This window comes from Deltaproteobacteria bacterium (assembly GCA_018668695.1).
Taxonomy (GTDB): domain Bacteria; phylum Myxococcota; class XYA12-FULL-58-9; order XYA12-FULL-58-9; family JABJBS01; genus JABJBS01.
Window position 1 is genome coordinate 1 of the sequence record JABJBS010000319.1, and the last position, 44,990, is coordinate 44,990.

The window sequence follows — 44,990 nt, forward strand, 5'->3', positions numbered from 1 at the left end:
TCATCGCTTCTTTGTTGGGAAAGTACTGATAAAGCGAGCCGATGCTCACCCCTGCCACTTCGGCAACCCGGTTTGTATTGACCCGGTCTACACCTTCAGCCGCCAAAACCTGAGCAGTTGCCTTTAAAATCGCGTCATAAGTAACCTTCGACCGCTCTTGAGCCGGTAACTTCCTTGGTTTTATTGGTTTTTTTGAACGAGCCACACTGTACCTCAAATGCGAGTTGAAACATGAGTAAAAGCTCACATATTTTACGATTCATTGCTCACCTTTTACAAGAAGTTTCACCGAGCAGCCCAAAGGGGGAAATGATGCGTAATCAATTTAAATATGTGCCACCGGCACTCATCAACAATGTCACCTACGCCATCGCCATGTTGGCCATCTTCATTGTCCTGGAGATCTATGGCGCGGAAGTCTGGGCATCACTGCCTGGCACCGTCAGCCTCGAGCTCCTCTTTATTGGAGGCGGATTCACGTTTTACATGGCCTGGTTTTGGCTTTGTGCGGCGCCCTACCTTTTGTTGGACCATTACAAAAAGCCCGCCTTTTTATTTAAGTATAAAATTCAGACTGGCAAAGACGGCAGCACCAGTACCCTTGCTCCAGGACGGCTCAAGCACACGGTGTGGGTTGTGCTTAAGAATCAATTCCTTGGCACCCTTCCGGTAATTGTTGGCGTCTATTACCTCATGGTCTGGAGAGGTATGAGCTATGACCAAGCCTTCCCAAGCTGGACTGAAATCGTGTGGCATTTGGCGGTCATCTTACTTGTGGAAGAAATCCTCTTCTACACCGTTCACCGTACGCTCCATCAAAAACGCTGGTATGGATCCATCCACAGAATCCATCATGAATACAAAGAGTCTATTTGTATCGCCACCCACTATGTTCATTTCGCGGAACATATGCTGGGCAACCTATTCCCAATATTCGCAGGTACACTCTTACTGGGCGCACATCCCATCACTCTGATTCTATGGATTGGAATGGCAGTGACCAACGCACTCCACACCCACTCAGGGTATCACTTCCCCTGGATGGCCTACTCACTGCACCACGACTACCATCATTACCGCATCCGCGGGAACTATGGTGTTTTAGGGCTCTTGGATTGGATTTTTAAAACAGATGGTCCCTTCGCAATGCTACACAAAGCGCATAAGGCCGAAGGGAAAAAACTGCCAGCAGAGCAAACCAGTGCTTCCGGAGCATTTAGTCTCGAAGGTTAGGATACGGAGTGGTCTTGGTCTTGGAGCGAGAATCTCCAAACGGTCCGCTGAATCCGCGGAATGTCTGCCTCTACCTCAATCGATGGAAAGTTTGGCTTATTAACGGCATCTGGATAACCCTGGGCTTCCAAGCACAGTGCACCATAATCACGCCATCGTCCCTGAGAGATCCGAGACAACCGGTTTGCCGAGTATACCTGTAAACCTGGCTGGTCGGTGAAGACTTCAAGTTCGCGGCCAGTACCTGGATGCTCCAAGGTCGCCGCATGCCGAAGCTTAACGCTCTCTTCACCAACCCAGGTGTTGAGAACAGGCGCATCGTCATCGATTACAAAATAGTGGTCGAGCTCCGCCTCACCCAATTCATCTAAGTGCTGCTCGATGGACGATACCGTCCGGAAGTCGAGCGATGTACCATCGACCTGAACCTTTTCACCGGTTGGAATCATTTTAGCATCCGTCTCAAGATACGCACTTGCATTCATTTTCAGCAAATGCCCCTTCACCGTCGCTCCTTCTGGAGCGTGACTTGAAAGGTTCCAATAAGCGTGGTTCGTGAGATCTGAGACGCTTTTTCTTTCGCATAGCGTCACATACTCAGTGGCCAATTCACCATCGACACTCAAAGTATACCGTGCCTTAAAGACAGCGCGGCCTGGATAGCCCTGGGCACCATCTGCGTCTTCGGTTGAAAATTCGACCCCGATACGCCCTGGACCTTCGGTAAACCGCAAGACCCTCATCTGCCACAGCCTTGTGTGCAGACCGCCCGGGCCACCATGTAAATGGTTCCCACGGCGTTCATTGGCCGGTAACTCGTAAACTTCACCATCGAGTTCAAATTGAGCGTTGGATACCCGATTGGCGATTCGACCAATCGTCGCTCCCAGATAAGCGTTGTCTTTCTCGTAGCCATAGACTCCGTCGTAACGTAGGGAGATATTACCTTCCACGCCTCGCCGGTCATCCATGTTCAAGTAGAGCAACCGAGCTCCAAAGTTGATGAACGCAGCCTTAAACTTTCCAGCCGTAAGCTCAACAGCCGAGACACATTCGCCGCTCTTGAGTCTACCCAATTCAAATATTCGAAACCCCGGGACACTTGGTCCTCTTTCGTCTTTGGTGGAATGCATTGAGCCCTCGCTTCTTCGAACAAACAAACACTGAAAAGATAGACTAGACACATAGTCGCCAATCGAAGGCTTGTCCACGCCAAGGCGTTAATCTTAGTGATGAAATTCTATAACCGGGACAGAATGTCCGAGAATTTGGGCAATAAATGGCTGGAAGCCTTAGATGGTGCGCGCAAACTGTACAAAGACTGGAGAACAAACAAACATCATAAAAAATACTGTTCTTACCTTAATTCTCATAACGTCTGACCTTTCTCCCGCTTCAAGTTCGCCGGATGCATGAAATACGGCCTCTTTGCCGCACATGAGAGGTATCGGCCAAAACGAGACAAGGTTGCTTAAAAACATCTAACCCAACCCATTCACCCTAAAAAACTAAGTAATTACATGGGATTGCAGAAAACAAAGATGGTCTTTAACCTCTGGTAAGTCGGCATCAGGGTGCTGATTGCAAAAGTTCATCGCACGCTCCAAACCACCCAATGACCGCTCCAATTCGGCTTTACAAACCAAACTTTGGGGGTAAACCGAGTGACCTTTCCTTATTGGCTCAAGGTTCTGCGCCGCTTTCGTAATCAGCCCCTCTCTGATCTGAAGCGAAGCCAGAGTCACAAGCACTGCTTCGTCCGCCTCCCCAAGCTCCTGCACGAGTTCCAACATCAGCCGGGCCCTCACAAAACAACCTGCCTGAATGAAAAAATGAGCCTTCAAGATAAACCCGTTTGGTTCGCCGGCTAACCCCTCAAACACTCTCGTTCCTGACGGACCAAGGCTTAAGGGAATCACGACTGGGCTTGGGCTATACTCACGAGCCAACGGAACCGATTCGCTTTTCTTCAAAAATTACCTCCTGTGCACAACACTAGAGGTAGAACATGCGGCTTTCATGCCATGTGGGCCGTGATCTAATTAGGCCAATGTTTTCAAATTAGTTCGAAGGATAACCAGAAATTAAGACAACCAAGAAATCGGCGGTGTTGCAAATTGAACAAACACCTTATTCATACTGAAACACGCCCTAGGGTCGGTTGGCCATGTGGTCCAGTAGGGAAACATCTCCAGCTTTCGCCTGTGATTGAAGACTTTTCTGAAGCACATCAAAACAAGTTACCAACTGCTCGATGGCACCATCCGGCACGGTCGAGTCTTTACCCTGAAGCTCTTTCTTCAGTGCCTTAAGCTGGTCACGCACACCTGCTGGAGCAACTCCCAGCGCTTGAGCGAGTGAACAACGCTCTCGCAAGAATGTCACCATCCGCAGTGCCCAAGACCACTCACCGCTTTGAAGCTCGGTAAGACTCTCTTCAGCATGCTGAACTGCTTCGTTCAAAGTTTCGCAAATAGAAACATCAGGGGGTACTTCGCCGATGTGCCGAACCAATCCAGCACGCAGGTGAACCAAAAGCGCCAGTTCAATACGGATATCACCTTCTGCTCCCGAGACCGGCATTGAAGCCAACAATCCCACAATGCGTGAATCAACCTTACCTATTAACCGGCTCAACACCGCCTCTACCCGAATCGATGAAATGCCACGCATACCCCGGTTTTCCGGCGGCTTCTTGCCAGGCCCTTTGAGGCCCTTACTCGCAGAACGAGAGATCCCGGCGCTACCTGGCGCCAAAGGCGTCTTTGGATTTAAGTTTTCCAGTTGTTTGGCCACACTTAGTAGGTCGTCCATATTACCCGGATCCCAATTGATTCAGTCAGATTGCGTTAACAGGTCTCAAAATGATGCCAGCGTCCTCTTCGGAGCACAAGCACCAGTTGTGAATGCTGACTCCATGATAACTCAGGTAGTTGCCTGGAGAAAGCAGGTGCGCAACTAGCCTACCTCTTCAAGATCTTCTGGAAGGTCTGGTGCAACGAAAAACCAAGCCAGAAAAAGGTCCCATTCTTGGTCAGACCAATCGTCTGGTCTAGAGCAACTACGTCCTGGCGGAATCGTGGGTGGCCAATCCTCACTCGCGTCGAAGAGCCTCTTAAACTGTAAATACCTATTTTTACGGAGTTCTCCGAACTCACCGAGCAATAGAGGCAGTAAAAGCTCTTTAAACTTTTGGTGCGCGGCAGCAATCATGGCCGCCATCTCTCGCAGCTGGGATGCTTTACCTTCCATCTCAGCCTGCTTACCCAAAAGATTCCCAAGTTTTAATAGCTTGGCTGCCTGGTCCTCAATCGTTCGCACTGTCTCAGCCAGAGTTTTACGGCCTGCTTTCTCGCCTTTGGTGCCCTCTTTGGAAAGGTCCAATTGCGAATCATGGCCCAGCTCAGTCTCCTTCAAAGACTTAAGCTTCTGCTTATTCTCCGCGTCTTTGCCTGCTTGAGCCGATTCACCAACCTTGGAAAACTGCTTGTTCAGCTTGTCTTGCTTGCTCTTTTTGTCGGCTTCTTGCTTGGCGCGTTCTTTATTTTGTTTCCGGCTAGCCTGTTCTGCACCCAGTTTGTCGTCAGCAAAACTCGACCCAATAATCTCAGTGGCATCAACCAAGGCTGCATCCATTTGCTGTAAGAGTGACTGCAGGTTCGAGAGCTGACTCCCTGCTTGCCGCAATTGACCATCCATCGTGGGCCGCTCTTGTTGACCTTGGGAGCCGGGTTTAAGGCTTATTTGGGGAGATTTCGATTCTTTCTGCAGACCCTTGGATACTTGAGTATCCTTCCCGTCTTGCATCATCGCTTTTTGAGCCTGTTGAACTTTCTTGGCCAACTCAGCGGCACGGCCTTTGTTTCCGGCCTCTTTCGCGGAGCGCTTCGACTGTTCTTTCTTCGCCTTTTCAGCACCTAGCTTGTCGTCGGCAAAGCTGTCCGAATCCTTAAATCGTTTGGCCCCTGGCGCAACGCCGCCACCACCGATTTTGCCACCACCCGCCATACTTTTAACTCTCCTGCCCGCGTAGCTGCTCAAGTCGCAGACGAATATCTTGGGGTGATAAAACCTTATGCCGCCCTTGTGCCCCCTGCGTTATCAAAAGCTTTTCCATGACAGCAGACGCCACGTCGACTCCGTGCTCCTCAACCAGCTGCGCTTCCAAAACCGGTCCCGAGGTTTCAACTACGGCGATAATCCCTGCAACCAATTGGGACCTAGCGTCATCATCCAAGAACGAAGCCATTACCCCTAAGAGCTCTTTTAATAAATCGCCTTTCAAGCGTTCAAAGAAATTCTTAGGAGCCACATTTTTAGCCGGGTCAAATCGAGCAAACATGTGCAGCGCGGCCAAGTCTTTACCAAAGTCGGAAACAATGCCTTCCTTGCCTTCGTCTAGACGTGCAAGGCGGGCCAGAATAGGACACAAAACCCAAAGCCTCTGCCACCGCTTTTGAACATCGTCGCTGCGCGAAGCTTCAAAGATGGCCGCCACATCCGATGCCTTGGCTCGGCTAAGATACAAAAGGCTTTTGTATGAATCGGTAGCGTTAATCAGATTGTCGCAAGCCTGCGAGATCCGGTGGGCCTCAAGGCCCGGCATATCGTCTTTATGAACAAACTTAAAAGACTGGCCTATTTTCATTCCCGATTGCCCAGGAGCTAACCCCTCGGAACCAGGACCACCCTTTTTGCCAATCACCATATCTTAAAGCACTCTTCTCCGAGTTAGGCTTAGTAAACCTGTAACCATGAGCAGCAACCACAAGGGAGCTACGGGTGAAGACTGGCAGCCTCCTCCGCCTTCAAGGCTTCCATTGTTTCTACTGACCACTTCTACTGCCGGCACGCGGTTGAGTTCTTGCGGCGGCGCACAGTAACCACAATCAGCGCTTGGAGGATTGCAATAGCCGTTACGCTCAGCTCCCGGTGGTAAATCAGCATTGACCGTGGCGTCGGCCGGATATTTGAACACGATTCCTTTAGCGTCGCTGCAGGTCAAATTACGTTTTTTGATTTCACCCGTATCGGCCCTTGGGAACATCGTATCATCTGCATCAGCCGTATGGCCCAGGCCGAGAAAGTGGCCGAGCTCATGAACAGTCGTATTCATGAGGTCGGTATTCTTGTTTGCATTGCCTCTATCCGTAAATGAGAATTTTTCAGAATTATACTCGATGTCGGAATCAAGAATCTCGCCCGTGAGTGAATTGTAAGTCAGTGTGGTGAGGGCAATAATCAAAGCACCTTGCCCAGCATGCGGCCAACCTTCATCACGAAAAACCAAAAGGTTCTCATTCATAGATGGTTCAAGGTAGTCGTAACCTGCTCTATCGCTGCTCGTTAACACGTCGCCTGGAAGAGTGGTTGCAGAGTCGAGACCATAAAATTCAAGGTCTGTTCCCATCCCTAAATCACAGCCCGCCGAATCTTCCATCTCAAGGTTTTGCCAAACCAGAAAAGAGTCCTTGAGGTCGTTAAACTCTGCACTGCCTTCAATATCTGTGGTGCCATCTTGCTGAACACCAAAGCTGAGCATTCGGCCACCATCTCGCCAAAACCATGACAAAGATGGCCCCGTTTCATTGCCTTCACCGTCGGAAACGCGTGTACACACATAGGCAGATGCTGTGGACGGAACTGCTAAAATCATGGCCATGGCTATCCAGAGGACTCGCATCATTGCACTACCTCCAAAACAGCTGCTTTGAGCGCCTTGAGCCGAGTTGGGAATGGGGCCACTGCCGGATTAATAAACTCAAATGCCTTTAACTCTCGTCGAATGGATTTCATTGAAACCTGTGCTGCATTCTCTACTCGGAAAACACCTTGAGAAAGCCCCACTGGATGCAACTCATCTTGATGGCTACGGGCCAAAAAAAGCACGACTTCTTCGCCGCGGCGAAATACAGGTGCGCCTGAAACCCTTTGAGCAATTTCACCCACCCGGCCGCCGAGCGTTACAAAGTAGATAGGACCACTCGAACGCTCTGAGCCTCGCCATACATCCGTAGTTTCCAAAACATGGCGGGTCATAATACGACGTCCATCCCAATAGCTTTCACTCTGCGACACGACGCCTACAAGAATATCTGAAGAAAGCTCCACCAGCTCTGGTAAATCTGCCTGTCGAGCCGGACTGCCCATGACCCAAGAAGGCATGGAAACCATCATTAGAATTAGTATCAATCGTCGCATTTACACTCGCTCCATATTTCAGCACACAGAGAGACCCTACCAAGGGCTGCTCTAAAAAGCGAAGGATATAGGCAAGAGATCCCCTGCATTTTCACCCTCTTAAGCCGGTGAAACCGCCACTGTAGCAGGCCCCTGACCCGACAAAGGCAGCTCTATCTCGAAAATTACGCGCCCAGTGATATGCCCCGCATCAGCCAAACGAAGGCTCGCACCTTGTTCTCGTAGCAGCTCTCGCGCGACAGGAAGATTTCGCCCAACCTCAGCAAGCGCCCCGGGCTCTAACAATGATTCTATCGCGCTAGCCGAAATGGGCGGGCCATTATTTTGTATGGATAAAATCCATGATGAAGCCGAAGACTTGCCGCTTAGCCAAACCGTGGGTGATTCGGTAGCCAACGTGCAGAAGCGCACGGCATTGATCAACACATGACTCATGGCATGAATGAGCATGTAGGGATTTCCTTCGACGACTGTCGTCAAGTCACCCAAGGATTCCTCAAAATGCATCTTTTCCAAAATCTCAGGCTGCTGGTCCGCACGAACACGCCTCATGGCACCATCAATAAGGTCTCCAACCGCCAATGCCTCACGAATGGCACCATCAATTTCAGCCAAGCCCCTCATTTCAGTGACCACGTTGGCGGCAACTTGAGAACCAGAAGAAATGATATCGAGATTTTTCCCGATGCTGTCGAAGTGGTCCTCAATTTGGTCAACCACCTGCTTGGCCTCGGGGGAGTTCTTCGCATCACCCAAGAGATTATCCAAAATACTCTTCACGTCTCTCACACTTTGCTGCGTACCATCAGCTCCCAAACTCACATAGTTCAACGGGTTATTCAGTTCATGTGCGACATTTGAGAATATGTGAATTTTCGTTTTCAGAGCGCCATTCAACTGCTTTTCAAGCCGCGCCGACTCAAATTGAGCTTTGATTTTCTCGAGGTTGTCTTTACGGGACTTATCTACCTGCTGAAAGGACCAAGTTGACTGAGCTGCCAAGAGGTAGCTTTCCACCAATACAAAAACAGCAAACGAGTATGTCGACCAAAATTCACTGCTGCTGTAACTCTGGGTAAACAACATGTCGTTAACTGCGCCCACACCCATCGCGGCGCACCCAAACAAAGCTACCCAGGCAAAGCTGCGCCCCTTCGCCACGCAATAACTTAGATAGATGCAGATAGTGAGGACCTGTAGACCAATGATGGGGTAATAACTTCTCAAAACGACCGACATAGCCTCAGTGGTGCCGAAAATCGAAATGATAAAATAAGGAGTACTTACGAGCCAAGCCAGTCTCGTTAAGCGTCGATAAACTACCCCCGGAAAGACTGTGCCCACGAAACTCATAACGGCAGGCCCTGCCATCTGGAAGCTCAAAAATTCAAAGCGTATGAGTATGCTAAACATTTCATCGGTTGGGACATAACTGTAGAAGTCAATCATTCGGGAAACACTGAATTCTCGAATAAAAACCAGAACACACAAAAGAGTAAACCAAGCACTGCCTAAATCTGACGAACGCATCAAAAATCTCGCCAGATGATAAAGCGCCATCACCAGAAGAAGCCCAAGCAGACCCGCGCTGACCAGGCGGCGCACCATTAAATCACGGGTAAGCCCATCGTAGGTGCCAATGTAGAGAGGTTTCCAAACTCCTCCCCGAGCGTAGGAGAAATTAGAGACGTGAAGAACCAACCACACTTTTTCGCCAGCAAGAGTGGGCAGTTCTGAGATGCGAGGTGCCCACTGTGGAATATGTTCTGAAGGTGTCTTGCCAAGGCGCCCATTGCTCGACAGCGGGTAAACGTTATCTTTAGTCACCGCGTAGAGGGAGTATGCTGAAGAAACCTCTTCAATCAAAACACCCCATGAAGCGCCCGGCGGTTCATCCGGCAAATAGAGTTCAAGTGCGTAGGTCGCAAAACCTTCACCCGACAAACCTGTCTCGTCACCATCTGAAAATTGCCCATTCCAGATTGATGGAACTTCAATCTCAAACATCGGTGCGATTGGAGTATTTTGAAAGCTCGCCGGCTCCAGTAGTTCTTGCCAGCGGAATAACCATTTCCCGTCGAGCCTTAAAACCTTAGCGCTACGTAAATCATCGTTGGCGCGTAAGTCGAGCTTCCCGTCACGTGAATTCTCACCTTGAATCACTGGCTGACAACCCGCGAGTACAAACAACACGAATATCACCGCTAAGATATGCAAAGGTGTGGACCACTTTCCACGGAGCTGACGGTGCTGCAAGCGTGAGACAAACATTTACCTAATAAAATCAGGATGTTGCACCCAGGTCCAGTCCGAAAACACAGAATAAAGAAGAACTTGAGTTTGACGTCCGACAATTTTTCCCTATCTTGTGAACCCACTGCGACTTCCAAGGAGAATATGACGATGAAATGGTTAGCCTTTACCCTGATTGCATGCACACTTCCCGCTTGCGGCTACAACGAAGTCATTGAACGAGACGAGGATGTCAAAGCAGCTTGGTCTGAAGTAGAGAACCAATACAAACGAAGAGCCGACCTGATTCCCAACGTGGTTAAAACCGTGAAAGGCGCGGCAGACTTTGAAAAAGAAACGCTCCAAGGTGTCGTCGAAGCACGTTCCAAAGTGTCGCAGATCAACGTCGACTCTTCCATCATCGATGACCCGGCTAAAATGCAAGCATTCGAAAAAGCGCAAACCGGACTAAGCGGTGCACTCTCGAAGCTCATGATGGTGGTTGAACGCTATCCTGAACTCAAGGCCACGCAGTCTTTTCGAGACCTCCAAGTTCAACTCGAAGGAACAGAAAATAGAATTGCCGTAGCACGCAAACGCTATATTGAATCTGTTGCTGCCTACAACAAAGTCGTCCTGCTTTTCCCTTCTAGTATCGGCGCAAGCATGCGCGGCAAAGAGACTCGCGAAAACCTAAAAGGTAAAGCTGAGGATGCTGAAGCTCCAAAGGTAGAGTTCTAATCTATGACCGTTCTCACTCAAAAAGACCAAGAGGCCATCAGCGCAACCATTGCCGACGTAGAATCCAAAACTGCGGGTGAAGTGGTGGTTGCGGTTGTTGGCCAAAGCGATGATTACGCCGCTATCCGTTACACCACAGCAGCCCTTCTCACGGTGGCATCCGCTTTATTCCTTCGGCATGCTCCCATCGCTTGGGTGAGCGAATTACTGATCCCTCTCCAGATACCGATTTTCTTTCTTTGGCTGCAAGTCACCAAGGTCCCCGCTCTCACCCGGTTCCTTGCAAAAAATGCCAGCCCAGAGCGGGTTCGTGAGCGTGCCATGCGCATGTTCATCGAACGCAGTATTCACAATACCCGTGACCAATGCGGCCTCTTGCTCATGCTTTCCGAAGTTGAACAACAAGTGGTGATTCTTGGAGACGCTGGTATTCATGAAAAGATTGGTGACCCCGGATGGGAAGCTTATGTGGACCGCATCGTCAAAGGTTTCAAAAGCGGTCAAGCCGCTTCTGCGATTGTGGAAATCCTTCAAGAGCTCGGCGACACACTGGCAACCCATTTTCCTCCCCGCGACGACGACACCAATGAACTCTCCAACGAGGTGGTGGTGCAACCATGAAAGCACTGAGTTCATTTATTCTAGTATTCGCGCTAACCTTTCCTGCTCTGGCCTTAGAGGTGCCTCCACTTACCTCACGGGTTACAGACCAAGTGGGTATTCTCGGCAACTCCAAGGCTCAGCTGGAGCAAATGCTCAAGGCGCACGAGACTTCTACCGGGCAGCAGTTTGCCCTCTTGGTGATCCCAACACTTGCTGGGGATTCGCTGGAGGATTTCTCCATCCGTGTGGTGGACAAGTGGAAACTCGGTCAAAAAGATAAAGACAACGGACTGCTCTTGCTTGTCGTACACCAAGACCGAAAAATTCGTTTCGAAGTGGGTTATGGCCTTGAAGGAGATATTCCTGATGCCCTCGCCGGCCGCATTATCTCAACCGTCATGGGCCCGTCATTTCGGGCAGGGAAATTCGGTGAAGGAATCTTAGAAGCCTTCAAACTTGTGATTCAAGCCGGAGCTGGTGAAAAAGTCGAATTCGCAGCTCCCCCACCCGCAGGGAAAACAAACCCAAACACGCATTCAACTTCGAAAGACATCGAAGAGATGACCTGGGTCGATTGGGTTATCGTCTTGTTCATGATCTTCCTCTTCATCGCCGGCCGAGGGCGAGGCGGCTATTCAACGCGTGGGGGCTTCTCCAGTGGAGGCTTCTCCAGCGGAGGTGGAGGTGGAGGTTTCTCCGGTGGTGGCGGTAGCTTTGGCGGCGGAGGTGCCTCCGGGGGCTGGTGACCGCGCTTAGCTTAGCTGGCCCAAGCACTCAAAGAAGTCTGACGGCTTCGCGCCAAATCATTTAGATTCAACCCATACTGCTCGGCCATTTCTTTGGCTGCGACCCAAGTGCCGCCGCCCCGGCGGTAACAAAAATTAATGAAGTCTTGAGCAGTTTCAACTTCAGGGTGATTCTCCATAAACACCGCTACTGGATGTTCTGGCTCGGGTTCAGGAGTTGGTTGCGTCAATCCATCAAGAGCTCCGGCAGTCTGCGGCCCAACCCGGCCATCTACGCTCAACTGCTGGTGAGTTTGGAATGCCATGACCGCCAACTGAGTCTGACGGCCAAAAACACCATCGACCGCAACTCGGTAACCCATGCTCTGCAACTTCTCCTGCACCAGCCGCACCGCTGGACCTCGAACTCCATCACGCAGGGTGTTATTTCCGGTCAGGACTTGGTTCCACGATTCGGAGTCACCTTGAGAAGGCGTCCACTGAACTTCTTCGGTTGAGCCTTCAGTGCTTACCAATAACGCCATAACCCCTGGGCGCTGGTCCCATGAGCTTGAATCAAAAACACCATCCGCCACGTAGCGCCCGCCCTTGTAAACATCGGTACCGGCATAAACATAGGGGCTTGTTAACCCACGGTAGTGATAACCCAGGCCATTGTACGCTTCTGCGAAAGTCGCCAGAGACGCTTTATCGGTGGTTCCTGCATGCATACCCAGCTCGTCCCGCAACCACGATTTCGAATTTAAGGCATGAACGGCAGCGTCCTCCCACTGATAAAAAACGGGGATATCACTGGGGTGATGAATCGCTGGCTGCCCCAGCGGATCACCTTGATGTAAATAGGTATCAAATCGGCTGGAACTCTCTCGATAATGAAGCGCTGCGATTAGAGCGGCCGGCACGCCCGTTTGCTCTGCAACGGCTTGATAACGGTGCTGATGGTTGGCCCAGGTGTCTTGAAAAGAGCGTACTCCAACATCATAGGATCCCCCAGTAGAGAGCCTAATGTTGGCCGCATCGGTTTGGTGATTTCGATACACCGAGCCATAAGGTTCCTGAGGGACTCCTACGGATGCTGCTCGCTCGGCCGGCGTCGCGTCCCGAACTGCAGCATCAAGTGACTCAACAATTCGGCCCAAGGCAGTGGCCTCTCCTCCCTGTGAAACCCGAATCGACTGTGAGGAACCATTGTTGTCGTATTGATCTAAGTTTTTAAAAAACCCGGCCCATTCAGCGGCTCCAGAAACACTGCCATCTTTATTTAAATCAGCAGAGCTTATCTTCTCCCGCACATGACTCGGGAAATTGGGATGGTCCGCTAAGGGCTCCAAATCCAAACTCTTATTCTTAAACCGTTCGATGAACCCAATTTTTGATAAATTCGACATTCGTTTCCCCTGTGCATCTCGCCCCATTAGGACCTATACAGAAGGAAGTAGCCTCGGTTATTTTAGGTGAAACCTTAGAACCCAATGTCGGAAAAAGAAGATGCACTCGATACTCAGAAAACCCATCTATATAACTTTACTGGGAATTCTCCTCTATTGCCCGCCCTCGCTGGCACAGGGATCTCTTCAGGCTGAACGGGCAGGCTTTCATTTCCAGATTGCTTTAGGCTGGGGAGTCGGTCCCGATAGCAATGGGCTATTTCAAAACATGGAGATTGGTGGAACTTTTGAGAACGGCTGGACCCTCGCCTACAACCACGTCTTCATTCAGAATAAAGGGTTTGCTCAACCCGAAGGCGGTCCCGACTTGGTCGGTGGACATCTGCTCTTACTTAAGATTCCCGCAACCGACCACTGGGTGCTGAAGATTGGTGCCGGTCCTGGCGGTATTCATATTCAGGATGACGGAATCGAAGCAGAGATAGGGCTCGGTGTAACCTACGGGGTAGATTATCATATTCTTATCACGCCCTCTTCCGGGATCACATTTGGCTTAACAGGCTTGCATGCCCTGATCAGCCGACGAAGGCATTTTTTCGGAGCTGCTTTATCGCTGGGCTACACTTGGTTCTAAGCGTTTTGAACAACTCGAGAAGGAATGTTCAAAGACTGCGCAGCAGCCACCCTCGCCTCGCCATAACGTTTCTCAAATTGACACAAGCCATCTACTTCCCACGACACGACAGGGATATCGCCTGCTTGTGACAAGGCCTCATGGAGTAAACGTTCCTCATCCGGCTCCCGTGAAAAGACAAAAGGGTTGCGGATTTCACCAGGTTTGAGCTGCCTATATTTTTCGTCGTTCTCTGCAATCAAGGCTTCGAGTTCACGGCGCCTCTTTTGGAGATAAAGCAAGAAGACCCAATCAAATGGGCCGGTCTCTTGCCGCACCTGAACATCTTCTTTCACCCAACGGCACCAGTCGAAGCCAAGGGTAAAGTCATGCACGTAACGAAATGCCAGAATCGAATGGCGACCAAATCCGCGCTGTAAGTCAACGACCATGGCCGTCATCAAACGAATTTGCCGGGGAGAACCCGCTCGGGTAAGTGCTCCCGCCAGATAATCTAAGTCCCAAAAAATATTATCTGGGAAATTGGCCAGAATAGACTCCGCAATTTCATCAAGGCCATCGACAAAGGCTTCAAGTGCGTCGGGATCAGGCAACCGGGGTGCCAAAAGGTCTAGAAGAGCTGGCAATGTGGTTGGTGTTTCGCGTGTTGGGCTCAAGCTTAAATAGGTCTGAGCCTTATCCTCAACCCGCAGCTGAACGTAGCTCAGGCGGTCACGGTGCTTCTGGATGGCTGCAGTTGGGGAGATCATAATCAGCTCTCTAACCCAGGTAAGCAAGAACCCCAAGGGTCAGCCCAAAGATAGTTCCGCCCCACCATATCGCGCGATGCAACATCAACTTGAAAATCTTCTGAGCCCCAAAAGCATTGGTCAGAGCTTCACCGCTTGCCTGACTCATCCGTCGATGGAAATAGAACGCAACCAAGCCGGCCAAGAGTGCAGGCACCCGTAATTCCGGATATCCCACTGCCATTGCCAGCCAAACCGTGGTTCCAAGAACCAATGTTCGACCTACCCAGCGCCTAATCGGAGAATTACCGAACATGGTTGTAAATGTTCGCTTTCCACCTGCTCGGTCACTTTCTTCGTCGGCAAGCCCACTTGCCAAAGCGCTCGAGAGCGCCATCAATGTAAATCCGCCCAAAATCCAAGTGTAGCTTGGCGCCCAAAAGACGCCGCCAACAGCATATGCGTTGAGCCAAGGCAGCACCACGCCCACACCCAACATTTCGATGAACTCGCCGCCTCCGCGATAATTGAACTTAAACGGGCCGAAAGTGTAGGCGCCAAACATCACGAGACCACCCAATCCAACCACCGCGATCCCGGGACGGCTTACCCATGCCTCAAAGATAAAACCGCTCACTCCCGCCAAAAGACCTGCGGCCAGACCGACACGTAAAAGAGCCGCGGCTGGTAAAATTCCATCTGGAATCGTTTTTGGAGAGCAGCCATTAGGGAACATTTGGCGCTTGATGGCGTCAACTTTGCGATCGCCCCAGTCATTGAGCAAAACGATGAAAACGAGGTCTAGAACAGTGTAAAAAGCCCCGAAAGCCATGCCTGCCAGCGAAATATCGGTGCCCACCCAGAGGCCCAGACCCTGACCCAGAATCATCGGGACCAAAAGCTTTGCCCAACTCATCGGTTTCAGGGCATAAATCCATCGGTCAAAGGTTGATTGCACTGTTAAATCCATGGCACCTGATGCCTGTAGGGAAACATTTCAAGAGCACCCACTTCTGTAATATATATGAGGTACTCATGGGTAACTTATCGAGGGAATACAACGGGAGCCATCTAGCAGGCAACGACCTAAGTAAGGCGTTCGGTAAAATTCGAGCGGTTCAGGGTGTTAGCCTTCAATTGCCCCCCGGCGAAGTGACCGTTCTCTTAGGGCTCAACGGAGCGGGCAAATCCACTCTGCTGAACATGCTCTCGGGTTCCATCAAACCTGACGCAGGTCAGGTGTGCATCGGTGAAGCACCGCTCAAACCAACCATGGTTGGTCTGTGCCCGCAAGGCGTCACGCTCTGGCCAGATCTAACTCCTCGAGAACAACTCGAAATGATGGGCGAATGTTACAACCTTAAACCCGATGTTCTTCAAAAGCGTATCAACCACCTTCTGGAACGCTTAAAAATTAAGAGCCTACAAAATCGCCAAGCAGGAACACTTTCGGGCGGTATGCAGCAGCGAGTAAACGTTGCCCTGGCCCTTATCCACGACCCATCCGTGGTGATTCTCGATGAACCGATGCAGGGCTTGGATCCAGAGAGTCGACGGCTACTTCGCGAGCTGATTCATGACATTGCGCAGACCCGGCAGGCGGTCGTCGTGGTTTCTACCCATGACATTGATGAAGCTGAGCAAATGGCCGACAGAGTTGCCATCATGCACGAAGGAAGACTCCTCGTTCTTGAAACAAAGGATGAGTTAAAACAGCAACGAGAGGCTGCTGGCGTTATCCGTATACGAATCCCATTGGAAGAGCAGCACGCAGCTCTCCAGGATGCATGCCAAGCCCACAAACTCGCCTATGAAATGGATAAGACCACGTTTATCATTCGTAGCTCACAAACAGATGCAACAACTCGTTGGCTGCTGGATACGACCAAAGAACTAAAGATTAAGACCTCCGGACTAAGTGTTTCCGAATCATCTCTCGAAGATATTCTCTTCGAATGGGCCCAAAGCTCGGAGGCTCAACCATGAGTCTCAAAGCAGTCGTCGTCAAAGAAGTTCGTCAACGGATGCGAGATAGGCTAACGCTCATTCTCACCATCTTCACAGTGCCCTTTTTCACCATGGCCTATGGGTTGGTCTTTTCACAAGAAACTGTTCATGTAGCGGTGGCAAAGCCAACAACCCACGTAGGGCACCTACTCCTAAAAAGTGTTTTCGAGGCACGCTCCCCCGATGGGCAAAACCTCTTCAACCTTCATTTGGTTGCGGATGCCTCGGTTCTTAGAGAACAGGTCGAAGCTGGTATTTGGAATGCAGGGGTCATTCTTCCAACCGCAGTGATTACCGGAAGCCAATCGCCACCACGCATTATTATGCTCGGTCCAGTTCAGCGACCTCAAACGATGCTCACCTTCGCACAGCTTGAGAGAATCCTGCGGGGAGCATTGGCTCAAATCGATCCAAGCCAACCGAAGACTCCCGTTTTCGCATGGGAGGAAGCTGGGCCACCCGGGCCACAAACCACCTTTGACCAATTTGTGCCGGGGCTTCTTGCTTTCGCAATCATTATGCTCATCTTCTCTTCAGCTCTCGCGCTGAGTCGAGAGATTGAACGAGGCACCCTGCTCAGGCTTCAGCTTACGGCGGTCAAACCCTGGCATCTCGTCACGGGGATGGGCTTGGTTCAAACAAGCCTAGGAATCCTCTGCGTCGCAATCACTTTACTCACGGCAGTCGTGCTCGGGTTTAAGGCTCAAGGCTCGCTTTTGGCAGCCCTGCTCTTTGTTTCATTAGGCTGCTTAAGCTCCATTGGCATTGGCCTCATCATCGCATGCCTGATGAAGACAACGCCTCGAAGCTTTCTCGTCTCAAGCTTTGTGATGTTTCTGCTACTTGTTTTCTCGGGTATCGTTTTTCCCAAACCAGATGGAAACATCGGCATGCTTATGGGCTACCAGGTTGCCTGGACAGATATCCTCCCCACAACACACCTACGGGTTGCCTTAGACCGAATCTTGGCCAGCGGTTGGCCCAGCAGCCGTCTCGGGTACCCACTCACGTGGATGACCCTTCAAGCCACCATTATTCTCGGCACCGGTATTTTTCTATTTGGTAAACAGGGGCCAAGCGGGAAATGAAACAGCTTATAGCCTGGATCCAGGCTGCGCGCTTTCCGTCTCAGCTCTACTTGCTCCTTCCAGTTTATCTTGGGCAGCTCTGGGCAGAAAATGCCGGGCATCCAAGAAACCAAGCCATCTTTTTCCTCGCATTGCTATTCGCTCTCCTCGACCAACTCTACATCGTATTCGCAAACGATTACGCTGACCAAGAAGCCGACGCTCTCAACCAATCTCCGACACTTTTTTCCGGAGGCTCACGCGTCCTCGTCGACGGAAAGCTGACCCCGAATTCACTCATGCGGGGCGCACAAGTGGCGGCCATGGGGTGCCTTGGGACCGCCTCTGTTCTTGCCACGGCTTACGACCGCCCCGGTGCTATCGTCCTGGCCGTCATCGCCCTTCTTTTGCTTTGGGCCTACAGTTTTAAGCCGGTTCAGGCCTCTTACCGTGGCTTCGGTGCTTTTCTGCAAACACTGGGGATAGCCGTTGTTTTACCGGTTTTTGGATTCTACGTGCAGGCCGGAACGGTTCGCGGATTCCCATGGATTCCCTTGCTCGTCTTGGCTGTGTCGCAGCTCAGCTGTGCCATGGCCACCGCCTTACCCGATATAGATGGTGACAAGAAAGCTGGAAAAAATACGCTCGCCGTTAAACTCGGACATCGCGGAAGCCAAGTATTCATGGCGGTGCTCTTGCTTAGCGCCAGCTTACTCCTGTGGCTTTCCCTGGATCTAACCCCTGGTCAAATTCAGCCATCCTGGCTAGGGGTACCCGTAGTAGCCGCTGTGTTTGCTGGTACAATACCAAAGGTTCACATCGGGCTACATCGTATGACAGCCGTGGCCATCACGACCATCGCGGGCGCGCTCGCAATCGAAGTGATGTACATTTTTGCACTTTTTCGGTGATTTGCATGAAGTATGAGTTTCTCATTCTAACCCTGATTTTCTGGATACCGGGGCTACTCATTTATGCTTTGCGTTTCGATCTGCGCCGCGTCATTCACCTGATGGCTGCATTCTCGCTCCCCTTTGCAGCGACTGAATGGCTCTTTTATCCCGAGTATTGGGAGCCCACATTTCTCTTCAACCTGATCGACTACGTTGGATTCGGGATTGAAGACATCCTTTTTGTAACCGGGTTGGCGGCATTTACATCCACGGTCTATGCGTTCTTCTCTGGTAAAACATTGGAAATTAAAACCGTCCGCTGGGACCGAGTTGCGCTGATATTCGCGGTAACGGGCTCGCTCGTAACCTTCCTAACTTTGGGTGGCATGGCGACCATCTATGCCTCTGTACTCATCACTGGTGGCATTTCCTGTTGGATTCTTTGGCTGCGCCGAGATCTCATTCAAGCTGGTCTGATTGGGAGCCTGCTCACCACTCTCATCTACTTTAGCTTGTGCATGATATTTGGCATGACCTTTCCGCAAGTATTCGAAATCACGTGGCATACAACCGATTTCCTCAACCTATTCATCATGGGTGTGCCCGTTGAGGAGCTGCTCTACGGGGCCGCGTGCGGGCTCGCAGCAACGGTTTTTTTACCGTACATCACCGAAGCACGTTTCATCCCACGGGACACGGCCCTCGCCATGTGATTCAATCTCAAAGTAGGGGTTGAAACACAGGATAGCGATGAGCACTGAAGATAAATTCATCGATTGGGTAAGAGAGCGCAGCGGGCAGCGAGCAGTCCCATCTTTTTACCGTGTTGCCGAAGCTAAAATAGAAAAGCTAGTGGAAGACCTGGCTCAAAATGACATCCTCTCAATCTACGAAGAACTCCAAGAAGAAGGCAAAAGCAGTGAGCTCTGGTTGCCGGTTCTGGCCTATTTTCAAGACCGCACATCAACACTGAAGCTTAGCGATGAGCAATACACCCTCCTGGGCGAGCGTCCGCTGGCAAGGCTTCTAAAACGAAACGAAGTTTCAAAAACACTGACCATCTGGTGTGCCGGCTCAGGAACAGGAGCCGAAGCTTACGGCATTGCAATGTACCTCAAGAGCAATATTGACCACCCAGAGAGGTGGACTCTCAAAATTCTGGGAACCGATATCTGTCCAGACAACATTCAACGTGCAAGAGAAGGCGAAATTTCTGAAGAGCAGATGACCGAAGAGTTTCCTGAACCTTGGAAAGAGCAGTTTATCGAAAATCAGGACGAGACCATTCGCTTCAGTGATGAAATTCGAGAATGCATTGAGTTCAATACCCTCAACCTTTGTGACAGCCTCTCATCTATACCGATCTGTGATATCGTCTTGATGCGCCATGTGGTGCCGGAATTATCTGATGATGTTCAGCTTCACCTCGGCGCCCAGCTCTTAAACCATCTCCACCCTGATTCTATCTTAATTGTAGAACCCGAGGGTAACTCTCCGGGCGAGCCCGGTCTTCTCAAAGCAGTAAAAGACAAGAGCGGCCTTTTTCAGCTCAATCGCCAAATTCTTCCGCCTGAACTTTTTAAAAGATACGAACTCGGCGATGAGCGAGAAAACGATGATGAACGAGAAGAACTACTCGACCTGGACCCCCTGGAGGCGCGTGAGCGTGGGTACCGCAAGCTGGCGATGACCCCCGAGGATTACGCGTGGCTTATTCGATATGTGCGCGGCCTCCACCTCTTCCAAAACATCCCAGACACGGTCATTGGTGAAATATGCAAACGCATTGAACTTTTCGAATTCGATGCCGGTGTTGCCATGGTTCAGTCGGGGCAGCATGGTGAAGCTTTCTTTATTATTTATGACGGGCAAGTCGACGTATGGGGCCATTCCAACCTACTTCGAAAACCAACTCATTCTGCGACCCTCATTCCTGGTAATGTTTTTGGGGAGATGTCTATCATTCTCGATGAACCCGCCAACGCCACGGTAAAAGGTGTGGGTCTCACAAAAGTATTCGCACTAAGCCGCGCACTCTTTGAATACCTCTTAGATAAAAACAATCGCTTCAAAGACCACCTCGGCTCCATGGTTGCCGAACGTGCCCTAGATGGCGGCGTCAAGCGCTCATTGAAATTGTCAGGAATCAGTCTCCCGGAACTGGATGTCGACTTCTCTGTATTACGTAATCTCTTTGGTAAGAAGCGAGACAAGTCAGAGAGCGAACCGAGCAAAATAGAACTCCCCGAGAGCCTGCCCAACGACTTGGCAGACCCAGCAGTAGCGGAAGCCACACAACGTGACTATCTAGAGCTCCTGAAACTTTCGAAAGAACTGCCACTCTTCCAAGATGCTCCACTCCAGGCCCTTCCTCCTGATCCAGGACAGGTCCTGCTTTATGAGTTCCCAACCAATTATAAACTCATTAAAGAAAACAATGCCCCCGACGCGGTCTATCTCATTGACGAAGGGCGTGTCTTGGTCTCAACCGGTGGTCGATTCTTTAAAAAGGAAATCGACTTAGCACTTCTCGGTCGTGGCCAATTGGTAGGTGAAATGTCGCTGCTTACGGATGCACCATCGATTGCTCATGTCACCACGCAAGGCGAAGTAAGAGCCTTTCGAATCGACCGCGAGCTTTTTAAAAGTTGGTGTTTAGAAAGCGACGCTTTTAGAGAAAGCGTCGAAGATGTGATGTTTGAAAGGGAGCCCCCCGGCACCGAATAAACAATTTAACCAATGGAACGGTAAAGACCATCTTCTCCAGATAAATGGTCTTGATGACGTAAAAAGAACACGGGGACTTCCACCCGAGCCTCAGTTCCATCAGAAAACTCTACCCATAAAAAGCCACGCATGCTTCCACAGGCTGTTGGTAACGGACAATAACTTGAAAAGGTTTCGCTTTCGCCGGCCTGGATCCATACAGGCTTGCCACGCATTCCGGCATCCTCAAGCGACCTTTCTACGCCATTTCCATCTCGAATTGTAAAGTGTCGGGTTTGAACCGCTACCGCCATCTCACCGCGGTTAATAAGCCGCATTGCATAGAAAAACACATGCAATCCTGATTCAGGCGCTGAGTCGTCGGGCAAGTACATCGGTGCCACCTGAACCTCAACATCAAATGTAACGGCGCAATATGGCGCTTCTGACACAGCCACACTATTCTCCATTCGTTCACAGCAAACAGCCCCGTGAAGCGCGTCGATCACTAGATAAGAACATCATAACCTATATCGGCCACAATTTCCCGAAATATGTCAATTTTGTCCGAAAATGAGTACTCAATTAATTTAAAATAATACTTCACAAATCGAATGATTTCTGTTTGGCAATCATTGTCCCCAGGCTAAGCTGAGTCTAAATTCTCTTTTTGAGACACCACCACAAGAGCAGCAGCGAAGGAAATCTCAAGAAACTATCCACCCAATAAGCAGGCGTTCCATTCTCCGCTTTGCAGGGAACAATCGGAAAGATTCGCTGGAGTTGGGTCTGTTCGGCCTTCTGTACAAATAAAAGACAGCGTCTGTGTACACGTATAAAAAGCAACTCCGGTGGACTCGCATGATTCGCTTAAGTCCATGTCATCCTCAGCAGCGCATTTTAGAAAACAGCTATTCAGGCTCTCCGTTAAGTCTGCGGGACAGTCCTCTGGGTCGTCATGGGAAAAGTCACAATGTTGATGACAAGCCTCAATGAAGGAGATGGATTCGTCGACAGGAGCCGGTTCAGATATCCCGTTATCGGATTCGCCTCCGCAGGCAGCCAGAAATAATAATGTGAAGGAGAAGAGAATCAAGGAAGGTAAGTGGGTCATTAATGGACGATTTCAGGCTGAATCAGCTCTCGTTTGCCCGCCCCCTTCTCGGGATCGTCATTACGACAATATTCGAGAGTAGGTTCAGGATATTTCCAGGAGTAGTAGCCATCGCCCTTATCAAAATCCACGGCCCAAAGGCCACAAGGTTTAGCGCCCGCCTGATCAACTTGGTCAACCCAGATGTCGATAACGCCCTGAATTTTTTCAACACAGTCATCATAACCCGGTTCATCAACTTCAAATAGGTCTCGCTCTTGCGCAAGCACAAGGACTTCGCTTGCTGCCTTTTGAGTGATCCCTTGAAGATACGGCATCAGTTGATTTGCTTGTTCTAAAGAATGTACGTTCATGGTCCTGCCCCCAGCCCATTTGAATGCATTAATAGTGTTAGGCCTGAGCTCGATGGTTTCAAGTATTTAAGATCAGTAAATAATTATGTTTAACCCGAAAAACGGGAATACCTGCAAGTAATTTTTAACTTAAAACGTTTTCTAGGGAATTGTCAGGTCCTCTTGATCGTTTAATTCATGAGATACCCCCTAGCTGGCGGCTCATGAGTACGCTTATTCCCCCAAGCCATCCCATGGCCGCCAGCGCTTTCTCCACTCAAACTCCACTCCAGCGTCTTGCACGCACCTCGCCCCTTACCGTATCCTCGTGCACATGTCGGACCTGCTCAGCCCCACCTGTGGCTCATGTTTGCGTTTCCTCAAACACAACAAAGAGCCCGATGGCCTCTATACCGGACAATGTCGGGTTCGCCCCGAACTGAAACTCATTTCGGAAACACTCAGTATTTGCAGTAAGTTTCACCTCAAGCCCGCGCTTGAAGGCAAAGTTAAGGTACCGAAGCCGACCAAGGCGAAGCGGTCCCGGTCAAGAAGCAGTCAAGATGACGATACCCCACGACCACAGCGTCCCACCCTTTCAAAACCCACCATGGGTAATACTGATGGAGAAATCGACATGGATCGAAATGGCCTCAAACAAGTATTGCGCGAGCTCCTCGAAGAGGAATCACTTTATGGATACGTGGAGCTGGGGCGTAAATGGGAAGGCGGAACCATCATACTCAAGCCTGCCGACGACAGCCTCCAACCGAAAGAGGTCCCGATTGAAACATTCTTTCATAAGATAATTATGGTCCGAGACAGATTGCGAGTCCTAGAAGCCAAACTCAATGGCCATGACGACCTCAGCAAAACCGACAAATTGGAGATGCAACAATACATCTCAAAGGCCTACGGCACCCTAACCACATTCAATATCCTGTTTCAGAACAAAGAAGATCAATTTAGCTCCAAATAAGAACTTTATACAGATACGGCAAAAGTGGCCCGAACAAAGTATACCAATATGAGCCATCATCCGAAAAACGTACAAATCACAGGTGTCTCCCTTACCATTTTGAATAATTAGACGATTTTAGACGTTGTTCAACGGGTGAATACTGCTTAGGGACATCGAAACTTCAGAGTTAGAAAGTCGTTTTCTGAAGTCATCCAGAACCCGGTGTTCGCCCGAAACACTCACAGCCCAACTAGGGGGAAACGATGGCAATTCGTATTTCTTTAATCCTTCCGATTGCTTTTTTGAGCCTAACACTCGCAGCATGCAGCGTTGACAATCCACTCTCAGCAATTCCTGATTGTGCTGGCGTTTCAGGCGGCGACGCAGTCGTTGATGAATGCGGTGTGTGCAACGGCGACAATACGCAATGCGCCGACTGCGCGGGTGTCCCATACGGAGATGCTCTCGCGGACGAATGCGGGATTTGTGATAACGACGCTACCAATGATTGCATTCAAGACTGCTCAGAAACATGGGGCGGCGATGCTGTGATCGATGATTGCGGCGTGTGTGACGGTGACAATACCACCTGCGCCGACTGCGCAGGCGTCCCAAATGGCGATTCTATGCTGGACGAATGTGGCGTATGCGACAACGACTCTACGAACGATTGCACTGAAGACTGCACCGGAACATGGGGCGGAGATGCTATCCTCGATGAATGCGACGTGTGCGAAGGCGACAGCTCAACCTGTGCCGACTGTGCTGGCGTTGCGAATGGTGACTCCGTCATCGATGAATGTGGCGTCTGCGATAACGACGCTACGAACGATTGCACTGAAGACTGCACCGGAACATGGGGCGGAGATGCCATCCTCGACGAATGCGGCGTGTGTGAAGGAGACGGCTCAACCTGTGGCAATGTGTCATTTGGACCTGTTGCCGATGCACACGTAACCAGTGGTAGCGCCAACAGCAACTACGGACTACTTGATGAACTCATTGTGGACCGCGGCGCCAACGAAACCTATTTACGGTTCGACCTAGGAGCCAATATTCCAGCCGGTGCTTATATAGAGAGTGTTAACTTCAAAACCACCGCACACACAGGATTTGCCTGGGGCGGCGACGGCAACGTTTATACTTACCTCGTAGACGATGACACCTGGGCAGAAGAAGGCATCACCTGGAACAACCGCCCGGCGGTATCGGGCACAAGCCTGGGCAGCTGGTGGCTCTGGTATGATTACAGCGACAACACGATTCGAACAGGTGAGCACTCCACCGAAGAAATGGCCACAACTGTTCAAGCAGAACTGGATAACGACGGCCTTATCAGTGTCCGTCTTCACTCCCCTGGCTATCGTACCAATTACCACTCGCGTGAGTTTGCGGATGCAAGCATGCGCCCTCGGCTTGAAGTTGCATATCTTGACTGCGCCGGTATTCCCAACGGCGATGCATTTGTTGATACCTGCGACGACTGTGTTGGCGGTACCACAGGCCTTGAGGCGGGCGACTGCTCCGAGCCGGAAGAGACGGGAATTGTAGTCGGCGGTGGCACAACCACACTGGCGCAACAAGGCAGCTGCGGATATTCCAGCAGCACTATCAGTTGCCCTGCGGGTTTTGTGGCCGTTGGTTACCAAGGCCAAACCGGCGATTGGTTTGACCACGTAAAACTGATCTGCCAAGAGCTGCTCGCCGATGGTTCTTTGGGTGGCATCACAACCACTTCTGCTAACGGTTACAGCAGCGGCGGCAGCAATGTTGGTCCTTACTACTGCTCTGCAGGCCACGTTATGGTCGGCGGTCAGGTCCGTGCTGGTGACCACTTAGATTATGTGCGTGGACGCTGCATGAGTATTGCAGACGTCGCAGCAGGAAGTACCGTTGGGTACACCTCCTCCGCTGATGGAATGGGTAACGCAAGCGGCGGCGGCGATTACGGTGATCAGCTCTGCCCTGCCGGTCAAGCCATCACGGGTATGATTGGCGGCAATGCGCAGTATGCGTGTCGAATCAGCTGGATTTGCAGCGATATTGCCAACAACTAGATTCCCAAAAAATCCCCTCGTTTAATCGGGGGGATTTATGGAGTGTCGGTATTTTCTCCGCGCCAGTTTAATAGCAGCATTCTGTAGCTTTGTTTCTGAAAGCTATCGATACCGGTAAAGCTAAATCCAAAAAGCAGTAGGCACCGACCTTGTTCCAAGCCCTCGCTCTCAATACACTTCTTAAATGTTTCGCCTCTTAGCCATTCTTATTGCTCTATCCAGCCTCCCTGGCTGTGGCGTGGCCTATATTGCGAAGTCGGCAACCTATCAGTTTAGTATGCTTAACAGCCGCGTACCCAATCTCGAAGCAAGAGCCAGTGGCGAACTCAGCCTTGAAGAGCGCCGCACTTTAGATGTGATTGAAGAAGTGCGCGGATTCGGCTCTCACCTTGGGCTTCATGTGGGCGAACTCTACGGCACCATTGCGATGGGCTGGGACCATACCATTTGGAACGTATCAGCCTCACAGCCCCTGGCTTTTGAATCGGCAACATGGTGGTTTCCCATTGTTGGTACCGTTCCTTACCTGGGCTTCTTTGAAAAAGATGAAGCACTTGAGCAAGTCGAACAATTACAAGACGCCGGCTTGGAAACTTACCTTAGAACCGCAGGTGCCTACTCTACCCTTGGCTACTTTGAAGATCCTGTCTTGCCATCCATGTTGCAGTGGAGCGAATGGACAGTTGCCCGAGTGATTCTCCATGAACTCACCCACGTCACCATCTGGCTACCGGGAAGTGTGAACTTCAACGAGAGTGTAGCAAACTTTGTGGGCAATGCGGCAGCACTGCAATTTCTTGAGGCGAAATATGGTGTCCAAAGCCGGACTCTCCAACGAGCAAAACGTTCCTTAGAGGACCAGAGTACTTGGCGTGTCTTGCTTAAAAACCTCTATGCAGATCTTGATAAACTATACCGCGACCCTTCTGTTCCCGACGCTACCAAACGTGAGCGTAAAGCGCAGATCTACGAATCCCTCGTCACCCGTGTCCAAGATGCACCATTTCATCATCCACGACATTATCTTCATCTAGCCAAGCAGAAGTGGAACAATCCGAGACTGATGCAGTTTCGAACGTACAACAACAACCAGCATTATTTCCAGGCGTTGCTCGATGAGAATCAAGGTGATGTATTGGAGTTTATGAAAGCAATGAATCGAATTGCTCGTAACCATAGCTCACCCATGGATTACCTAAAGAACAATTATTCAAAGAGATAAATTAGGATGCAGCTTTGGCTGCCGGTGGCATTCCGCCCTTGATAGTGTCAGAAGAGCACTCCGTATCACTGTCGGAATAATCGACCTGATGCACAACATTTGGTGTAACCGCATAAGCCCAAAGCGGATCTGCAAGCGCAAAACGCTCGAGAATGTCAGCTCGGATATGCTGATGAAACATCGCAGGCAAAAACTCATCCACAGGAATCAAATCTTGCTCATAACCAACGCTTAAAAGCTTTTCTGCACCACTTCGAGTGACCATGTAGCCATGGGTACAATAACTAAAGCCCGGCACACTTATGAAGTTTCGAATCTGAAACGGATCGGGCGTCATAGCATTACGTCCCAGATAAAGAAGGTCCCACTTGCCTTCCTCGCGAGCATGCCGACAAAAGGTCAGTGCACGTTCAAACAAATATTTAAAATGTCTATCGAAACCCGCGTCATCTTCCAGGATTAAGACTTCGTCGAGTTCTTCCTCAACAACCTTCTTCCAGATATTCACATGACTCAGCGCACAGCCTATTTCACCCTGACGAATTTCACGCTGGTAAAAATGCACTGGTAAATCCGAGTTCTTCCAAGCATCCCAGACACCGTAGTTACCCTGTTCCATGAATTTATCATCGATTTGGCTGCCATCTACCGCTGGAAAAAACTCAAATTTCTCCCGTACCTCAGGTGGAAGGTCCAATGCTTCAAGGCGGTTTTCCATCTCAGCACGTCGGTCGCTTCGACGAGGTAGATTAACAATAAATACTTTATCCAATTGCTTCACTATGAGTCGCTTCCTGTATGGCCCATAGCATCGAGGCCAAATAAATCGCTTAAATGCATACCTTTAAACTCAGGTAAAATACTGAGGGTCGAACCGATTGGGTCTGCGCCTTCACCCTTAAGCGTGAAGTAAAATACGGGGCGCGCTACTTGAGAAGCATTTTGACCACCGCAGTGAAATAGACGCGAATTCATAATGACCAGAGACCCACACTCGCCGTGCAGAGGAACAGCCTCACTGATTTGTATGGTTTCAGGGAATTCTAGATGTGTCTGAGGCCAAGCCAGAAGTGGTCCCATCGTTAAATCTTGATCTCGAAGTGGGATAAAAACAGAATACATCTCAGCCACATCCCCGGTGTGACGAACATCAGGATGCGGAGGTTGTCGTTTGGCTCCGGGATAACTGACCATGCAAGAAAACTCGACGACCTCGGGATTATCCGTCAAACGGTCTCCAAGGATTTCACCAACAAGCGGTACCGCCTGCGCGAAAACCTGTTCCGCAAAGCCTGCATACAATAGTGGCACATCACTGCGATGTTCCGGCTCAGCTATTTTGACAGGAACAGTTTCACGTAGTCGGCTGATGGATAGAAGCAGGCGCTCGCATGTGTTGCGGTCACAAAAACCAGGAATCAAAACCACGCCTTGCTCTTCAAGCATCCGGGACGCTGCTCCGCTTTCGACATCAGCTTCGCTCGCAACGTAATGCTTACGCCGCTCAAGCATCCTCACGAGAACTGGGTCTATGTCAGATGACTCTCGTTTCAAAATCGCGCTCTTTCCTCGGACCACAGGCCCTCAGAAAGAGTTTCGACGGATTTCTATAGAACTTTAGTAGACTTTACCGGATTTGGAGGGAACGAGCGCCACTCTTTATCGACAATCAAGCGCGCTGATCGGCGAAATGTCATGTAAGACCAAGCCCATTGCATGACCACGAATACCCGGTTTCGAAAACCGGCTAGGTAATAAATGTGTACTAAGAGCCAGCTGAGCCATGCGAAAAACCCTCTGAATTCCATACCGGCAAAGCTCATAATAGCCCTGCTCCTGCCTATGGTGGCCATCTGGCCCTTGTCTGTATAGACAAACGGCAGCCGGACCTGCTCTTTGAGGTCTCGTAGAATGTTCTTGGCTGCCCATTTACCCTGCTGCAAAGCTACCGGCGCCACACCAGGTAACGGTGCCTCACGGTTATGAGCGAAATGTGCCTGGTCCCCCACCACAAAAATATTCGGTGAGGATTCGAGGCTTAAATCTTCCTGAACAACAACCCGGCCCTGGCGGTCTTTCTCACCCTCCAAAGCTTTATTCAGCTCAGGCGCCTTCACCCCTGCTGCCCAAACCACGGTGGCTGCCTCGACTCGTTCACTGCCTATCTCAACACCTTCCTCGTCGATGCTCGTCACCATGCTCGAAGTCCATACCTGGACCCCGATTTTCTCCAAATCACGCATCGCAATGGCAGACTGAGCGTCCGAGAACATGGGTAAAATACGTGGTCCTGCCTCAATGAGAATCACTCGGGTCAATCCTGGATCGATGGAGCGAAATTCCTGAGAGAGCGTAAATCGGCTCATTTCAGCGATTGCGCCCGCCAGCTCCACCCCAGTGGGACCGGCACCAACAATCACAAATGTGAGATTTCTTTTAAGTTCAGCTCTGTCTCGAGCTCGTTCTGCTCGCTCAAACGCTGTGAGTACCCTACGCCGTATCTCGGTTGCCTGTTCGATGGTTTTAAGGCCTGGAGCATGCGCTTCCCAATGTTCATTCCCGAAATACGAGTGGCTCGCGCCACAAGCCAGAAGAAGATAATCATAAGATATTTCCTCGTGATCGGTGTGAACCGTGTTCGCACGCGAATCAACATTGCGAACCTCCGCTTGCAAAACCGAGATATTTGAGAAGCGCGACAAAAGCGTCCGGATTGGAGCCGCAATCTCTGCGGGGCTCAAACCGGCTGTCGCCACTTGATACAATAAAGGTTGAAAAAGGTGATGGTTACGTCTGTCAATCAGCGTCACTGAGACGCCTTTTTGACCACCTAAAATTCGAGCTGCATTTAAACCCGCAAAACCCCCGCCGACGATAACCACGTGCTTCATTCTTTCTCCAATCCATGACGCATTGCGCAAAACCGAAGAAAGCACGGCATGACGCAATACGTCAAGGGCGGGCCGAAGTTTTTTCACAGATATCGCTCCCAGCCGAAGCCGATACCATCTCTAAAATTCTTCTTTCACAATCACATCGGGTCCACTAGAGTCGTGATTCTTGTCAGGAGTAATTACGTGAATGATTTCAACAACCGTTTGCTGGACGCCATCCTCAAAGCTCCAAAATGGGCAGGTCCTGACACACGAAGTACCCCGGAAGCGCTCTACCTGAGTCGACGGCAATGGCTCCAAAAAGCTGGCTTTTCCGGCGCGGCACTGACTTTGGCTGGCTGCGGTTTATCCATTGATGGCAACCCGCTTGGCACCACGGGAACAGATACCGGAACCTCAGATCCGATTTACGGAGACTGCCAAACCAACGCATTTCCTCCACCCCACGACGCCTACTACCCCGCCTCCGTCAACACTGGCTTTGAAGTCACCGACCGTGACCACACGCCGGCAGAGCTCGCTACGCAGTACAACAATTACTACGAATTCACAGTCTTCAAAGACAAGGTTTGTACCCTCACATCCGAGTTTCCGACCTACCCTTGGAACTTGGAAGTCGGCGGCCTCGTGGAAAACCCACAGACCTTCTCGTTGGATGACCTGGTTGAGAATTTCACCCTCGAAGAACGCCTCTACCGGTTTCGCTGCGTTGAGGCTTGGTCCATGGTCGTTCCGTGGACAGGCTTTCAATTGAGCAAGTTGCTCGAGGCGGTGCGGCCCACCCCTGAAGCCAAATTTGTTCGCTTCATATCGGCCAATGACCCTGCAACGATGCCTGGGGTAAACCTCATTCCGCAATACCCTTGGCCCTACACCGAGGGACTGCGTTTAGACGAAGCCCAAAATGAGCTTACGTTGCTCGCCATGGGGCTCTACCAGAAGCCATTGCTTACTCAAAATGGTGCACCCATTCGGCTCGTGGTGCCTTGGAAGTACGGGTATAAAAATCCAAAATCGCTCGTAAAAATTGAACTCACCGCGGAGCAACCAGCAACCTTCTGGAACAGTATTGGGCCCACTGAATACAGCTTCGAATCCAATGTTGATCCCGACGAACCCCATCCGAGATGGTCACAAGCTGAAGAACGCCCGCTCGGTGGAACCGGAACGATTCCAACACTTAGATACAACGGTTATGAAGATTACGTAGGTTCACTCTATGCGTAAGTTATGCACGGCCCTCTTATTGCTCCTCGTTCCAACAATCGCTCAGGCGGGACCTTGGCTTAAAGACACCGGAGCCGGCTACGCGAAGTTCTCAACCACTTACTTTCAATCAGATGGCTACTATCGCGCTTCAGAAGAAACTGACCTTTCCTTTTCATCTTATAGCCTGAGCCTATACAGCGAAGTGGGCCTTCCGGGCCCCTTTCAGGTAATAGTTCAACTTCCATTCATATTCGCAGCCAACTCAGCCGCATCGGATGCGGCTTTTCGCAATGCAGACTTCGGTGATGGCCGATTCTCCGTAGAATGGGCGCCGTGGAGTAGCCTGAATCTCGTTGTAGGCATGGACTTGGTGGTGCCGCTTTATACTCCCGTAACCAGCCAGCAACTGCCCGGAGAGCTTAGTGCGTGGCAAACCAGCTTTCCTGATCTGGGAGATGGCAATTACGACCTCACAACACGCATCGATTACGGGCTATCTCTCTCAGTGATACCGGGTTGGCTCACCGGCTCTGCTGGTTATCGCAAAAGATTTGGCTACTACGTGGACGGCGTCGATCTCAAAATGCAACTCGGGGTCTGGCTATTTCCAGACAAAGCTTACGTGAGCGTCTACAGCCAAGCACTGCTCAATGTGGCAAAAGATCCAGAGCCCACGCTCTTAACCAGCCGTGAAACCGTATCGATGGAAGTGAGCTTAGGTGTAACCGCTGATCCACTTGAAAAGAATCTACACTTGGTTTTTTCTTACGGAACCCTGCTTTACACTCGATTCGCATCACCCGGCTACAGCTTAACCCTGGGTGTCGCCTATAGCTGGGATGGCATCTCTTAAAGCGCTATATCGCATCCTTAAAACAGCGAACCACGATGGTTTGCGTATTCCAAATACTCGCCTCATCATCGTCCTCAAACGGCATTTCAATATGGACGGACCGGTCGAGCCGTTCAGGCAGTGCGCGTACACGAGATGGTTGCGGATCGCCGGGTTCCAGTGTGGCTACTTTGAGCTGGCCATCACTGCCAGTTACGAAGAGTGAAAGCGAGAAATACATCGACGCTGTATTTTCGGTATTGGCTGTTGCGCTATTTTGAGCTGCATACTCTTCAAAAAAAGTTGAATCCTGAGCCATCACAAACTCTTCGGTAGGCATTGCCCAACCTTCGCCCAGCTCGTGTGCACAAGCATCTACTTCTTCGAGAAACTGGGGAATCCAATACGGCTTACTTCTAAATCCAAGATCTACGTCATAAGCACACGACGAGATTGCAATATAGTTGGCGTCAAGCTGCTCGCGAGTCAGTACAGTTTCTCCCGTGGCTACTGTAATCTGAGACGCATACGGTTCGTGGTCTAAACAAAAGTCCATCATCTCTGGAAACGTCATCATGGGTTCCTCAGCTTGAACCCAATCCCACGTTGCGCCTGGGCTCGCCGGATAATCCTCGCCCTCAATTTCATAAAAGAGGATGTAACGTGGAAAAAGCGGCGCGGAAATCGCTGTCAACCCAACCAATATTTCTCCATCGGCCTCATTCACTGTGGGCATCAGGCTGTCTGGTGAACTGCAGGCACTCAAGCCGCCAAGCACAAGAAAGAGAACTGCAAAAGCTAATGAAATAATTCGCAACGGGGGTCTCCTGGGTCGAGTAAAAAAGGGGAAGTCCTCCAGGAGGAGCAGATGTTGTGCCAAAACTTAAATCTATATAAAACAGCGACTTACAATAGAACCGGCGCCACTTTACGCGCGTTGAACAACATTTCTTGCGCAGTAGTATGCAATCTTTGTTCGCACGGTCTTTGGTACACAAGTTTTAAAACCCTGAGTAATCAATTACAAACCCCACTTGTCATTGGCATTCAGATGCCTAAAGTACTAGAGATGGCTCCATAAACGCCTCAAGGAGTAAGCATGTTTCGCACGACAAACCCTGCCATGGGTGAGCAAATCTTTCATAAAGCCAGACAAAACGCCGCATCGAGTACTGAGCGGATGACTCTCGACGGAACCGTTAACAAGACAGCTATCTTACTGGGCCTAGCCCTCATCACGGCAATGTGGTCGTGGAATGTTGTGTTTCCGGGCTCAGCCAATGTAGCGGTTGGGGCATTGCCCTCACCACCCGCGTGGCTCCTCATGGGCGCCCCTATTCTGGCCATCATTGCTGCCTTGGTAACCATATTCAAACCCACCGTGGCCCATATATCTGCTCCCGTTTATGCCTTGCTGGAAGGCCTTGTTCTCGGAACCATCTCAGCGATGTTTGAAGTGAGCTATCCTGGTATTGCTATGCAAGCCGCCTTCGGCACACTCGCAACCTTGGGAGGGCTATTGCTGGCCTACCGATCTGGTTTTATCCAAGTCACTGACAAATTCCGACTCGGCGTAGTAGCGGCAACCTCAGGCATCTTCATGCTTTATTTTGTAAGCATGATTATGAGTTTCTTCGGAGCGGAAATACCGTTTATCCGGGGCGGCGGCATCATGGGAATTGGCTTCAGCCTTATCGTGGTTGCAATCGCAGCCATGAACCTCGTGCTCAATTTTGATTCAGTTGAAGGTGGTGTAGAGGCTGGTGCCCCTAAACACATGGAATGGTACGGCGCATTCGGAGTTATGGTTACTCTCGTATGGCTCTATATTGAGATGTTGGTACTCCTTAGCAAATTACGAGACCGCTAGGTATCAACGGAATTCCCGTTCTACTGCAAGTTAATCCGCTCTATTCATTCTGATAAGCAGCGAAAAATTCATCAATCATACCTTGTCCGCCATGGCCTTGCTGCCACGCGTCACCGGTACCCGGATCGTCGCTGCACGCGTATTGTTTGCAGGTATCTTTAGTGCGATTGCCGAGAAAATCTTCGTTGTAAACATAGTAACAACGGTCATTAGGGTCAGTACCGTCTAAGTAACACAGAATACATTTGCGGTTCGCGGCAATACCCATGTTCTCATATATCCAGACCCACTCTCTTGCTTCGTCCGAGTCGCTCTCATCAACGCAGCGACCATGATTTTGCGAAAAACATCCTGAGAGCACCAAAGCCAATCCCAATGTGCACACGGCACTCAACACACGCCTTAATTTTGTTTTCATGAATCTCCCCCGAGGATTTTATCTTAACTGCTTCTTTACGGATGAACCAGCCTATTAAAAGCCCACCAAGCCATTCATGAATGCCACCGAACTTCGTTTTCGCTCCTCTCAAGAGTCCAATCACTCGTATCAACCAACCTTCACTTAGGGGCTAAACAGGACCAAAGCTTCCAGAATGCATCTTAAATAACTTAACAGGCCGCTCTAAGCGGCTGTTTTCAATCGTTCTTAATATAAAACAGGTCTTTCATTGCGCTGGTGATCCGGGCAGCGCTACACTTTATCTATGAGCCATGATGAAGACCCTCGTTTGAAGCGCTTTGCGAAAAGCCAAGCGCCGAGACTCGCCTCCATTATCCGAGAGCTTGAAAAACGTCTTCTCGACGAGCTCATTCTTCGAAATGGGCCGATTGGTGAAAAGGAAATAAAGTTTCTTTGCCAGGAATCGGCTCGTGATTATGACCGTCTTTCAAGTGTTCTTTATAAAACATTGAAGCGACTCAACTCCTGGGACGATGACAACGATTTCAGCCACCGGCGCCAGAATATTCTAGGGCGCTTACTGGTAAGTCGGTTTGAAAATCAGATTGAAGGGCGAAGCGAGATGGGCATCTATGGCGGTGCACTTCCCCGCTTTGCCGTCACTGGGATTCTTGATGCCTTCAAGGGTCTCATTGGAAGTGAAATATTCGATGAGCTCCGACATGAAGTCACCCATATCCATGCGGCGATTCTTGAAAATAACGAAGACAGTGAGGCTGGTGCAGTTTGGGAAGAATTTTATAACAATCAGCAGTCTATTATTTGCGTGCTCAGAATGGTTTCTCGACTGGCTCAAAGGTTTCAAAAATACGACAAACGCAAAAAGTGGATGATAGATTATATCAACGTCAATGTATCCCCGAGCGAAGATGACACCGACCCGTCCCATACCAATTGGAAATTTAGCAATATGCACTTTACCAGTGTCATGAACGCATTTGTTCAAGATGCGAGAAATATGATGGGTAACACCAAGAGCTATGCAAAACTCCAGAACCACTTCTCTGAAGAAGAAATCACCGGCATTGGATCATTCATTGATAAACTGTCTGCGGAAGTGACGGCGAAACACTAAGGCCCGTGCTCCCAAGCCTATGCTCAGTCGATCTCTCGGATTTGCCCGTCAGCTCCGTCTGTGCGTAAATTGTATTGAAATCATGAGCACTCGAAAACGAAAATCCACCCGCACAACCAAGCGCTTCTGGGAAAGCTACTCCAATGAAGACCTGATGGAAGTTCCAATCAGTGAGCTGGGCCTCACCATCAAAGACTCGTGGCTGGAGCGACCGGTAGAACAACTCTACGATGAGCTGAAAAAAAGAAAACTTAAACTTCGGCCCCATGTTTGGCTCAGTGAAGAATGGTTTTGTCCTGACGGTATTTCAGGCTTTGCGATTCCTTTTTACTTAGCGCATCCCCGCCTGGCCAAACTTGAACGACAACAAATGCTTGAAGTGGAAGGTGGTAACCTGCCCTGGTGTATGAAACTTATGCGGCACGAAACCGGACACGCCATCCAAAACGCTTTTCGATTGCATCGAAAGAGAAATTGGCAAAAAACATTTGGAAGGGCCACGGTTCACTATCCCGAAACATACACGCCCAAACCGGGTAGCAAACGCTTCGTCCTCAATCTCTATTACTGGTACGCTCAAAGCCACCCTGTAGAAGACTTCGCAGAGACCTTTGCCGTTTGGCTCAAACCCGGGACTAAATGGAAAAACCGATACAAAGGCTGGCCAGCTCTTCAAAAACTAAATTACGTCAATGAGCTAATGGAAGAACTAGAAGGCACTTCGCCTCCTGTCAAAAGCCGTAAGCAAATCGATAACCTTCGTAGTTTGAAATATACCCTCAGAGAATACTACGAGCAGAAACAAGCAAGATATGGCAAAGGGTTTCCCGATATCTACGACCGAGACTTAAAACGCCTGTTTTCCGACAGTCCTGACCACAAATCCAAGCAAGCTGCCTCGGCATTTTTACGCCGCAATCGCCGCAAGCTTCGTAAGCAAGTGGCGCGCTGGACCGGCGAATACGAATTCACATTGGATCAGGTTTTTACACATATGCATGGCAGATGCCGTGAACTCGGTTTGAGGGTCCATGAGGACGAAGATAAAATACTCGTAGACTTTGCCATCCTTCTTACCATGCGGACCACTCAAAGCCTTCACGCTCACCGAGAACGGGTTGTGCTATGAAGAAACAACGCGTGGTCGTATTGATGCATAAAGAGCTCATGCCGCCCGATAGCCTCGAAGGTGTCAGTCCGAAAGAGCACGAAAAATGGCGAACTGAGTTTGATGTGGTTCAAGCGCTTCGTAGCCAAGGTCATGAGGTGATTCCGGTTGGCCTTGGGGAAGAAATCCTTCCAATCCGCGTTGCCCTAGAACAAAGCAAGCCCGACATTGTTTTTAATCTCATTGAAGCCTTTCACGGTGAATGCATGTACGACCAATTGGTCGTCAATTATCTTGAATTGATGGGTCAGCCCTATACTGGCTGCCGCGCTCGCGGTCTGATGCTTGCTAGAGACAAAGCGCTATCCAAGAAGGTACTAAGCTACCACCGTGTTCCGGTACCTAAATTCGCCGTCTTCCCGGTTGGTAAAAAAATGCGGAGACCACGTCACTTAGAATTCCCTCTCATCGTTAAGTCATTGGTTGAAGAGGCATCCTACGGCATCTCTCAAGCATCCGTTGTGGATACAGATGAAAAGCTGCAAGAGCGAATCGCTTTCATCCACAACCACATTCAAACCGACGCTATTGTGGAAGAGTATATCGACGGCCGTGAAGTCTACGTAGGCATTATGGGAACGGAGCGGCTCAAAGTTCTGCCAACCTGGGAAATTGACTTCAACAACATGCTCGAAGGGTCGAACAAAATCGCCACCGAGAAAGTAAAATGGGACAAGAAATATCAAGAGCGCCATGGCATAAAGTGGAAACGTGCAGATGTTGATGAAGCATTTGAAAACAAGCTTGCGAAGCTTTCAAAGAGAATTTACCGGCGACTTCACTTAAGCGGCTACGCTCGGCTTGATTACCGGGTTAGCGCCGAAGGGCAGTTCTACCTGCTTGAAGCAAACCCCAATCCAAACATTGCGAAAAATGATGAATTTGCCACCAGCGCGAAAGCGCTTGGAATTGAATACGGCCCTCTCATTGATAAAATTCTACAAGTGGGTTTAAGGCTTAAGCGAAGAATGGGATAAGCACTCGGACCCTCCTTCAACCTGAGAGCATTTCGAAAGCATGTTTCACCCACCCTTTGATGCAACGTTTATACTCGCTCAGACGCACGTGGTCTGTGCCAGCTTGATTCCCGAAATCCCTTTGCATTTACTCGATCCCAAAAGCACCCTCGGGAAAATGACTGAGGAAGACTTAGAGAGTTCTCCTTTCGGCAACCCCTACTGGGCGATTGCATGGTCGGGCAGTCAGGCCATCGCACGCTACATTCTAGACAACCCTGACCAAATCGTAGAGCGAAGTGTGCTGGATTTCGCATCTGGCTGTGCGCTCTCCGCTATTGCCGCGGCTCAGTGCGGCGCCGCCCATGTGATGGCCAACGACATCGACCCCATCTGCCAATATGCCACGCAACTCAATGCAGGCCTCAACAAAGTCACCGTTGGCTTCTCTGCCTCGAATCTACTCGAATCACCTCCACCCAAAGTCGACATCATTCTGGCGGGCGACGTCTGCTACGAAGAACCACTGGCCACCGTGGTCATCGACTGGCTCGAAAGCGCTGTGGAGAACGGCACTCGGGTTTTCCTCGGAGATCCGGGGCGCACCTTTTTACCCCGCTCACGGCAACGGGTACTGCAACGCTATCAGTGCGAAACCATTGAACCCTGGGAAGATACCGATGTCACTCGGGCGTGCGTTCGAGAAGTAACCTCCTCCAAAAAATGAACTGAATTTGCGCAAAAACTCAAAATTCTGCATAGTCTCCAACAAATCACTCAGGAGAAATCACGATGCGTCTTTTCGCTATACTTCTACTTTTGGTGGGCCTTACTTCAGGATGTAATTCCAAGAGCCCAGAAATCCAGGCCAAAGAGGCTGCCAATAAAGAAGCACTTGCGAAGCAAGCGGCTGAAAAGGCGGCGCCGGAAGCTCAAGCAGTGGTTGATAAAGCAGCACCCGCAGATTGCACCTACACTATTACCAAACTGACCCCTGGATGGACTGCTTACAAGACCACCAAAAAGGTGGCCGTCGGTGGTACCTTCAACAGTGTAAAAATAAGCGGAATAAAGCCAGGTGATACACTCACCGCAGCTTTTACTGGCCTCTCTGCCGAAATCGAAGGCGCGTCAATCGAAAGTGGTAACCCCGCCCGAAATGCCACCGTTGCTTCTGCGTTCTTCGGAAAGTTTGCCGAGCAGGCAAAAATCTCAGCAAAAATTACTGGCGCAACCAGCGGAAAAGATACGGGCATCTTCATAACCAACGTCACCATGAACGGCGTAACAAAGTCGGCTCAGCTTAAGCACGGAGGTGTCAAAGAAGGCACTCTTGTGGCGAAAGCAGTTATCGACATGCTTGATTTCAGTCTTCAGGGTGCTTTCGATTCCATCCACAAAACATGTGAAGCACTGCATACCGGTGACGACGGTGTATCCAAAACTTGGACCGAAGTTGAAATCACCATCACTGCGGATGTTACTGAGCAGTGCTCTTAAGAGCCTCTTGACGTCCTTCTCTGCTTCCAAATGACCAGCCATCGCCAGAAGAAAAAAGCGGCCTCGGAAGGGGCTGCCAAGCTTCGTAACAAGCCTGGCTGGGATCCCCACGCCCTGAAGCGCTCAAGCGTTGAAGAGCAATTACAGAACCTTGGTCAAGAAGAACGTACCCAAAAGACCTACACCGAAGGCGAGATTTGCTCCGATTGCTTGGCAGCACGCGCCAAATCGTCTGACGACACCACGTTTTGCCCGGCTCACTTCTCAGAATTAATGGGGTTCTAAGCCCTTACATCCTCACAGACTGGCCCGTACCCAAAATAATCGTTATTATCAGGGAACCAAAGCTCGGCATCGTTTTTGTCCGCTCTCAACCTGGAAGTCCATTGGATGACATCGCAACTCACTTCACAAAAAGTTGAAAATCCGCGCATTCTAATCATCGACGATACGCCGACGAGCGCTGCTATGCTCTTAGGGCTATTAGAAGATACCGGCCTAACCAATGTTCAAGCTATCTCCTCTGGGCTTGAAGCCATTGGTGAAGTGGCGCGCAACAAACCCGACCTCATATTCTTAGACATTAAGATGCCAGAAATCGATGGTTGGCTGCTATGTGAAATGTTTAGCAGCATCAAACGTTGGAAAGATGTTCCGGTTATTTTACAAAGCGGCTTGGTGGGCCGAGAAAATATCAAAAAGGGTTTAGCTCTCGGCGCTCACTCCTACATCGAAAAGCCTGTGACTCAAGAGAAAGTCGCCACAGTCTTAGCCGCTATATTCAAGACGCCCATTGTGTACCCTGAGAATATTTCCAACCGAATGCGTTTTGCGGTTCGGACCATTGCTGAAATGACCAAGCAAACTTTCAACCTGGTCCTCGGCAGCCAAACCCAAATTGACAGCGTAGTCTATGTTGTAGGCGATAGTCCTGCCGCTACTTATGATTTCCAAGGCACACTTCGCGCGGAAGGCGCAGCGGAAATTGAAGTGAGCGTTGGATGGCAGCGCGCACTCACCATCAATGTTTGCTCAGCATTCCTCGGTATTCCAAAAGATGAACTCGATGATGAGTTCCTAATCGATGGGCTCAGTGAACTTCTAAATGTGATGTTTGGAACAACGTTCAAAGATCTCGCATCGGTTTACCCGGTGCGCTTGGGCCTTCCCCAGAGTCATCAAAATAGGCCGCTGACTTTTGCAGAAAATGCCGAGCATCAATTTTTGATAGAATTAACCACACGCGACGGTAGCTTTCCGCTTAAAGTATCAATCAACGAGACTACTTCTACTTAGGCTTCACCACTGCGTTCCAATCAGAAATCTTCTTACCCAGTCTAGAGCCACGCGTTCGACTCCCACCATTTATACCCATTTTCTAATGAGGCGTGGCTCTCTAAGCCGGTACCTCAGGGGCTGATGACACCATAAGAGTCCTTCTATCTTGGCCTCGAGCTATGAATTTAAAGATTACCTCCAAAAAAACGGTTGATATAAGCCACTAAAATCTTTGGGCTTTATTCATTATAAACGACTTTTTATAAACCAAGCATAAACTTTTAAGCAACTTCGTAAAGCTGACGCCGATAATGAATGCACAACACCCAAGCCCCAGGAGAGCCACATGTCTGCAGCTATCGCCATTCGAACCAGCCCAACATTCGACGGAACCTTCAGCACAACCAGCACTGAAGCCAACCCTGAGCTCGGACAGTTTATCAAAGCCACGGCAGCCAAAGCGCTTCAAAAAGCAGCTCCCTCGGCTTCAAACTTCAAAGTCACTCTCAGTAACGACCTCGATGGCGTCGCTCCTACAAGCGAACGCTCAATCTACAACCATTATGGTTTCGTATCCGTAACGGCTACCGCAACAACATGTGCCGGTAAGAGCATCACACTCACGGGTGAATTCAATACACACGGCAACGAATTACAGATGGTAGATATTCAGCGCTAAGCTAAGCCAGGCCAGACCGCATCAAAATAGAATAACGATAAAGTCGTATAGAATAAGAATACAACTATAAATGCGATAGAATATAGACCCTCTTTGCTGTCCGCTAGCCCCGGTATAGCAAAGGGGGTTTCTTCATTTGGGACGCTCTTAACGGAGGCCCTCAGGTGGCAAAATCGGCTCCACAGGCGGCGCTACAAAGCACTCAGCCAAGCTGCCTACGCCAGGCACATCGTCTAATACCCAGTTGGCAAGTTCACCAAGCTGAACATAGATGCCTTCACCAAAAGCAACCTCAAAGGGATTGATGTGGTTCATGTAGCAAGGTGAGACTGGCGCCTCAAAAGCCTTGCCTTCATCTCGCCACCAGTAAAAGAGCGTTCGCGTTGTCCACATAAACCGGTAATCATAAGCTGTAGGATTTGGCGTCCAGCTGGCCACGCGCTCTGGATCTAGCCGGTAGTGGTTCTCACGCTCCGCCACCAATACCAGTCCATCATCAAGCGCAGTCCTCGCAGTGTTCATTCTCTCCATCCGCTCATCTTGCGGAGTATCCCAATAGCCATCGACATAGTCATAAAGTCCATGAATTTGAGTTGCACGAAGGGCATTGATTTCCAGGCTGTCCATCAATTCATCATAATACGGTAACACGTGCGTGGGTATTTGGCTCTCTAAAGCGCGCATCACTTCAAGGTCTTCGCCAAACTGGTTCTCCATGGCTGTCAACAATGGGTCAATTTCTGAGCTGTATCCTGGAGGGTCATGCAAAGGGCTGCGCATCTCAACCAACCCGAGCTTATCCGGCTGGTGAGCAAATGCTGGCACACCTGGAATTGATCCAGCCACATCCGCTACGTCGTCCCAAGCATCAGCACCAGACATATAAGCCTGACCGTTGCGCCGATTCACCTCAGAGGGTAGCTGTCCGTTCACGCGACCCTCAATCAATAGTTCCATCTGATTTTGCATCACGGTTTGCAAATGCGTGGTTACCGCGGATGTTGCGCCGCCAAATGGCTTTAACATACGCTGAAGAATATCGGCCATGGCATCTTCATCCGTCGCCATTTCAAGGCGAGGGTTCCAAACAGCGCGAGCACTGACGGCATCGTTGAGCCAATAGCCCCATTCCCAGCCACTTGAGAAAACCATCTGTCCGTCCATCCGTGCACCGTCAACTGCCATATTTCCGGAGATTTCATCCTGACCGAGTAAACGTAAATCGTGTAGTCGGCGATGAGCATAAATCGGGAGAAACAAAGGCACATCAATATCGAAGCTTACCCAATAAGCTGTCTCGGGATGCCAGACAGTCGGTCGGCGCCCTGCTTCTTGCTGTAGATATTCACGCATATGAGCAAAGCCATTGTTACCGTAGGTCGGCGCTGGGTCATCCAAGGCGTAGTGCTGCACGGTGTGGGGTAAAATGCCCAAACGCTGATCCGCATGATACGTTAGAAAGTTAAAGTTGATGTCTTCCCCAGTAACTGGATCTGCATAACCTTCTGCAACCTGCCCTGACGAAATATGAATCTTCATATAGGCAACTGAATTATAGGCTTCATCAAGATAGCTGGCCATCTCGTCCATCCAGCTGAGCATACGAGACGGCTCAGGATGGGTGAACTCACTGGTTCCACTCTCACTGGCTAGGTAATCAAAACCCGCACGCATCAAGTAATCGATACGACCGCGCATATCTGCAAGTTCATCCGCAAGCTCACCTTGGTTAGGAATCAAACGGAACGCATGCTGTTGTTCAAGAGCAATCGGTACATCAACGCCTACGCGAAGCCCATAGCTATGAGCCTGCTCAACAAGCTTGGTTAAACGGCCGAGACGCTCTTCACTGTAGGCCCACTCTTCCCATGCTTGCGCCGAGAGCAACACCCAGTGAACATGATTCTGACGGTTTGCAACCATCCAGAGTAGAACCTTGTCCCAGTCAGACCGCATGGCTTCGAAGCCCTCTTCATCATCCTTGGACGTATAGCCCCAACCATTGAGAACGTTGGCCATATCGGTTGGGTGCATCGTGTGAATTTGAAAACCACGAATCGGCCAATAAGGCTCCTCACGTAAACTCAACTCAGCAAAAGTCGTAGGCAACTCTGGCGGGATAAGCTGATCCAAGGGATGCCAAAACGCAAAGCCCATTTCCTCAAGCAATGCGAAGGAACCATAGAGAGCACCGATATTGAAAGCGACCTCATCGTTGAGAGCCTTACCATCTGCTGCCAACGCTGGTACGCCACACGCCTCACCACTCTTCACAATGAAGCCTTCTACGGCCAGATCGACCAACTCTGATTCATCAATGACGCCCGCTTCCGTCGCCCCAAAGCTCAGAACCCGTGAGTCCGGATGCATGGCTGCTGGGCAAGTCGCTTCCGCCTGAACAATCGGCCACTGCGAGGCCTCTGTTAGCATGGAAGTGATACGTTCCCGTACTACCGGTGGAAAACCAGGGTCAAAAAGAACGACCAATTCAGCCTCTTCTGGCAACTCGATCTGAGATGGGTCAGCAGCATCGGCACTATTCGCTGGGTCACTGGATGCTTCACTTGGTTCAGAGGCATCAGAGGCATCGGCTGGCTCACTTACATCGCTGCCCCCATTGGGAGCGAGGGTTTCTTTCTCACTGCATGCTGCAGAAAAGAGAACGAAGAACGAAAGGCTTAATAGAGTCAAAAATCGAGATTTCATGACCGGGCTTGTAGCAAATGAACCCGAAAGGTAAACCCGCAGTAAGCGTATCAAAGGCTTACGTTACAATTTATCGACAATTGGCACCAAGAAGTCATACCAGAATCTCTTTCAACTCGGTTCTGGGAGCTGTCAGCCATCTAGGCTAAGATATCAGGGAGTTTATGATTGAGTTGTTGCTACATAAAATCGATGCAAACAGAGGTGGCATCCTTGTACTTTTTGCAGTGCTTACCGTGGCGTCGCTCGCACTGAGCACCAAGCTCCCCATAGATTTCAGCCCAGAAACGATTTTTCACGGCAACGACGACCTCGTAGAACCCCAGGAAGCTTTCGTGAAAACCTTTGGGGTCCATCGGCACGTCGTGCTGGTGGTCTTAGAATCTCTAGACGAAACCACTCTACTCGAACCCGCACACCTCACTTGGATGTACGACAGCAGTGCTGCTCTCATCGCCCACCCAGAGATAGACGACACTTTTTCACTGGCCAATATCAAAGTACCTAAGGCGGGCATCATGCCCTTTATGCCCATGCTTCCCATGCCTGTCGTTACTGAGTCTCCCGTTACCCAAGCCGAAGCTGAAGCCTTAAGAGATGCTATGGCGCGCTCCGGTAAGCTCGGTGAACAGTGGGTCAGCCAAGATAAGAAACTCGGTCTGATGGTTCTTAATCTGAATCAGAACATTCAAAAGATTGAGGACCTCTCCAAGCTCGTTCATGACATCAAGCTTACCCTAGCCCAGTATAAAATCCCCGCTACTCTGCGCTTCTCTCTCGCTGGACTCCCGGCCATCCGCAGCGATGTGGTGGAAAGTCTCAAAACCGACCAGACAACCATCATCCCTCTCGCCGGACTCCTCTTTCTTACGTTACTCACTTTGATTTTCAGAAAGCCGGTAGGCATCGCCTTGCCGCTTGCATCCGTCGGCATCGGTATTGTGTGGAGCATGGCTGTTTACGTGCTCATGGACCAAGCCATTACGGTCGTGAGCAACGCACTGCCGATTCTCTTGATGATTATCGGTATTTCCAACGGCGTTCATATCGTTGGCCGATACACCGAGGAGTCTCGCCTCGACCCCACCCATAAAGCCGCCGCCGCGCATCGCACAATGAGTCACATGATTCTTGCCTGTGGGTTAACCATTCTCACGACCGCTATTGGCTTTGCGTCTCTTCTCGCAGCACGCTCTGAGCTGCTTACCTCGATGGGCTGGCAATCGGTATCGGGGCTAGCACTGCTCTATCTTTCAATGGTCTTGCTTTTCTCCCTTTTCCTCGGGAAATTTGAAGCACCGAACCAACCCAATTCAAAAACGCCTGTTGCTGCATTTGTTCGATTCATCAGCCGGCGTGTGGTTCAATATCGGTTTGCTTGGTTTGCAATTGCTCTCAGCTGCATCGCGGCCGGTCTATGGAGTGCGTCTTCTGTAAAAATCAATTCAGAGTTCATGGAAACGTACACAGAAGAGCACCCGATGATGCAAACCCTGGA

Annotated in this window: 46 protein-coding genes; 25 read left to right on the top strand and 21 right to left on the bottom strand. The window is 50.2% G+C overall.

Annotated features, from left to right (window positions below):
* On the bottom strand, positions 1-205 hold a 205-nt coding region (locus tag HOK28_17525; GenBank protein MBT6434902.1), incomplete at its 3' end, for a helix-turn-helix transcriptional regulator.
* A gap of 107 nt (positions 206-312) precedes the next feature.
* Here HOK28_17525 and HOK28_17530 point away from each other — a divergent pair.
* Positions 313-1,233 carry a sterol desaturase family protein gene (locus tag HOK28_17530; GenBank protein MBT6434903.1) on the top strand — a complete coding sequence of 307 codons (921 nt, stop codon included), beginning with the start codon at positions 313-315 and terminating at the stop codon, positions 1,231-1,233.
* Here the strand turns inward: HOK28_17530 and HOK28_17535 are convergent.
* The 8 genes from HOK28_17535 to HOK28_17570 all read right to left on the bottom strand — a co-directional run bounded on the left by HOK28_17535 (position 1,230) and on the right by HOK28_17570 (position 9,627).
* Positions 1,230-2,366, bottom strand: coding sequence for a galactose mutarotase (locus HOK28_17535; protein ID MBT6434904.1), 1,137 nt, complete (start codon positions 2,364-2,366; stop codon positions 1,230-1,232). The two genes, HOK28_17530 and HOK28_17535, sit on opposite strands and share 4 nt — an antisense overlap.
* A 375-nt stretch (positions 2,367-2,741) precedes the next feature.
* Positions 2,742-3,206, bottom strand: a complete 465-nt coding sequence (locus tag HOK28_17540) for a hypothetical protein (GenBank protein MBT6434905.1) — start codon at positions 3,204-3,206, stop codon at positions 2,742-2,744.
* A 178-nt stretch (positions 3,207-3,384) separates the two neighbouring features.
* On the bottom strand, positions 3,385-4,047 hold the full coding sequence (locus tag HOK28_17545) for a hypothetical protein (protein ID MBT6434906.1): 663 nt from the start codon (positions 4,045-4,047) through the stop codon (positions 3,385-3,387).
* Positions 4,048-4,191: 144 nt separating this feature from the next.
* Positions 4,192-5,241, bottom strand: a complete 1,050-nt coding sequence (locus tag HOK28_17550) for a hypothetical protein (protein MBT6434907.1) — start codon at positions 5,239-5,241, stop codon at positions 4,192-4,194.
* 4 nt (positions 5,242-5,245) lie between these two features.
* Positions 5,246-5,941 carry a hypothetical protein gene (locus HOK28_17555; protein MBT6434908.1) on the bottom strand — a complete coding sequence of 232 codons (696 nt, stop codon included), beginning with the start codon at positions 5,939-5,941 and terminating at the stop codon, positions 5,246-5,248.
* A gap of 3 nt (positions 5,942-5,944) precedes the next feature.
* On the bottom strand, positions 5,945-6,919 hold the full coding sequence (locus HOK28_17560; GenBank protein ID MBT6434909.1) for a matrixin family metalloprotease: 975 nt from the start codon (positions 6,917-6,919) through the stop codon (positions 5,945-5,947).
* A complete protein-coding gene (locus tag HOK28_17565; GenBank protein ID MBT6434910.1) occupies positions 6,916-7,434 on the bottom strand; it encodes a hypothetical protein in 519 nt (172 codons plus the stop codon). Before HOK28_17565 ends, HOK28_17560 begins: the two co-directional genes overlap by 4 nt.
* Before the next feature lie 99 nt (positions 7,435-7,533).
* A complete protein-coding gene (locus tag HOK28_17570) occupies positions 7,534-9,627 on the bottom strand; it encodes a sensor histidine kinase (protein ID MBT6434911.1) in 2,094 nt (697 codons plus the stop codon).
* A 210-nt stretch (positions 9,628-9,837) separates the two neighbouring features.
* Between HOK28_17570 and HOK28_17575 the strand changes: the two genes are divergently transcribed.
* Genes HOK28_17575 through HOK28_17585 form a run of 3 tightly spaced genes read left to right on the top strand, consistent with a single transcriptional unit; the run spans position 9,838 to position 11,756 of the window.
* Positions 9,838-10,407 (top strand): LemA family protein, encoded by a 570-nt coding sequence (locus tag HOK28_17575; protein MBT6434912.1) that lies wholly within the window; start codon positions 9,838-9,840, stop codon positions 10,405-10,407.
* A gap of 3 nt (positions 10,408-10,410) precedes the next feature.
* Positions 10,411-11,028, top strand: coding sequence for a hypothetical protein (locus tag HOK28_17580; protein MBT6434913.1), 618 nt, complete (start codon positions 10,411-10,413; stop codon positions 11,026-11,028).
* Positions 11,025-11,756 (top strand): hypothetical protein, encoded by a 732-nt coding sequence (locus tag HOK28_17585; protein MBT6434914.1) that lies wholly within the window; start codon positions 11,025-11,027, stop codon positions 11,754-11,756. Before HOK28_17580 ends, HOK28_17585 begins: the two co-directional genes overlap by 4 nt.
* A gap of 11 nt (positions 11,757-11,767) precedes the next feature.
* On the opposite strand, the gene HOK28_17590 is transcribed toward HOK28_17585, so the two are convergent.
* Positions 11,768-13,144 (bottom strand): hypothetical protein, encoded by a 1,377-nt coding sequence (locus tag HOK28_17590; protein MBT6434915.1) that lies wholly within the window; start codon positions 13,142-13,144, stop codon positions 11,768-11,770.
* Positions 13,145-13,244: 100 nt separating this feature from the next.
* On the opposite strand from HOK28_17590, the gene HOK28_17595 reads away from it, so the two are divergent.
* Positions 13,245-13,778 carry a hypothetical protein gene (locus HOK28_17595; protein MBT6434916.1) on the top strand — a complete coding sequence of 178 codons (534 nt, stop codon included), beginning with the start codon at positions 13,245-13,247 and terminating at the stop codon, positions 13,776-13,778.
* Here the strand turns inward: HOK28_17595 and HOK28_17600 are convergent.
* Both HOK28_17600 and HOK28_17605 read right to left on the bottom strand, forming a co-directional pair.
* The gene (locus tag HOK28_17600; protein MBT6434917.1) at positions 13,775-14,527 is read right to left on the bottom strand and encodes a ferrochelatase; all 753 of its coding nucleotides are present in this window, start codon (positions 14,525-14,527) and stop codon (positions 13,775-13,777) included. The two genes, HOK28_17595 and HOK28_17600, sit on opposite strands and share 4 nt — an antisense overlap.
* Before the next feature lie 10 nt (positions 14,528-14,537).
* Complete coding sequence (locus tag HOK28_17605; GenBank protein MBT6434918.1) at positions 14,538-15,476, bottom strand: prenyltransferase; 939 nt, start codon at positions 15,474-15,476, stop codon at positions 14,538-14,540.
* A gap of 65 nt (positions 15,477-15,541) precedes the next feature.
* Between HOK28_17605 and HOK28_17610 the strand changes: the two genes are divergently transcribed.
* The 5 genes from HOK28_17610 to HOK28_17630 are packed head-to-tail and all read left to right on the top strand — an operon-like array spanning position 15,542 to position 21,200.
* On the top strand, positions 15,542-16,492 hold the full coding sequence (locus tag HOK28_17610; GenBank protein MBT6434919.1) for an ABC transporter ATP-binding protein: 951 nt from the start codon (positions 15,542-15,544) through the stop codon (positions 16,490-16,492).
* A complete protein-coding gene (locus tag HOK28_17615) occupies positions 16,489-17,601 on the top strand; it encodes an ABC transporter permease (GenBank protein ID MBT6434920.1) in 1,113 nt (370 codons plus the stop codon). Before HOK28_17610 ends, HOK28_17615 begins: the two co-directional genes overlap by 4 nt.
* Positions 17,598-18,491, top strand: a complete 894-nt coding sequence (locus HOK28_17620) for a prenyltransferase (GenBank protein MBT6434921.1) — start codon at positions 17,598-17,600, stop codon at positions 18,489-18,491. Before HOK28_17615 ends, HOK28_17620 begins: the two co-directional genes overlap by 4 nt.
* 5 nt (positions 18,492-18,496) lie before the next feature.
* Entirely contained in the window at positions 18,497-19,186 is a 690-nt protein-coding gene (locus HOK28_17625; protein MBT6434922.1) for a hypothetical protein, read from the top strand.
* Between the two features lie 37 nt (positions 19,187-19,223).
* A complete protein-coding gene (locus HOK28_17630) occupies positions 19,224-21,200 on the top strand; it encodes a cyclic nucleotide-binding domain-containing protein (GenBank protein ID MBT6434923.1) in 1,977 nt (658 codons plus the stop codon).
* A 5-nt stretch (positions 21,201-21,205) separates the two neighbouring features.
* Here the strand turns inward: HOK28_17630 and HOK28_17635 are convergent, their stop codons facing one another.
* The 3 genes from HOK28_17635 to HOK28_17645 form a co-directional block, all read right to left on the bottom strand.
* Entirely contained in the window at positions 21,206-21,637 is a 432-nt protein-coding gene (locus HOK28_17635; GenBank protein ID MBT6434924.1) for an ApaG domain, read from the bottom strand.
* Positions 21,638-21,894: 257 nt separating this feature from the next.
* Complete coding sequence (locus HOK28_17640) at positions 21,895-22,293, bottom strand: hypothetical protein (protein MBT6434925.1); 399 nt, start codon at positions 22,291-22,293, stop codon at positions 21,895-21,897.
* Positions 22,293-22,646, bottom strand: a complete 354-nt coding sequence (locus tag HOK28_17645; GenBank protein ID MBT6434926.1) for a DUF2203 family protein — start codon at positions 22,644-22,646, stop codon at positions 22,293-22,295. The genes HOK28_17640 and HOK28_17645 overlap by 1 nt, the downstream gene beginning before the upstream one ends.
* A gap of 349 nt (positions 22,647-22,995) precedes the next feature.
* On the opposite strand from HOK28_17645, the gene HOK28_17650 reads away from it, so the two are divergent.
* The 3 genes from HOK28_17650 to HOK28_17660 all read left to right on the top strand — a co-directional run bounded on the left by HOK28_17650 (position 22,996) and on the right by HOK28_17660 (position 26,865).
* A complete protein-coding gene (locus HOK28_17650) occupies positions 22,996-23,604 on the top strand; it encodes a hypothetical protein (GenBank protein ID MBT6434927.1) in 609 nt (202 codons plus the stop codon).
* Between the two features lie 245 nt (positions 23,605-23,849).
* Positions 23,850-25,643 carry a DNRLRE domain-containing protein gene (locus tag HOK28_17655; protein MBT6434928.1) on the top strand — a complete coding sequence of 598 codons (1,794 nt, stop codon included), beginning with the start codon at positions 23,850-23,852 and terminating at the stop codon, positions 25,641-25,643.
* A gap of 184 nt (positions 25,644-25,827) precedes the next feature.
* Positions 25,828-26,865, top strand: a complete 1,038-nt coding sequence (locus HOK28_17660; protein MBT6434929.1) for a hypothetical protein — start codon at positions 25,828-25,830, stop codon at positions 26,863-26,865.
* Position 26,866: 1 nt separating this feature from the next.
* Here HOK28_17660 and HOK28_17665 read toward each other — a convergent pair whose 3' ends face one another.
* From HOK28_17665 to HOK28_17675, 3 genes are read right to left on the bottom strand one after another with little or no spacing between them, the layout of a single operon-like run.
* Positions 26,867-27,646: a glycosyltransferase family 25 protein gene (locus HOK28_17665; GenBank protein MBT6434930.1), complete on the bottom strand. Its 780-nt coding sequence runs from the start codon at positions 27,644-27,646 to the stop codon at positions 26,867-26,869.
* Positions 27,646-28,419 carry a hypothetical protein gene (locus HOK28_17670; protein ID MBT6434931.1) on the bottom strand — a complete coding sequence of 258 codons (774 nt, stop codon included), beginning with the start codon at positions 28,417-28,419 and terminating at the stop codon, positions 27,646-27,648. Before HOK28_17670 ends, HOK28_17665 begins: the two co-directional genes overlap by 1 nt.
* A 53-nt stretch (positions 28,420-28,472) precedes the next feature.
* Complete coding sequence (locus HOK28_17675) at positions 28,473-29,756, bottom strand: NAD(P)/FAD-dependent oxidoreductase (protein MBT6434932.1); 1,284 nt, start codon at positions 29,754-29,756, stop codon at positions 28,473-28,475.
* A 48-nt stretch (positions 29,757-29,804) separates the two neighbouring features.
* Between HOK28_17675 and msrP the strand changes: the two genes are divergently transcribed.
* On the top strand, positions 29,805-30,986 hold the full coding sequence (gene msrP / locus HOK28_17680; protein ID MBT6434933.1) for a protein-methionine-sulfoxide reductase catalytic subunit MsrP: 1,182 nt from the start codon (positions 29,805-29,807) through the stop codon (positions 30,984-30,986).
* Complete coding sequence (locus HOK28_17685) at positions 30,979-31,821, top strand: hypothetical protein (protein ID MBT6434934.1); 843 nt, start codon at positions 30,979-30,981, stop codon at positions 31,819-31,821. The genes msrP and HOK28_17685 overlap by 8 nt, the downstream gene beginning before the upstream one ends.
* Before the next feature lie 4 nt (positions 31,822-31,825).
* Here the strand turns inward: HOK28_17685 and HOK28_17690 are convergent, their stop codons facing one another.
* Positions 31,826-32,617 (bottom strand): hypothetical protein, encoded by a 792-nt coding sequence (locus HOK28_17690; GenBank protein MBT6434935.1) that lies wholly within the window; start codon positions 32,615-32,617, stop codon positions 31,826-31,828.
* Positions 32,618-32,899: 282 nt separating this feature from the next.
* Between HOK28_17690 and HOK28_17695 the strand changes: the two genes are divergently transcribed.
* Positions 32,900-33,670, top strand: coding sequence for a Bax inhibitor-1/YccA family protein (locus tag HOK28_17695; GenBank protein MBT6434936.1), 771 nt, complete (start codon positions 32,900-32,902; stop codon positions 33,668-33,670).
* 40 nt (positions 33,671-33,710) lie between these two features.
* Here the strand turns inward: HOK28_17695 and HOK28_17700 are convergent, their stop codons facing one another.
* Entirely contained in the window at positions 33,711-34,088 is a 378-nt protein-coding gene (locus tag HOK28_17700) for a hypothetical protein (GenBank protein MBT6434937.1), read from the bottom strand.
* A 286-nt stretch (positions 34,089-34,374) separates the two neighbouring features.
* On the opposite strand from HOK28_17700, the gene HOK28_17705 reads away from it, so the two are divergent.
* The 8 genes from HOK28_17705 to HOK28_17740 all read left to right on the top strand — a co-directional run bounded on the left by HOK28_17705 (position 34,375) and on the right by HOK28_17740 (position 40,786).
* Positions 34,375-35,205 carry a hypothetical protein gene (locus HOK28_17705; GenBank protein MBT6434938.1) on the top strand — a complete coding sequence of 277 codons (831 nt, stop codon included), beginning with the start codon at positions 34,375-34,377 and terminating at the stop codon, positions 35,203-35,205.
* 82 nt (positions 35,206-35,287) lie between these two features.
* The gene (locus tag HOK28_17710) at positions 35,288-36,334 is read left to right on the top strand and encodes a hypothetical protein (protein MBT6434939.1); all 1,047 of its coding nucleotides are present in this window, start codon (positions 35,288-35,290) and stop codon (positions 36,332-36,334) included.
* Positions 36,331-37,350, top strand: a complete 1,020-nt coding sequence (locus HOK28_17715; GenBank protein ID MBT6434940.1) for a D-alanine--D-alanine ligase — start codon at positions 36,331-36,333, stop codon at positions 37,348-37,350. The genes HOK28_17710 and HOK28_17715 overlap by 4 nt, the downstream gene beginning before the upstream one ends.
* A 40-nt stretch (positions 37,351-37,390) precedes the next feature.
* Complete coding sequence (locus HOK28_17720) at positions 37,391-38,056, top strand: methyltransferase (GenBank protein ID MBT6434941.1); 666 nt, start codon at positions 37,391-37,393, stop codon at positions 38,054-38,056.
* Positions 38,057-38,121: 65 nt separating this feature from the next.
* Positions 38,122-38,829 (top strand): YceI family protein, encoded by a 708-nt coding sequence (locus HOK28_17725; protein ID MBT6434942.1) that lies wholly within the window; start codon positions 38,122-38,124, stop codon positions 38,827-38,829.
* 30 nt (positions 38,830-38,859) lie between these two features.
* Complete coding sequence (locus HOK28_17730) at positions 38,860-39,114, top strand: hypothetical protein (protein ID MBT6434943.1); 255 nt, start codon at positions 38,860-38,862, stop codon at positions 39,112-39,114.
* A 105-nt stretch (positions 39,115-39,219) separates the two neighbouring features.
* Positions 39,220-40,125, top strand: a complete 906-nt coding sequence (locus HOK28_17735; protein ID MBT6434944.1) for a response regulator — start codon at positions 39,220-39,222, stop codon at positions 40,123-40,125.
* Between the two features lie 328 nt (positions 40,126-40,453).
* On the top strand, positions 40,454-40,786 hold the full coding sequence (locus HOK28_17740; GenBank protein ID MBT6434945.1) for a hypothetical protein: 333 nt from the start codon (positions 40,454-40,456) through the stop codon (positions 40,784-40,786).
* Between the two features lie 147 nt (positions 40,787-40,933).
* Here the strand turns inward: HOK28_17740 and HOK28_17745 are convergent, their stop codons facing one another.
* A complete protein-coding gene (locus tag HOK28_17745) occupies positions 40,934-43,492 on the bottom strand; it encodes a hypothetical protein (protein MBT6434946.1) in 2,559 nt (852 codons plus the stop codon).
* A gap of 164 nt (positions 43,493-43,656) precedes the next feature.
* On the opposite strand from HOK28_17745, the gene HOK28_17750 reads away from it, so the two are divergent.
* Positions 43,657-44,990 (top strand): MMPL family transporter (locus HOK28_17750; protein ID MBT6434947.1); only part of this gene is annotated, 1,334 nt, incomplete at its 3' end.

Bases quoted from the DNA above. Each gene is read 5' to 3' on its own strand.
- HOK28_17530 (MBT6434903.1), top strand. From the start codon at position 313: ATGCGTAATCAATTTAAATATGTGCCACCGGCACTCATCAACAATGTC.
- HOK28_17535 (MBT6434904.1), bottom strand. From the start codon at position 2,366: ATGCATTCCACCAAAGACGAAAGAGGACCAAGTGTCCCGGGGTTTCGA.
- HOK28_17545 (MBT6434906.1), bottom strand. From the start codon at position 4,047: ATGGACGACCTACTAAGTGTGGCCAAACAACTGGAAAACTTAAATCCA.
- HOK28_17550 (MBT6434907.1), bottom strand. From the start codon at position 5,241: ATGGCGGGTGGTGGCAAAATCGGTGGTGGCGGCGTTGCGCCAGGGGCC.
- HOK28_17555 (MBT6434908.1), bottom strand. From the start codon at position 5,941: ATGGTGATTGGCAAAAAGGGTGGTCCTGGTTCCGAGGGGTTAGCTCCT.
- HOK28_17560 (MBT6434909.1), bottom strand. From the start codon at position 6,919: ATGATGCGAGTCCTCTGGATAGCCATGGCCATGATTTTAGCAGTTCCG.
- HOK28_17565 (MBT6434910.1), bottom strand. From the start codon at position 7,434: ATGCGACGATTGATACTAATTCTAATGATGGTTTCCATGCCTTCTTGG.
- HOK28_17575 (MBT6434912.1), top strand. From the start codon at position 9,838: ATGAAATGGTTAGCCTTTACCCTGATTGCATGCACACTTCCCGCTTGC.
- HOK28_17580 (MBT6434913.1), top strand. From the start codon at position 10,411: ATGACCGTTCTCACTCAAAAAGACCAAGAGGCCATCAGCGCAACCATT.
- HOK28_17585 (MBT6434914.1), top strand. From the start codon at position 11,025: ATGAAAGCACTGAGTTCATTTATTCTAGTATTCGCGCTAACCTTTCCT.
- HOK28_17590 (MBT6434915.1), bottom strand. From the start codon at position 13,144: ATGTCGAATTTATCAAAAATTGGGTTCATCGAACGGTTTAAGAATAAG.
- HOK28_17595 (MBT6434916.1), top strand. From the start codon at position 13,245: ATGCACTCGATACTCAGAAAACCCATCTATATAACTTTACTGGGAATT.
- HOK28_17600 (MBT6434917.1), bottom strand. From the start codon at position 14,527: ATGATCTCCCCAACTGCAGCCATCCAGAAGCACCGTGACCGCCTGAGC.
- HOK28_17605 (MBT6434918.1), bottom strand. From the start codon at position 15,476: ATGGATTTAACAGTGCAATCAACCTTTGACCGATGGATTTATGCCCTG.
- HOK28_17610 (MBT6434919.1), top strand. From the start codon at position 15,542: ATGGGTAACTTATCGAGGGAATACAACGGGAGCCATCTAGCAGGCAAC.
- HOK28_17615 (MBT6434920.1), top strand. From the start codon at position 16,489: ATGAGTCTCAAAGCAGTCGTCGTCAAAGAAGTTCGTCAACGGATGCGA.
- HOK28_17620 (MBT6434921.1), top strand. From the start codon at position 17,598: ATGAAACAGCTTATAGCCTGGATCCAGGCTGCGCGCTTTCCGTCTCAG.
- HOK28_17625 (MBT6434922.1), top strand. From the start codon at position 18,497: ATGAAGTATGAGTTTCTCATTCTAACCCTGATTTTCTGGATACCGGGG.
- HOK28_17630 (MBT6434923.1), top strand. From the start codon at position 19,224: ATGAGCACTGAAGATAAATTCATCGATTGGGTAAGAGAGCGCAGCGGG.
- HOK28_17640 (MBT6434925.1), bottom strand. From the start codon at position 22,293: ATGACCCACTTACCTTCCTTGATTCTCTTCTCCTTCACATTATTATTT.
- HOK28_17645 (MBT6434926.1), bottom strand. From the start codon at position 22,646: ATGAACGTACATTCTTTAGAACAAGCAAATCAACTGATGCCGTATCTT.
- HOK28_17655 (MBT6434928.1), top strand. From the start codon at position 23,850: ATGGCAATTCGTATTTCTTTAATCCTTCCGATTGCTTTTTTGAGCCTA.
- HOK28_17660 (MBT6434929.1), top strand. From the start codon at position 25,828: ATGTTTCGCCTCTTAGCCATTCTTATTGCTCTATCCAGCCTCCCTGGC.
- HOK28_17675 (MBT6434932.1), bottom strand. From the start codon at position 29,756: ATGAAGCACGTGGTTATCGTCGGCGGGGGTTTTGCGGGTTTAAATGCA.
- msrP (MBT6434933.1), top strand. From the start codon at position 29,805: ATGACGCAATACGTCAAGGGCGGGCCGAAGTTTTTTCACAGATATCGC.
- HOK28_17685 (MBT6434934.1), top strand. From the start codon at position 30,979: ATGCGTAAGTTATGCACGGCCCTCTTATTGCTCCTCGTTCCAACAATC.
- HOK28_17695 (MBT6434936.1), top strand. From the start codon at position 32,900: ATGTTTCGCACGACAAACCCTGCCATGGGTGAGCAAATCTTTCATAAA.
- HOK28_17700 (MBT6434937.1), bottom strand. From the start codon at position 34,088: ATGAAAACAAAATTAAGGCGTGTGTTGAGTGCCGTGTGCACATTGGGA.
- HOK28_17705 (MBT6434938.1), top strand. From the start codon at position 34,375: ATGAGCCATGATGAAGACCCTCGTTTGAAGCGCTTTGCGAAAAGCCAA.
- HOK28_17710 (MBT6434939.1), top strand. From the start codon at position 35,288: ATGAGCACTCGAAAACGAAAATCCACCCGCACAACCAAGCGCTTCTGG.
- HOK28_17715 (MBT6434940.1), top strand. From the start codon at position 36,331: ATGAAGAAACAACGCGTGGTCGTATTGATGCATAAAGAGCTCATGCCG.
- HOK28_17720 (MBT6434941.1), top strand. From the start codon at position 37,391: ATGTTTCACCCACCCTTTGATGCAACGTTTATACTCGCTCAGACGCAC.
- HOK28_17725 (MBT6434942.1), top strand. From the start codon at position 38,122: ATGCGTCTTTTCGCTATACTTCTACTTTTGGTGGGCCTTACTTCAGGA.
- HOK28_17730 (MBT6434943.1), top strand. From the start codon at position 38,860: ATGACCAGCCATCGCCAGAAGAAAAAAGCGGCCTCGGAAGGGGCTGCC.
- HOK28_17735 (MBT6434944.1), top strand. From the start codon at position 39,220: ATGACATCGCAACTCACTTCACAAAAAGTTGAAAATCCGCGCATTCTA.
- HOK28_17740 (MBT6434945.1), top strand. From the start codon at position 40,454: ATGTCTGCAGCTATCGCCATTCGAACCAGCCCAACATTCGACGGAACC.
- HOK28_17745 (MBT6434946.1), bottom strand. From the start codon at position 43,492: ATGAAATCTCGATTTTTGACTCTATTAAGCCTTTCGTTCTTCGTTCTC.